Origin of the sequence: Aquisalimonas sp. APHAB1-3 (assembly GCF_048323695.1) — a bacterium.
In the GTDB taxonomy this organism is placed as follows: Bacteria; Pseudomonadota; Gammaproteobacteria; order Nitrococcales; family Aquisalimonadaceae; genus Aquisalimonas.
This window is the reverse complement of the sequence record NZ_JBLWFT010000004.1, coordinates 1-55,383: the sequence shown is the minus strand read 5'-3', so window position 1 is coordinate 55,383 and position 55,383 is coordinate 1. Positions and strand designations below refer to the sequence as shown.

Sequence of the window (55,383 nt, the reverse complement as noted above, 5' to 3'; positions counted from 1 at the left end):
TCCTGCAGCGACAGCGCGCGTTCACGTTCGATGAGTATGCGCACCAACCCGAGACCGGCCCGGCGCAGTGCAAACGGATCCTTGTCGCCGGTGGGCCCCTGGCCGATGGCGAAAATTCCGGTGAGCGTGTCGGCCCGATCCGCGACCGCGAGCACCTGACCAACCGCACCCGCAGGCGTGACATCGCCGGCGAAGCGGGGCTGGTACTGCTCTTCCATGGCCGCGGCGACGGCATCGTCCTCGCCGTCGTGTGCCGCGTAATAGCGCCCCATGGTGCCTTGCAGCTCCGGGAACTCGTCCACCATCTCCGTGACCAGGTCGCACTTGCCGAGCATGGCGGCGCGCTCGGAAAGGTCCGGGTCGGCGCCGAAGGCCGGCGCGATGGTCCGCGCCAGTGCGGCAACCCGGCGCTGCTTGTCATGCAGCGTGCCAAGCTTGTCCTGAAAGACGATGTTGTGCAGGTCGTCCACCCGATCCGCCAGGGAGCGACGACGGTCCTGCTGCCAGAAGAACTCGGCGTCGGCGAGGCGCGGCCGGATCACCCGCTCGTTGCCGCGCACCACCTCCCGGGGATCGCGGCTTTCCAGGTTGGCGACCATCACGAACCGCGGCAACAGCTTGCCGCCACCGTCGAGAATCGGGAAGTACTTCTGATGTCCCTGCATGCTCGAGATCAGGGCCTCGGCGGGAACGTCGAGAAACCGTTCGTCGAAGCCACCGACCATCACCACGGGCCATTCCACCAGCGCGGCGACTTCGTCCAGCAACGCATCGTCGGCAAGAATGTTGCCCCCGAGTTCTTTGGCCGCTGCACGGGCATGCTCCTCGATGCGCGCCCGGCGTTCATCCAGGTCGGCAATGACCCACCCGTCCTGTTCCAGCCGTCGGGCGTACTCGCCGGCGTTCGCCAGTTCGATGGCGTCAGGCGCATGAAAACGGTGACCGCGGGTGTGCCGGCCGGCCCGGGTCTCTAGCAGTGTCATGGGCACCACGTCATCCCCGTACAGCGCGACGCTCCAGTGGACGGGGCGCACGAAGGTGGCCGAACCGGCCCCCCAGCGCATGCGTTTGGGAATCGGCAGCGCATCCAGGGCAGCCTGGATGATGTCCGGGAGCAGCGCGACCGTGGCGGCGCCCTCCCGGGTGCCGCGGTACATCAACCACTCGCCCTTTTTCGTGCTCTCGGTCGCCAGGTCGGCCACCGCAACGCCACAGGATCGTGCAAACCCTTCCGCCGCCTTGGTCGGGTTGCCGTCGGCGTCGAACGCGGCGGTAACGGCCGGCCCCTTGCGTTCCTCCGTCTGGTCCGGTTGCCGATCCACCAGCCCCTCGACAAGAATCGCGAGCCGCCGGGGACTGGCGAACGAACGGGCGCCATCGAAGCCGATACCGGCCTCATCCAGCCCACCGGTAACGCCCCGGGTAAAGGCATCCCGCAGGGACCGCAGCGCCGTCGGCGGCAGTTCTTCCGTACCGATTTCGATCAACAGATCGTTGAACTCAGCCATGGGCCACCTCCTGGCGGTCGGTGCACAGGGGGAAGCCCAGTGACTCCCGGCGCTCGTAGTACAGCTTTGCGACCGCCCGTGCCAGGGTCCGGACACGCAGGATGTAGCGCTGCCGCTCCGTGACCGAGATTGCGTGACGGGCATCCAGGAGGTTGAACGTGTGCGACGCCTTCAGGCACTGCTCGTAGGCCGGTAGCGGCAGGCCCAGCTCCACCAGGCGCATGCTCTCCTTCTCGCACTGCTCGAACCAGGCGAAGTGAGCCTCCACGTCCGCGTGCTCGAAGTTGTACGCCGACTGCTCCACCTCGTTCTGGTGGTAGACGTCGCCGTAGGTCACCGGGCCCTGCGGCCCGTGGGTCCACACCAGGTCGTAGACGCTCTCGCACGCCTGCAGGTACATGGCGATCCGCTCCAGGCCGTAGGTGATCTCGCCCATGATCGGGTGGCAGTCCAGGCCGCCCACCTGCTGGAAGTAGGTGAACTGGCTGATCTCCATACCGTTCAGCCAGACTTCCCAGCCCAGGCCCCAGGCACCCAGCGTCGGCGACTCCCAGTTGTCCTCGACGAAGCGCACATCGTGGACAAGGGGGTCCAGGCCCACGTGGCGGAGCGAGCCCAGATAGAGTTCCTGAAACTCGGCGGGCGAAGGCTTCATGACCACCTGGAACTGGTAGTAGTGCTGCAGGCGGTTGGGGTTTTCACCGTAGCGCCCGTCGGTCGGCCGGCGCGATGGCTGCACGTAGGCCGCATTCCACGGCTCCGGACCGATGGCGCGCAGACAGGTGGCGGGGTGGAAGGTACCGGCGCCCACCTCCATGTCGAGCGGTTGGAGGACGATGCAACCCTGCATCGCCCAGTAATCCTGCAACGCCTGGATCAGGCCCTGGAAAGTGTCCACGGCCCTCGCCGTCGTCTGCCCCTGCTGCGCCACACTGCCCCCTGCGGTCTGCCTGTGGAAAAGTCGGTGCCAGCCAGCGCCGCTGGGACGCCCGGCCGGCTGTGGAGTATACCCTCTCGGTCTTCCAAGGGAGAAGGCGCACGCCGTGTTGCCCATGTTATTCTGAGCGATTTGCAACAGCCTTCGTACGGACGCGCCATGAGCCAACGCCAGCCCCGTGCCGTCGCTCTGATCTCCGGCGGCCTCGATTCCATGCTCGCCGCACGAGCCATCCTCGACCAGGGGGTGCACGTAGAGGGCCTGAACTTCTACACCGGCTTCTGCGTGGAAGGCCACACCCATGCGGTCAGGGACAAGGACCGTGCCCGCCCCAAGCGCAACAACGCCCTCTGGGTCGCCGAACAGCTGGGGATCAAGCTCCACATCATCGACACCGTGGAAGAGTACAAGGACGTGGTCATCAATCCGCGCCACGGCTATGGCCAGTTCATGAATCCATGTCTGGACTGCAAGGGCTTCATGGTGGGGAAGGCCCGGCAGTGGATGGACGCCAACGATTTCGACTTCATCATCACCGGTGAAGTCATCGGCCAGCGCCCGAAATCCCAGCTCAAGCGCACCATGCCGGTGATTGCCCAGGAATCCGGAGCCAATGACCGGCTTCTGCGCCCGCTGTGCGCGCGCCTGCTGGAGCCGACGTTGCCGGAGCGTGAAGGCTGGGTGGATCGCGAGCGGCTGTTCGACTGGAGCGGCCGCTCCCGCAAGCCGCAGATGGAACTGGCGGAGCGGTTCGGCCTCGACGACTATGCACAGCCCGCCGGCGGCTGCTGTTTTCTCACCGATCCGAGCTACTCGCGAAAGCTGCAGGACCTGTGGAAGGCCCGCGGTGAGCGCCGTTATGAACTCGACGACATCATGCTTCTGAAAATGGGGCGGCATCTGCGTCCGCGCCCCCATTTCAAGCTGATCGTCTCGCGGGAAGACGGTGAGAACCGGTTCATGCACGGCTACCGCCGGCAGTTCACGCACCTGGTACCCACCAGTCACGGTGGCCCGCTCGCCCTGCTGGACGGAGACGCCGGCGCCGAGGATCTGGAACTTGCGGCGCGTCTGGTAGCCCGGTTCAGCCAGGGCCGCGATGCCGAGCGCGTGCGTGTCGCTGTCACAGAAAAGGGTGGCGAGCCCCGTGAACTGGATGTGGCGCCCATGGCAGCCGACGACGTGCCGCAGGAGTGGTATGTTGGCTGAGCCCGTGATCGTGGACGCCCGTGGGTTGTTGTGCCCCATGCCGGTGATCCGCGTGCAGGATGCCATCGCCGGGATGTCCCCCGGCGCCGAAGTCCATCTGCTGGCAACGGACCCCGGGGTGCAGGCGGATGTGCCTGCTTGGTGCCGTGTGCACGGTCATCGTGTGGAGGCCGTCCTCGAGGAGGGTGACACGCTCCGGGTCTGTATCCGTGTCCGGGACTGACCCCGTCAAGCAATGCACCTTTTTGGTGCTTGTCGGTTTTATTTTGCACGATCGCGGTGCATATTGGAGCGGTTTCCCGCACCACTGCACCAGAAACGCCCGTAACTTGCTGTCTTGTGGTGCTGGCACGGTCCGTGCTTCCCGAAATGGCGAGTTGAATTCTTTTGCTGAGGCTTACGTCCCATCTGGAGGTTAAGGCATGTCACGCACCGCAGCCGACGTACTCAAACTGATCAAAGACGAAGATGTGAAATTCGTGGACATGCGGTTCACGGATACCAAGGGGAAAGAGCAGCACGTCACCATCCCGGCCGCCACCGTCGAAGAGGACTTCTTCGAGGACGGCAAGATGTTCGACGGCTCCAGCATCGCCGGCTGGAAGGGCATCAACGAGTCCGACATGATTCTCATGCCGGACCCGCAGACCGCCACCATCGACCCGTTCTTCGATGAGCTGACGCTGAACATCACCTGCGACATCATCGAGCCCAACACCATGCAGGGCTACGAGCGCGACCCGCGCTCCGTCGCCAAGCGCGCCGAAGCGTACCTGCAGTCCACCGGCCTGGGCGACACCGCATTCTTCGGCCCGGAGCCGGAATTCTTCATCTTCGACGACGTCCGCTGGGGCGCCGAGATGAGCGGCAGTTTCTACCGCATCGACTCCGAGGAAGCCGGCTGGAACTCCGAGCGCGTCTACTCCGACGGCAACATGGGCCACCGCCCGAAGGTCAAGGGTGGCTACTTCCCCGTCCCGCCGGTGGACAGCCTGCATGACATCCGTACCTCCATGTGCCTGGCCATGGAAGAGCTCGGCCTGAGTGTTGAAGTGCACCACCATGAGGTGGCCACTGCCGGTCAGTGCGAAATCGGTGTCGAGTTCAACACCATGGTCAAGAAGGCCGACGAGGTGCAGAAGCTCAAGTACGCCGTGCACAACGTGGCCGCCGCCTACGGCAAGACCGCCACGTTCATGCCCAAGCCTCTGGTTGGCGACAACGGCAGCGGCATGCACGTGCACATGTCCTTCTCCAAGGACGGCAAGAACCAGTTCCAGGGCGACCAGTATGGTGGCCTGAGCGAGACCGCGCTGTACTACATCGGTGGCATCATCAAGCACGCCAAGGCCATCAACGCCTTCGCCAACGCCTCCACCAACAGCTACAAGCGGCTTGTGCCCGGTTTCGAGGCGCCGGTGCTGCTGGCGTACTCCGCCCGTAACCGCTCCGCTTCCATCCGTGTGCCGTGGATCTCGAACCCGAAGGCGCGCCGCATCGAGGTCCGGTTCCCCGACCCCACCGGCAACCCGTACCTGGCCTTCGCCGCCATGCTGATGGCCGGCCTGGACGGTGTGCAGAACAAGATCCACCCGGGCGATGCCATGGACAAGGATCTCTACGACCTGCCGCCGGAAGAAGAGAAGGAGATCCCCAAGGTCGCCTTCTCGCTGGAAGAGGCCCTGGAAGCCCTGGACAACGACCGCGAGTTCCTGAAGCAGGGTGGCGTGTTCACCGATGACACCATCGACGCCTACCTTGAGCTGAAGGAAGAGGAAGTTCAGCGTCTGCGCATGACCACCCACCCGGTGGAGTTCGACATGTACTTCAGCGTCTGATTCGGCTTCCCGAGCCGATCCGGCACTGGCCCCGGCCCTTGTGGCCGGGGCTTTTTCGTTGGGCTGTCGCCCCCTCCCGGCCCGCTGCCCCGCGTGCTACATTCCGTGGTATGAGAACACGGATCGTGATCGCCCTCATCGGCCTCTTCCTGCCCCTGGTGGCCACTGCGGACATCTACAAGTGGGTGGATGAGGATGGCAATGTCGTTTACTCCGACGAGCCACGCGAAGGCGCGGAACGCCTGGAGCGCACCGCCCCGGATTCGTCCTACCGCTTCGAGACGCCGCGGCGACCCTCCGGCGACCCCTCCGCTTCCGGCGATAACGGCGATAACGGATCCCGCTACGACCATGTGCGCATCGTCCACCCCACGGACGAGGGAACCGTGCGGGACAACCAGGGGCTCGTGGACGTGCAGCTCGAGCTCAGCCCCGCATTGCGGGCGGAGCACCGCGTGCAGTTTCTCTTCAACGGCGAACCGCAGGGAGAGCCGTCCCGATCCCTCGAGGCCCGCCTCACGGAAGTGCATCGGGGTGAGCATCAGGTGGCGGCGCGGGTGCTCAACGAAGCCGGCGCGGTCATCGCCGAAACCGAACCGGTGACCTTCTACATGCACCAGGCGTCACGTCTGCTGCCGGGCCGGCAGGGTCCGGGCCCGAACCCCTGAGCCGTCGCGCCCCTGATTGACCCCGATCGTGGATGCACCATAATGGGGCACGGTGATGGTGCAGACGCGCCGCTACGGCGCGACGCCATTCGCACCAATGCCGAGCCTTGCCCCACAAGGCACTGAACTGGCGGGCTTTTCCCTCTCCCACTCATCGCGTAACGCGGTTCAGGGCCATTGTGGTTTGCTTTTTGCTTTCCTATGGACATGACCATGCCGCCACAGTCCACACCCGCCGAGCGCGCACTGGAGCACATGAGCAATGCCGTGCTCCTCATGGGCGCAGACAATTGCGTGCGTTACATCAACGGTGCCGCGCAGGTGATGTTTGCCGTCAGTGCCCGTCAGGTCACGGGCCAGCGGCTGCCATCGCACACCACCCCCTGCGTGCGTGCGCTCGAATCCGCGGCCCGCAACGCCATCGAAACCGGTGAGCCGTTCACCAACCGGGAGCTATCGCTGGAGGTCTCTCCCGACCGGCGCATGACCGTGGACCTCACCGTTACACCGGTGAGCCACGACGAAGTGTTGCTCGAGGTGAGTGAGCTGGACCGCAGGCTGCGCATTACCCGCGAGCAGAATCTGATCAACCAGAATCACGCCACCCGCCATCTGCTGCGCGGCCTGGCCCACGAGGTGAAGAATCCGCTGGGCGGGCTGCGCGGTGCCGCGCAGCTGCTCCACCGCGAGCTGCAAGCGCCGGAACTGCGGGAGTACACCCAGATCATCATCGAGGAGGCCGATCGGCTGCGTACCCTGGTGAACGGCCTGCTTGGCCCCAGCAAGCATGTGGAGAAGCAGGAGACCAACATCCACGAGGTGCTGGAGCGCGTCCGTGGCCTGGTGGTTGCGGAGGCCCCTGAGGGGGTCACCATCCACCGGGACTACGACCCGAGCATCCCGACCCTCCTGGCTGAGCCCAATCAGCTCATTCAGGCAACGCTGAACATCGCGCGCAACGCCTTGCAGTCGCTGGACGGCACCGGGAGCATCACGCTGCGTACCCGCACGCAGCGGCAGTTCACCATTGCGGATGTCCCCCACCGGCTGGTGGTGCGCGTGGACATCATCGACACCGGGCCCGGCATTCCCAAAGATCTCCAAGACCGCATCTTCTATCCCATGGTCACGGGACGGGCCGAGGGCACAGGGCTTGGCCTCTCCATCGCCCAGACCCTGATCCACCAGCACGGTGGCCTGATCGAGTGCTGGAGCGAGCCCGGACACACGGAATTTACCTTGTGGTTGCCTCTGGAGGCGGACGATGACAACGAAGGATGACGTTTGGCTCGTCGATGACGACCGGTCAATCCGCTGGGTGCTGGACAAGGCCCTGCGCCAGGCTGGCCTGCAGGCGCGCAGCTTCGAGACCGGGGATGCCGCGCTGGGCGCGCTCGCCGAGCAGCGACCCGGAGTCCTGGTCACGGATATCCGCATGCCGGGAATTGATGGTCTCGCCTTGCTGGAGCGCGTCCAACAGCGCTGGCCCGATCTGCCGGTGATCGTCATCACGGCGCACTCCGACCTGGATGCCGCCGTATCCGCCTACAAGGGCGGCGCTTTCGAGTATCTGCCCAAGCCCTTCGACGTGGACGAAGCGGTGGACCTGGTGCGCAAGGCCTTGCAGAGCGCCCACGAGACGGCTGCCGGGGGGTTGCACGCGGGCGAAGAGAACCCGGAGATCATCGGTGAAGCGCCGGCCATGCAGGAGGTCTTCCGTGCCATCGGTCGCTTGTCCTCGTCCAACATCACCGTGCTGATCAACGGCGAGTCGGGTACCGGCAAGGAGCTGGTGGCCCAGGCGCTTCACCGCCACAGCCCCCGCCGCGACAGGCCGTTCGTGGCGCTGAACATGGCTGCCATCCCGCGTGACCTCATGGAATCCGAGCTGTTCGGCCACGAGAAGGGTGCCTTTACCGGTGCGCAGCAGACCCGTCAGGGGCGCTTCGAGCAGGCGGACGGCGGCACGCTGTTCCTCGACGAGATCGGCGATATGCCGGCGGAGCTACAGACCCGTCTGTTGCGAGTGCTGGCTGATGGCGAGTTCTATCGCGTTGGCGGGCACACGCCCCGCACGGTGGATGTGCGCATCATTGCCGCGACACACCAGGATCTCGAGTCGCGTGTCGCCGAGGGCACCTTCCGTGAGGACCTGTTCCACCGGCTCAACGTCATCCGCATCCATCTGCCCGCCCTGCGCGAGCGGCGCGAGGACATCCCCAAGCTGGCGCGCTTCTTCCTCCAGGGGGCGGCCGAGGATCTCAACGTCGAGGCGAAGCAGCTGCGACCCGAGGTGGAGCGGTTCCTCATGGGGCTCACCTGGGCGGGCAACGTGCGCCAACTGGAGAACACCTGCCGCTGGTTGACCGTGATGGCCAACGGCAAGGAGATCCACATGGAGGATCTGCCACCGGAACTGCGCCAGGACAAGATGGTGGAGAGCAGCGCCGACGACTGGGAGGAATCACTGGCCGTCTGGGCCGAGCGGGCGCTGGCGCGGGGCGAGGAGCACATTCTCGATCATGCGACACCGCGATTCGAGCGCATCATGATCGAAGTGGCGATCCGCGCCACCGGCGGTCGACGGCAGGAGGCGGCGCGCCTGCTTGGCTGGGGGCGCAACACCCTGACCCGCAAGATCAAGGAACTGGACATGGGATTCTGAGCGCCGGGGCCGACGGGTTTCCGCCGGCCCCGGATGCGTGGCTTACATGTAGACGCCACCGTTGACGTTGATTTGCTGGCCGGTGATGTAATCACCGTCCGCTGCCAGGAAAACCACGGCACGCGCGATCTCCTGGGGCTGACCGAAACGGCCCATGGGGATCTTGGCGAGAATCTTCTCCTGGATGTTCTCGGGCACCTGGGCCAGCATCTCCGTCAGCGTGAAGCCGGGGGCGATGGCGTTGATGGTGATGTTGTTCTTCGCCACTTCCTGGGCGGCGCTCTTCGTGAAGGCGATGATGCCGCCCTTGCTGGCCGAGTAGTTGCTTTGGCCGAAGTTGCCCGCCTGGCCCACGAACGAACTGATGTTGATGATGCGTCCGTACTGCTGGTCCTGCATTGTGGGCAGCGCCGCGCTGACGGTGTAGTAGACGCTGTTCAGGTTGGTGTTGATGACGTCTTCCCAGTCGTCATCGGTGAGCTTTTTCATGGTTTTGTCTTTGGTGATCCCGGCGTTGTTGACCAGAATGTCCAGACGTCCCCAGTGATCAATCGTCTGGGTGACCAGACCCCGCGCCTGGTCTTTCTTGCTGACATCCGCCTGCAGCACCAGCGCTTCCGTGCCGTGCTCGCGGATCTCCTCGGCGACCTTCTCGGCCTCCTTCTGGCCGCCGCGGTAGTTGATTGCCACTTTCGCTCCCAGGGAGGCCAGCTCCAGCGCGATGGCCCGTCCAATCCCGCGGGACCCGCCGGTGACGATGGCAACCTGATTATCCAGACGTCGCATCATGATCCAACTCCTCTCGGTTTCGGTTTTATCGATTCTATTGAGCAGTAAAGCCTGAGCGCGGCCACGATCCCGGAGCCCATCCGCTGGCCTTTCCGGGTATGCGGCCCCTAGAGGCATGGTCGGGTCTGTAACCCGGTGCTGGCAACCCCTTTAGTTACGGTTGATCTCCACCCCACACCCCGTCCTGTGAGCATAGCCCGGAATCCCGGCATCGTGATATGGACAGCCGCTCCGCCGGGGGCGAGAATCCCGCCATGCTGCACGTGATCCTGCTCTCGCCCGAAATCCCCCCGAACACCGGCAACGCCATACGCCTGTGCGCCAACACCGGTATGGCGCTGCACCTGGTGGAGCCGCTGGGGTTTACCCTGGATGATGCCCGCATGCGGCGCGCGGGACTGGACTACGCCGAATGGTCGCGCATCCACCTGCACCCGGATCTGGATACGTGTCTGGCGGCGGTTGCACCGCCACGGTGCTATGCACTCACCACTCGAGGCACGGGGCGCGTGTTCGACACCGCATTTGCGGCCGGGGATGCGCTGCTGTTCGGACGGGAAACCGCTGGATTGCCGGACGACGTCCTGGCGCGTTTTCCGGAGCGGGACCGGCTGCGCCTGCCGATGCAGCCGGGCAGCCGCAGCATCAACCTCTCCAACGCCGTGGCCGTAACGGTCTTCGAAGCGTGGCGACAGCTGGGGTTTCCGGGCGGGGAGTGAGCGGCGGGGTCAGAACTCCGACTTGCGCGCCCGCGCCATGAGCTGTTCCAGCGCCTCCCGGGCCGGGCGCTGCTCGTTCACTACCGCATGCACCTGCTCGCAGATGGGCATTTCCACGCCCTGCGCCCTGGCCAGGGCATGCACTTCTGCGGCCGTACGCACGCTCTCCACCGTCTGGCCGATCTCCGCGACAGCGTCCGAGACCGATTGCCCTCGACCCAGCGCCAGACCGAGCCGTCGGTTGCGGGACTGATCGTCGGTGGATGTTAGGATCAGGTCGCCCACGCCGGACAGCCCCATGAAGGTGCGGGACTCCGCACCCATGGCCTCGCCAAGCCGTACCACTTCGGCCAGGCCGCGGGTGATCAGACCGGCCCGGGTATTGGCGCCGAGCCCCAGCCCATCGGCGATGCCCGTGGCCACCGCGAGGACGTTCTTGACGGCGCCGCCCAACTCCACACCGATAATGTCGCGGCTCGTGTAGGGACGGAACTGGTCACCATGGAAGGCGGCTGCCAGATCGGCCGCGAAGCCGTCGTCCCGGGAGGCGATGGTTACCGCCGTGGGCAAACCGGCGGCCACTTCTCGGGCGAAGCTGGGACCGGACAGGACCGCCGTTGGCCGGCCCGGCAGCAGGGATTCCACCACCTGGTGCAGCAGCCCCCCGGATTCCGCCTCCAGGCCCTTGGTGGCCCAGGCGATGCGGACGCCTTCACCCAGGGTCGGTGCAAGTGCCTCCACCAGCGACCGGAACCCGTGGCTTGGCACGACGAGTAGCAGATCGCCCGCGCCGTCGATGGCGCCTGTCAGGGAGTCCGTGGGCGTCAGCATCTCCGGGAACGGTGCGTCCGGGAGGTGGCGGGCATTGCAGCGCGCCTTTGCCAGTTCGGCCATGTGCGCCGGGTCGTGACCCCAGAGGCGGACCGGGACACCGTTGTGCGCCAGAACCAGGGCGAGGGCCGTGCCCCACGACCCGGCCCCGAGAACGGCAATTGGCAGCTGCGTCGTCATGGTGTCTCAGTTCCCGGCCTGACCGTCACCGCTCTGACCACTGGCGCCCTGCTGCTGTTCCTGCTGCTTGCGGCGGCGCTGCATATGGAGGGCCTCGAAGTTCACCGGGGCCAGCACCATCTGCGGGAAACCGCCCTTGGTGACCATATCGGATACCGCTTCCCGGGCGTAGGGGAAGAGCTGTGCCGGACAGTAGCTGCCGAGCAGCGCATCCAGGGTCTTCTCGTCGAATCCGGAGAGCACGAAGATGCCGCCCTGCTCCACTTCGCAGAGGTATGCCGTCTTGTCACCCTGTTTCGCGGTGACGGTGACGCGCACCACGGTCTCGTACGTGTTCTCGGCGATCTGCGTATTGCGCGTGTCCAGGTCAACGCTGACCTCGGGCTTCCACTCGCCGCTGAACACCGCCGGGGCGCTGGGCACCTCGAACGACATGTCGCGGACGTAGATCTTGCGGATGCCGAACTGCTGCTTGTTCTCCTGCTGCTGGCCTGCTCCTGCGGCCTGATCTTCTGCCATGGTAACGACTCCCGTAATGCCGACTTCAGGATTTGGTGTGAATGGGCAGGTTGGCGTCCTGCCAGCTCAGGTACCCCCCCCGGAGCTGGTGGACCTGCTCGAACCCGGCCTCCTTGAGCTGCTTGCCCGCCTTGGCCGACTGCATGCCCTGGGCACAATAGACGATGACCGGCTTGCTCTTGTGTTTCTGCAGGCGCTTGTGGCGCTGGTCCACGTTGCCGTTGGGCACGTTGATCGCCCCGGGCAGGTGGCCCTTGGCGAAATCCGCTTCGCTGCGCACATCGACGAACAGCGCGTCCTCGCGATTATAGAGCCGGGTGGCTTCATTTGTATCCAAGGGCTTGACGCCACGCGTCATGCGCGCGACTTCGGTGGAGATGATCCACACCACTACCAGCAGCAGTGCGAGGAAAATCACCCAGTTGTTGACGACGAATTCGAGCAGGCGATCCATACGGTAGTTGTCCTGGTGAGTCTCTGGAGAAAGCGGAGCCGGCCACGGTTCCCGTGACCGTGGACCAGCGCGTCAGGGTAGCGGCTTGGCGCCGGGCTGCCAATCGGCGTCGTCAGTGCGCTGGCCGCCCAACCCGAAAACGCCGTATTATACAGGCGCCTCCGGTTCCGTGAATCGCCCCGTGGCGACCCCGGTTCCCGTGCAGTGTCCGAATGCCCTCGACCAGGTGTGCCCTTGCCCATTCCCAGACTGCAACGGATTGTTCTGCCGGCCCTGCTCGCTGCGATCACCGGTACTGCCTCGGCAGACGATTACCAGCAGCGCGCCGAGGAGCTCGAAGCCCTGCGGGAGCGCATCGCCGCCATTGAATCCGGCCTCGCCGAGCGCCAGGAGCAGCGGGATGCCGTGGTTGCCGACCTGCGCTCGCTGGAACAGGCCATCGGCGCGGCCGTCCGCCGACTGGACGAGCTGGACGACCAGCTCGCCGAGAGGGAGGCGCGTGTGGATGAGCTGCGGGACGCCGTCGAGGCCGAGCGCCAGGCCGTCGCCAGCCACCGCGACGTGCTGCGCGAGGAGATCCGTGATGCCTATGCCAGCGGGCGTCAGGAGTACCTGAAACTCATTCTGAACCAGGAGGATCCGGCGGCCCTGGACCGTCTGCTGATCTATTTCGACTACATCGGTCGTGCGCGCTCGGACCGAATCCGGACGGCCATGGCGGCCATGGAGGACTATCGCGAGATGCGCGCGGAGCTGCAGACCGAGGTCGACCGCCTTGAGGCGGTTCGCCACGAGCAGGAGGTGGAGCGCCGGGAGCTGGCCCAGCAGCGCCAGGACCGTGAGGCGGTGTTGCAACAGGTGGAGGCGGCCATTGGTGATGATCAGGAGCGCCTGGAGCGCCTGGCCGAGGACGAAGAGGAGCTGCAGGCGCTGGTGGATGACCTCCAGGACGCCCTGACCGATATCACGGACGAGGACCTGGACCGCACCCCTTTCCAGGATCAGCACGGTGCGCTGCCCTGGCCTGCCGGCGGCAGCCTCGCGGCCCGCTACGGCGACAGCCGCAACGGCGGCGGCGAATGGCGCGGCCTGCTCGTGCGCGCCGATCGTGGCACGCCGGTGGAGGCGGTGTCTCATGGCCGGATCGTGTTCGCAGACTGGCTGCGCGGTCTCGGGTTACTATTGATCATCGATCACGGCGATGGCTACATGACGCTTTACGGCTACAACGAGAGCCTCTACAAGGACGTGGGCGACTGGGTGGATGCCGGCGACGTTGTCGCCCGGGTCGGTGATACCGGCGGGCGGGATAACGCGGGGCTCTATTTCGAGCTCCGCGTCCAGGGTCAGCCGGAGGATCCCTTGCAGTGGCTCGACGGAAACAGCCCCTAGCGCTGCAGTCGGAACGGGCCGAAGCCAACAGGCGGGAGAACGCCATGCATGTCAGGAAAACGCTGCTCGCGGTGGCCGCGGGGGTCATTCTCGGTGTCACCGGGACACTGGCCACCAGCGTGGTTGCGGATCGCTCCGGTGCGTCCGTCGACCTGCCGTTGGAGCAGCTGCGCACGTTCAGCGAGGTGTTCTCGCGCATCCGCTCGGATTATGTGGACGAGATCTCCGCGGGTGAACTCATCGAGGACGCCATCCGCGGCATGCTGGAGGGGCTCGACCCGCACTCCAGCTACATGAAGCCCGACGAATTCGAGGAGCTGCAGTCCGGTACCCGCGGCGAGTTCGGTGGTCTGGGACTGGAGGTCGGGCGTGAGGATGGCTTCGTCAAGGTCATCGCCCCCATCGATGACACCCCCGCCCAGCGTGCCGGTATGCAGGCAGGCGACATGATCATCCGCATCGACGGCGAGTCCACCAAGGGCATGAGCCTCAACGACGCCGTGCGCCAGATGCGCGGCGAGCCGGGTACGGAGATCGAACTGACCGTGGTTCGCGAGGGCGAGGACGGCCCCGTGACCGTGACCATCGAGCGGGACATCATCCGGGTGACCAGCGTGCGGGCGCGCATGCTCGAGGACGGCTTCGGTTACGTGCGCATCAGCCAGTTCCAGTCGCGCACCGGGCCACAGCTGCTGGAGGCACTGGATGAACTCAACGGGGAAGGGAAGGCGCCGCTGCAGGGTCTGGTCCTGGACCTGCGCAACAACCCGGGTGGCGTTCTTCAGGCGTCCGTGGCCGTGGCCGACGCGTTCCTGCGCGAGGGCCGCATCGTCTACACGGAAGGCCGTCGTGACCGGGCGATGATGGAGTTCGACGCCACCCCCAACGACGTGCTCGGTGGCGCGCCCATCGTCGTGCTGGTGAACAGCGGCTCGGCCTCCGCTTCCGAGATCGTCGCCGGCGCCCTGCAGGACCACCGGCGCGCCGTGCTCATGGGCGCCAACACCTTCGGCAAGGGCTCGGTGCAGAGTGTGCTGCCGCTCGAGGGCGGATCCGCCGTGAAGCTCACCACCGCGCGTTACTATACGCCGTCGGGCCGTTCCATTGAGGAGGACGGCATTACCCCCGATGTCATTGTTGATGACGGACTGCGCGTCGCCCACGACGACGGCGACGAGGCCGATGAGGCGCTGGAGCAGCAACTCGAGGAAGGCGTCGAGCGCGACCCGGATGAAGACGCCCGCGAGCGTCGCCGCGAGATCGCCCGTGACGACTACGCCATCTACGAGGCGCTCAACCTTCTGAAGGGGCTGACCATTCTCCAGGGGCAGGGAGCCGTGGACTAATGCGGAGGTTGTGGGCCCTTGTGGCGGGCGTCTGCCTGGTGGCCCCCGCCCTGCTGCCGGCCGGGGCGGAGCCCCGGCCGGCAGCCACCATCGTCATTGACGACATGGGCGACCGGCCGCTGGAAGGTCAGCGCGTCGCCGACCTGACGGTCCCCGTGGTCTGCGCATTCCTGCCGCACACGCCCCACGCGCCGCGCCAGGCACGGGCGTGCCACCGTGCCGGCAAGGACGTCATGCTGCACCTGCCCATGGAGGCTCTCAACGGCGGCGAACTGGGTCCCGGCGGGGTGACCCTGGACATGACCCCGGAGCGCTTCCGGGACGTGGTTGAGGAGAACCTCGATGCCATTCCGCACGTGGCGGCGGTGAACAACCACATGGGCAGCCTCCTGACGCAGCACCCGGGGCACATGACCTGGCTCATGGAGATTCTCGCGGAGGCGGGCGGGCTGCTGTTTCTCGACAGCCGCACGTCGCCCGATACCGTCGGCAAGCAGATGGCCCGTGAAGCCGATCTTCCCGCCCTGGAGCGGGATGTCTTTCTGGACCACTACCGCGACCCGGAAGCCATCGACCGGCAGCTCCGGCTGTTGTTACGGCAGGCGCGCCGCGACGGCACCGCCGTGGGTATCGGGCATCCCTACCCGGAGACGCTCGATGTGCTCGAAGAGCGGCTGGAGGAACTCGCCGACGCCTACGGCGTCGAGCTGGTCGGACTGGAGGAGCTCTACGGACGGCGCAATGGCCGGTAGCAAAGGAGGGCAGTAATGAACCCGTCAACCCTGATCGGGATGATCTTCGGCATCGGCCTTCTGGCGGCCGTGCTGCTGTTCGCGGCCGAGGATCCGGTGGCCTACATCAACCTGCCCGGCCTCGGGATCGTCATCGGCGGCACCCTGGCGGCCACGTTCATCAGCTACCCCCTGCGCGAAGTGGTACGGGTGTTCGGGCTGTTGGGCATCGTGTTCCGCAACGAGCGCCTCTACACCCGGGACGACATGGACGAGTTGGTGCAGATGGCGCGCCTGTGGTTTCGCAACGACCTGCGCGCCGTGGAACGCGCCCTGGACCGGGTGCGGAACCCGTTCCTGCGCACCGGTGTGCAGCTCGTGATCGACGGTACCCCCGAGGACGACATTCTGGACCTGCTGCGCTGGCGCATCGCCCGTCTGCGCACCCGCGAGCACGCCGAGGCGCAGATGTTCCGGTCCATTGCCACCTTCGCGCCCGCCTTCGGCATGATCGGCACCCTGGTGGGGCTGATCAACATGCTGTTCGTCCTGGAGACCAGCGACATGACGGTGATCGGCCAGCATATGGCCATTGCCCTGCTGACGACCTTCTACGGCATCCTGCTGGCGAATCTCGTATTCAAGCCCGTTGCCGTGAAGCTCGAGCGCCGGACCGAAGAGCGCCTGATCGCCATGAACATGGTGCTGGAAGGGGTGGCGCTCATCTGCCAGAAACGCAATCCGGCCTTTGTGCGCGAGACGCTGAAGTCGTTCATGGCGGAGTATCAGGACGAGATCCGGGAGGCCCCGGGCCGCGATCCCGCAACGCGGGGAGCCGGGCCCAATGGCTAGTGACCTCGCGGGCGCCCGCCGGGGGCGGACGGGGGCTGCCGGACGATTCCGTCCGGACCTGCTGGAACCCACGGCGCGGGACAGCGACGACGAGACCGGGTGGCTGCTGACTTATCTGGACGTCATGACGCTGCTGCTGGTGCTGTTCATCGTCCTGCTCGCGTTTGCGGACCTGGAGCCGGGGACGCCCCACTCGCCACGGGTGCTGCCGGACTCGCTCATGCTGCCCCTGTCCATGGTTCCCGCTGAGCCGGTCCCGTCGCCGCAACCCGAATCGGCTGAGACTGCGGCGACCGGCACCGACATGACCGCCGAAGGCGTGGAGATCATCGAAGAAGCGGATCGCATCAGCCTGCGCATCCAGGACAACCTGCTCTTCCAATCCGGTCAGGCCAGTCTGACCGACGACGGCCTGGCGGTGCTGGACGGGGTGGTCGAGATCCTGCGGGCGCATGACGGCCCCATTTCCGTGGAAGGCCATACCGACAACGTCCCCATCGCCACCGAGTCGTTCCCCTCCAACTGGGAGCTGTCCACGGCCCGCGCCACCCGCGTGCTGCGGTATCTGGAGGGCGCCGGTGTCGAGGCCTCGCGCATGCGTGCGGTGGGGCGGGCCGACACCGACCCGGTGGCTCCCAACACCAACATCCCCGGGCGTGCGGCGAACCGGCGGGTGGACCTGATCATGCACCAGCGCGAGTTGCCGTGACCGCGCTGCGGCGCATGCCGGAAAATGTGACATGCGCCACTATGTTGCACCGCGACGTGTCGTTACAATGCAACCACTCCTTGGTACGGGAACCTAGGCTGATTGCTGCTACCACAGCTGCCGGGCGCGTGCCTCCGCCGGCTGGTGACGATTTAGGTAGACGATGCATCGACAAGGGCTGCAGATCGGGCTGATGATCGCGGTGCTGGGCGCTGGAAGCGCCGGTGCCGGGGGACTCGTGCCCACGCACGCGTACCAGCAGCAGCCCCTGAACCTCGACCTGCGACTGAGTGCGGACGACTGGCTGCTTCAGGGCCAGCCCGGGACAGAACAGCGGGCGGCTGCGGTCTACTACGGGGCATCAGGCAGCACCAACGGCCTGGCGGCCAAATCCAGCCGCGCCGGCAGCGGGTTCCGGGTCGGCCCCATCGTGCCGGCGTTGTGCGAGGATGATCTCCCCGGGACCAGCGCCGTGGTCGATGCCTACAGCCGCGCCATGGAGTGCGACGACGACCAAATCGGCCTGTCGGTGTCCATCCGCAACTACTGAGCCGCGCGCCGTGCCCGCGGACAGGGTGCGTGCCCATGCCATGCCGCGCACCGTACGCCCCCCGAAGTCAGCCCTCGTCGCGATCCAGCGGCCGGATCAGCCCTTCCTGCACCACCGACGCCACTAGCGCGCCATCGCGGTTGAAAATGTGCCCGCGTGTGAAGCCGCGGGCATTGGAGGCGCTGGGGCTGTCCATGTGATACAGCAGCCAGTCGTCCATGCGAAATGGCCGGTGGAACCACATGGCGTGATCCAGGCTGGCCATCTGCGTCTGTTCCTGAAAGATGGTGCGGCCGTGTGGCAGCAGTGCGGTGCCGAGCAGGCGGAAATCCGACGCGTAGGCCAGCAGCGCACGATGGACGGTATCGTCGTCCGGCAGCGCGCCCTGGGCACGAATCCACGAGTTGCGGAACGGCGCCACCGGCTCCGGGTCCATGGGGTCTTCGGGGTCGATGGGGCGGATCTCGATGGGCCGCGCACGGGTGGATGCCTCCCGGAACTTCTCCGGCAGCCGCTCGCGGTTGCGCTCCATGATCTCCAGCTCGGATTCCACGTCGTCCGGTGCGGGAATGTCCTCCGGCATGTCGAGCTGGTGGTCGTAGCCTTCCTCCTGGATCTGGAACGACACCGACATGTTGAAGATGGGGCGCCCATGCTGAATGGCGACGATCCGGCGCGTGTTGAAGCTGCCGCCGTCACGGGCGCGCTCCACGTCGTAGACGATCGGGGCGTTGGCATCCCCGGCGCGCAGGAAGTAGGCGTGCAGTGAATGGGCAAAGCGGTCCGCGTCCACCGTGCGGCCGGCCGCGACCAGCGCCTGCCCGAGCACCTGACCGCCGAACACGCGCGTGCCAACGATGTGCCGGCTCTCGCCGCGGAACAGGTTGGTTTCCAGTTGCTCCAGATCCAGCAGCCCGACCAGTTTGTCTAGTTGTGCGTTCATGCCTGCCCCCACCGTTGAACCCGGGCGGCCCGGGCCGGTCCGTTACGCGTTCGGATGATTGAAAACGGCCAAGAATACCAGAACTGCGGGGTTCTCACCGCCGTAGCCAGCTCACGCCGAGAATGCCGATACCGGTCGCCCCAAGCCCCCAGCTGAGTGCCGGGACGCCTGCCAGCACGGGGCCGGCGGCAAGCCCGGCCATGGGGACGACCACCGCCGCCGCGAACACCAGGCCTGCGGTCAGCGTGCCGTCACGGCGTGCGCCCAGCCGCCCGAGATCGCTGCGCAGCCGCTCCAGCTCCCGACGCTGTTCGTCCATTTGCCGGCGGGTGTCGTGGGCCGCTTCCAGAGCCTCAAGAATGCGCTGCGGCATGCGCGGCAGCTCCTCGCCCCAGTGCGGCAGTTCGCGCTGGATATTGCGCACCACGGCGCCGATGCCGAGCTGGCTGCGCATCCACTGCTCCATGTGGGGCTTGGCGGTGCGCCACAGGTCCAGTTCCGGGTAGAGTTGGCGCCCCAGCCCCTCGATGTTGAGCAGCGTCTTCTGCAGCAGCACCAGCTGGGGCTGGATCTCCATGTCGAAGCGTCGCCCCGTCTGGAACAGGCGCATCAGCAGAGCACCGAACGAGATCTCCCGCAGCGGCCGCTCGAAGATCGGCTCGCACACCGTGCGCATGGCCGCCTCGAATTCCTCCACGCGCGTCTCCGGAGGCACCCAGCCGGACTCCACGTGCAGCTCCGCCACGCGGCGGTAGTCGCGATTGAAAAAGGCGAGGAAATTCTCGGCCAGATAGCGGTGGTCCACCGGCCCCAGACTGCCGACGATGCCGAAGTCCACGGCGATGTAGCGCGGGTCGTCCGGGTTCGTCGGATCCACGAAGATGTTGCCGGGGTGCATGTCGGCGTGGAAGAAGCTGTCGCGGAACACCTGGGTGAAGAAGATCTCCACGCCTTTCTCGGCCAGGCGGCGCATGTTGACGTCGTGCGCGCGCAGGGTCTCGACGTGATTCACCGGAATGCCGGCGATGCGCTCCATCACCATCACTTGGGCGGTGGTGAGGTGGAAGTGAACGCCGGGGACGTAGAGCAGGCTGGAATCCTGGAAATTGCGCCGCAGCTGCGAGGCGTTGGCGGCCTCGCGCATCAGGTCCAGCTCGTCCAGGAGGGTTTTCTCGAACTCCGAGACCACCTCCCGCGGACGCAGACGCCGGCCGTGACTCCAGTAGCGCTGGGTCAGGCCGGCGAAGGTGTACATGAGGTCGAGATCGCGGCGGATCACCGGCTCGATGTCCGGGCGCACCACCTTGACCACCACCTCCTGGCCATCCAGCAGCCGGGCGCCGTGGACCTGGGCGATGGATGCCGATGCGATGGGCGTGTCGTCGAAGCGCGCGAATACCGTGTCGATGGGCGCGCCGTAGGAGCGCTCGATGATGCGGCGGGCGTCGGCGGCGGGGAACGGCGGTACTCGGTCCTGCAGCCGCGCCAGTTCTTCAGCGATGTCCGGAGGCAGCAGGTCCCGTCGGGTGGAGAGGATCTGACCGAACTTAACGAAGATGGGCCCCAGTTCCTCCAGGGCGAGCCGGATGCGCTCGCCGTGACTCCCCCGCGACCGGCGAACCCAGTTCCAGGGCATGATGTAGAGGGTCCATCGCAGCGGCCGCATCACCCGCGTGGCGAGAATCACGTCGTCGAGACCGTGCTTCACCAGCACCCAGTTGATGTGGGCGAGGCGCAGGAGTCGCCGGATCATTCCGCCGGCCTCCGTTGCCGTTCCAGATGCTTGATGCGGGCTTCCAGCCGGTCGGCGTCCGCCCGCAGGCGGTCCACGTCGTCCAGAAAGGCCTCCACTTCCGGGCGAGCGGGAAGCTGGCGCTGTTCCTCGGTCAGGTACTCCGCCACGCCGCTGCCCGCGGCCTCGGCGCCGTGCCGGAACCAGTCGTTCACACCGCGCACGGCGCGGCCGATCTGGTGTGCCGCCACGTCGCCGAGGTGGTCGGCAAGGGCTTCTTCCCAGTCCACGTCCAGCTCACGGAAAAAGCGTCGCGCCTGCTGGGCCACTGCCGGATCACCCTCGAACCGCAGCCGGCCGCCGGCCGCATCCGGGTCGCGCGCCATGGCCAGCAGGTCACCGGCGGTGCCGGTGACGACCACGTCCGCCGCCTCGTCGGCCGCCTCGGCTAGAGTCAGACCCTCGCTGGTGAACGTGACCGTCACGGTCATCTCGGGGGCCGTGAGCTGCAGACGGAGGCGGCGCTCCAGCAGCGGGGTCAGCCGTCCCTGGAGCTCCGGGTCCATGTGCAGAATCCGGTTGACGATGTGGCTGGCGGGGCCCAGCAGCAGACCGAGAGATGCCATGCTCAACCTCCCGCGTGACTCAGTACCGGTAGCCCCGGTGAATGGCAACGATGCCACCGCTGAGATTGGTGTAGTCGCAGTCCTCGAGGCCGGCCTCGAGCATCATGTCCCGCAGGGTCGCCTGATCCGGGTGCATGCGGATGGATTCCGCCAGGTAGCGGTAGCTGTCCGCATCCCCGGCGACGGCCTGTCCCATGCGCGGCAGCACCTGGAACGAGTAGGCGTCGTACAGCGGGCGCAGCGGCTTGATGTAGAGCTGCGAGAACTCGAGGATCAGGGCGAAGCCCCCGGGGCGCAGCACGCGGCGCATCTCCGCGAGCGCGCGGGGCTTGTCGGTGACGTTGCGCAGGCCGAAGGCGATGGTGATGCGGTCGAAGCTCGCTGCCGGGAAGGGCAGCGCTTCCGCGTTCACCAGGGCGTAATCGATGCCGCTGACCAGGCCGGAGTCGATCATCCGGGAGCGCCCTTCGGCGAGCATGGCGTCGTTGATGTCGGTCACCACCACCTGGCCGCCCGGGGCAACCTTCGGCGCCATGAGCCGGGTCAGATCGCCGGTGCCCGCGGCCAGATCCAGGATCTGCTGTCCGGGGCGCAGACGCGCCATGGCGATGGTCTGGCGCTTCCAAAGCCGGTGCAGGCCGGCGGACATGAGGTCGTTCATCATGTCGTAGCGGCTGGCTACGGAGCTGAACACCTCACCCACGCGCCGGGCCTTGTCCCCGCGCGGGACGCGCTGGTAGCCGAAGTCGATGGTGTCGTCATCGCGGGCGTTGCTGGTCACGGGTGGAACCCCTGTGTCATGGCGGCAAATGGTCGGTGCCAACGGTACCACCACCGCGGCCGGCGGAGTACCCTAACCGCGGCGCTTGTAGCCCGCCGCGGCCAGCGCGTCCAGGTACTTTGCCCAGTAGCTCTCCTGGTTGGCGCCCAGTTCGTAGAGATACTCCCAGGTGTACAGACCGGTGTGGTGGCCGTCGTCGAAATAGAGCCGCACGGCGTAATTCCCGGTGGGCTCGATGCGCGTGATGTTGACGTCTTCCTTGTTCACCTGCAGGACTTCCTGGCCCGGCCCGTGCCCCTTCACCTCGGCAGAGGGTGAGTGGACCCGCAGGTACTCGCACGGCAGCTCGAAGCGGCTGCCGTCGTCGAAGGAGACCTCGAGCACTTTCGAGGCCTGGTGCAGTTGCAGTTCGGTCGGGTTTGCCATGACCACCTCGATTCAGAAAACAGGCGCCGACGCCTGCCGGCGAGCGTAGGTGCCCGTGTAGGGTGGACCTTCAGGTCCACCCTACGGTCCCTTACAGGATGTAGCGGCTGAGATCCTCGTCGCGGGCCAGTTCCTGCAGGTGCTCGTCCACGTAGGCCGCATCCACGGTAATGGTCTGGTTGCTGCGATCCGGCGCCTGATACGACACCTCCTCCAGCAGCCGTTCCATGACCGTATGCAGCCGGCGGGCGCCGATGTTCTCGGTACGCTCGTTCACCTCCGAGGCTACCTGCGCGATGCGGTTGATGCCGTCCTCGGTGAACACCAGCTCGCAGTCCTCCGTGCCGATCAGCGCCGTGTACTGTTCGGTGAGCGAGGCGCTGGGTTCGGTGAGGATGCGCACAAAGTCCTCGGCCTGCAGCGCGTCCAGCTCCACGCGAATGGGCAGGCGCCCCTGCAGTTCCGGAATCAGGTCGGACGGCTTCGACAGATGGAACGCGCCGGAGGCGATGAACAGGATGTGGTCCGTGCGCACCATGCCGTGCTTCGTGGACACGGTGCTGCCTTCCACCAGCGGCAGCAGGTCGCGCTGCACGCCTTCGCGGGAGACCTCGCCGCCGTGGCCCCCTTCGTTACCTTTGGCGACCTTGTCCAGCTCGTCCAGGAAAACGATGCCGTTCTGCTCGACCCGGTCCACGGCGGTGAGCTTGATCTCTTCCTCGTTGACCAGCTTGGCGGCTTCCTCTTCCTGGAGCACCTTGCGCGCATCGCGGATCTTCATGGTGCGCTTCTGGGAGCGCTGACCGCCCATGTTCTGGAACATGCTCTGCAGCTGGTTGGTCATCTCTTCCATGCCGGGCGGCGCCATGATCTCCACCCCCGGCGAGTGGGCTGCCACGTCGATCTCCACTTCGCGGTCGTCCAGATCACCGAAGCGCAGCTTGTTGCGGAACTTGGTGCGGGTCGCCTCGCTGTGGTCGTCGGCGTCACTGCTGTGGGTGCTGGCGCGCGGCAGGAGGATGTCCAGCAGCCGCTCCTCGGCGGCCTCCTCGGCCCGGTACTGGACCTTCTCCATCTCCTCTTCGCGGGTCATCTTGATGGCGATATCCACCAGATCACGGACGATGGACTCCACGTCCCGGCCCACGTAGCCCACTTCGGTGAACTTGGTGGCTTCCACCTTGACGAACGGCGCCCGCGCCAGCTTGGCGAGACGGCGGGCGATCTCCGTCTTGCCCACGCCCGTCGGGCCGATCATGAGGATGTTCTTCGGCGTGACCTCGGCGCGCAGGGTCTCGTCGAGCTGCATGCGGCGCCAGCGGTTGCGCAGGGCCACGGCTACGGCGCGCTTGGCATTGGCCTGGCCGATGATGTGGCGGTCCAGTTCCTGGACGATCTCACGGGGTGTCATCTCTGACATGGCTGTTCACGCCTCCACGGTGGGCTTGCTGCCGGGCAGCTCTTCAATGGTCAGATACTGGTTGGTATAGACGCAGATATCCGCGGCGATGTTCAGTGCCTTCTCGGTGATCTCGCGGGCGCTGAGGTCGGTGTTGTCCATGAGCGCCGTGGCTGCCGACTGGGCGTAGGGTCCACCGGAGCCGATGCTGATCAGGTCCCGCTCCGGCTCGATGACATCGCCGTTGCCGGAGATCATCAGGGTGAGCTCCTTGTTGGCAACTACGAGCAGCGCCTCCAGCCGGCGCAGGGCGCGATCCGAGCGCCAGTCCTTGGCCAGCTCTACCGCGGACCGGGCCAGGTTGCCGCGGTGCTTCTCCAGCTGCCCCTCGAAGCGCTCGAACAGGGTGAAGGCGTCGGCAGTGCCGCCGGCGAATCCGGCGATGACTTCGTTGTGGTAGAGCCGCCGCACCTTGCGTGCGTTGCCTTTCATGACGGTATCGCCCAGGGAGACCTGACCGTCCCCGCCCAGGGCGACGCGGCCGTTGCGGCGCACCGCCAGGATGGTTGTACCTCTGAACTGTTCCACGTGACTGCTCCGCTGTTCGTGGATGGAAAGCCTGCCATTGTAGAGCGCAGACGTGTCGTTGGTCACCGTGGACAGGTGATGGGGGGTAGCGCCGCGGTTTTAAAGGGGGTGTCGACGGGGGTCAGCCGCTGGCGTCATCGCTGCGCTTGCGGGCGCGCGGGTGCGCAGCGTCGTAGACCCGGGCCAGGTGCTGGAAATCCAGATGGGTGTAGACCTGCGTCGTGCCGATGCTGGCGTGGCCCAGGAGCTCCTGTACGGCCCGCAGGTCACCGCTGGACTCAAGCAGGTGGCTGGCGAAGGAGTGCCGCAGCATGTGCGGGTGCACCGGCTGGCCGAGTACCCGTGCGGCCAGCTGGGTCAGCCTGTTCTCGATGCTGCGCCGGGACAGCCGTCCGCCCCGCTGGCTGACAAACAGGGCCTGCTCGTCCACGGATGCGAGCTGCCCGCGCACGCCGAGCCACTGCTCGAGACGCGACAGCGCCCGCCGGCCTACCGGCAGGATCCGCGCCCGGGATCCTTTGCCGAGGACCTGCACGGCGCCGTCCTGCAAGTCCACGCCGTCCAGGTCGAGGCCGGCCGCCTCGGCCAGGCGCAGCCCGCTGGAGTACAGCAGCTCGAACAGCGCCAGGTCCCGGAGCAGCAGCGGGTCGTCGCCCGGGGCCAAGCCGTCCAGAAGGCGTGCCACGGCGTCGGCGTCGAGAGTGCGGGGCAGGCGTTTGCCGCTTTTCGGCGCCGGGATGTCCGCCGCCGGATCGTTCTCCATCAGCCCCTCTCGCACCAGAAAGCGGAAGAAGGTCCGCAGCGCGGCGAGCCGCCGCTGCAGGGAGCGCCCGGAGAGTCCGCCGCGATGGCCGTCGGCCACGAACTGGCGGATGTGGCTGGCGTGCAGTTGCTGCCAGTGCTCGATGGCGTGCCGGTCGCACCAGGTCACCAGCGCGTCCAGATCGCGGCGGTAGTGCTGGCGGGTGAGCGCCGCCAGCCGGCGTTCATGGCCCAGGTGGCTGTCGAAGCGGTCCAGACAGGCCTGTGCCGCCGGGGTCATGCCGTGCCGCTGGTGCGATAGGGGCGCAGGGCGCGGCCGGCGAGCTGGCCGAGCTGGCGCAGGAAAACGGTGCCCTGACTGGGATTGAAACGGTCCGGCTCGAAGCTGCCCACGGCAAGAATCCCGGAGACGTGGTGATTGTCGCTGATGGGCACGATGGCAGCGGAGCCCAGCCGGTCGGCGGCGTCGCCGAACAGCAGCGCTGCCTGTGCAGGGTCGAGACGGCCCAGGCGTGGCTTCGCTGCCTTGATGAAATCGCCGAACACGGCCTGATCATCAGGAGAGAGTACGTCCTGGCCACCGGCTTCCCCCTGGGTCGGCAGCAGTGCGATGGCCACGAGGTCGGATTGGAACTGATGCCGGAGTCCGTCCTTGAGGGTCTGCAGCAGGCCGTCTAGGTCCTGGCTGTCCATGAGCTCCAGGGTCAGGCGGTGGAGCTGATCGGCCAGGCGGTCGTTGTCCCGGGCAACTTGCAGCAGGTCATCGAGGCGCCGTTTGAGCTGTTTGTTCTCGTCGCGAAGCCGAGCGACCTGATAGGTGATCAGCGAGGTCGCGTCGCCGCACTCGTGGGGGATCCGCAGGCGCGTGACAAGCGCCGGGTGGCGCGCAAAGAAGTCGGGATTCTCTTCCAGGTACGCGGAGACCGCTTCCTCCGGAAGCGTGTCATCCAGTCCCGCGCTGTTCTGGCTGGTCATCCGCCATCCTCCCGTGAGGTGCCCGGGGCGTGTCCGGGCGAAAAATCAGTGAATACAGGCCAGTTTATCGGACCTGGGCCGGGGCGTCATCGTCGGGGGACAGGGCGATGCGGCCATGGAACACGGTGGTGGCCGGGCCGGTCATCCATACAGGCTCCCCCTCGCCCGCCCACCGGATCGCCAGGCGGCCGCCGGGCAGATCCACGGCGACGGTTTCCCCGAGCAGCCCCTGGAGCCGGCCGGCGACCACCGCCGCGCAGGCGCCGGTGCCGCAGGCGAGGGTCTCCCCGGCGCCGCGCTCGTAGACCCGCAGGCGCACATGGCCCTGATCGACCACCTGCATGAAACCGGCGTTGACGCGGGCCGGAAAGGCGCCGTGGCGTTCGACGGCCGGGCCGACGCGTTCCACCGGGGCGGTATCCACATCCGGGACCACGGCGACCGCATGGGGGTTGCCCATGGAGACCGCACCGATGGTCAGGGTGTCCCCGTTCAAGTCCAGTTCGTAGGTGGTGGCGCGGGGGCTGGCGGTAAACGGAATCGCGGCCGGTTCCAGGCGCGGCGGTCCCATGTTGACGGTCACCTGCCCGTCGGCCTCGATGGTGATCTCCGTCGGCCCGCCCAGGGTCTCGATGGTGAGCCGGTCACGCTGCGTCAGGCCTTCGTCCAGCAGAAAGCGCGCGAGGCAGCGCACGCCGTTACCGCACTGCTCCACTTCGCCGCCATCGGCGTTGAAGATGCGGTAGCGGAAGTCCATGCCCGGTTGTGTTGCCGGGGCCGCCAGCAGCACCTGGTCGCAGCCCACGCCGAAACGGCGGTCCGCGATCCGGCGCATGTCGTCGGCGGACAGTGCCACCTCCTGGCGGATGGCGTCGACGACGACGAAGTCGTTACCCAGGCCGTGCATCTTGGTGAATCGCAGCGTCATGGCAGCAGCCGCTCCGGCGCCAGCTGGTCCTCGACCGTCTCCCGTCGGCGCACCAGGTGCACCGCGTCGCCGTCCACCATCAGCTCCGGCGGGCGGTTGCGGGTGTTGTAGTTGGAGCTCATGACGAAACCGTACGCCCCGGCGGAGTGCACGGCCAGCAGGTCATCCTGCGCCAGGGCCAGCACCCGGTCCTTGCCCAGGAAATCGCCGGTCTCGCAGACCGGGCCGACGATGTCGTAGGCCACGGGCTGGTCGCTGTCCCGGGGCTGTACCGGCACGATTGACTGCCACGCGTCGTAAAGCGCCGGACGCAGCAGGTCATTCATGGCGGCATCGACGATGGCGAAGTTGCGATCCGGTGTCGGCTTGAGGTACTCGACGCGGGTCAGCATTACGCCGGCATTGGCCGCGATGGAGCGCCCCGGTTCCAGGTACACCGCCAGCGCCCGCCCGGCCAGCCGCGTCAGCAGGGCGTCGGCATAGGTGGCCGGATCGGGGGGCGTCTCGTCCCGGTAACACACGCCCAGACCGCCACCGATGTCAATGTGCTCCAGCGTCAGGCCGGCGTCTGCAAGCCGGTCGATCAGTGCCAGCACCCGTTCCAGGGCGTCCTCGAACGGCGCCGTGCGCGTGAGCTGCGAACCGATGTGGAAATCCACACCCACGAACTGCAGGTGCGGGAAGTCGGCGTGGCGGCGGTAGAGCGCCTCCGCGGTGGCGATGGTGATGCCGAACTTGTTCTCCTTCAGCCCGGTGGAGATGTACGGGTGGGTTTCCGCATCCACGTCCGGGTTGACGCGCAGTGAGACCCGCGCGCGTCGATCAAGCCGCCCGGCCACGTGATTGAGCCGTTCCAGTTCCGGTTCCGACTCCACGTTGAAGCAGCCCACCCCGGCGTTCAGGGCCTGAGCCATTTCGTAGCGGCTCTTGCCCACCCCGGAGAACACCACGCGAGCGGGGTCGGCGCCCGCGGCCAGCACCCGGTCCAGCTCGCCACCGGAGACGATGTCGAAGCCCGATCCCAGGCGCGCCAGCACGTCCAGCACGGCCAGGTTGCTGTTCGCCTTGACGGCGTAGCAGACCTGGTGGGGAACGGCGGCGAAGGCGTCGTCGTAGGCATGCCAGGCTGTCTCCAGCGCGGCGCGTGAGTACACGTACGCCGGCGTGCCGTGTTCGGCGGCGATACGGTCAAGGGGCACGTCCTCGGCGTGTAGCGTGCCGTTGCGGTAGGTAAAGGGCGTCATGCGGGCTCCTGGGGGCCGTGCGGGGCGGTCACCGGCGTGGCATCCATGGCGGTGTCGTCATCGTCGTCGGGCAGATGCAGATCACCCTTCTGCCCGCAGGCCGCCAGCAGCATGGCGAGGGCAAGCGCGCCAGTCAGTCGGTACATGGTGTGCCACCTCCGGCAATCAAACCCCACAGTATAAAGGGCACGCACGCCTTCTGCAGTCGCAGCGCCAGTAGCGCCGTTGCAGGTGGTCCGGGTAGCATGCGGCACCATGTGATTCACCACCAAGGAGACAACCATGAGCGACGAGCTGCTGGAGTGCGTCGAGACCGGCGCCCGGGACAACGCGACCGCCAGCGTGATCTGGCTGCACGGCCTGGGAGCCGACGGCCACGATTTTGAACCCATCGTGCCGGAGCTGCGCCTGCCGGCCGGGCTGCCCGTGCGCTTCGTCTTCCCCCACGCGCCGGTGCGGCCCGTCACCCTGAACGGCGGCATGTCCATGCGTGCTTGGTACGACATCATCGCCCTGGGCGGCAACGCGCAGCAGGACGCCGACGGCATCCGCGACTCGGAGCAGAAGGTGCACGCGCTGATCCGCCGCGAGAACGAGCGCGGCATTCCCAGCGAGCGGATCGTCCTGGCCGGTTTCTCCCAGGGCGGCGCCATTGCGCTGCATACCGGTGTGCGCTACCCGGAACGGCTCGCCGGAATCATGGGACTCTCCACCTACCTGCCGCTGTCCGAAACGGTGGAGGCGGAGCGCAGCGACGCCAACGCCGGCACGCCGGTTCTCATGGCCCACGGCACTGAAGACCCGGTGCTGCCGGTGCAGATGGGCGCAAACTCCCGGGCCCAGCTGGATGGCATGGGCTACAGCGTCGAGTGGCACGACTACCCCATGCAGCACCAGGTGTGCCTGGAAGAGATCCAGGCGATCAGTGCCTGGTTGCAGCGGGTGTTGGGGTAGTCGTTCGCGTCGGGTGGATGTCTGCATCCACCTTCTGTGCCGCACATGTGGTGGACCTGAAGGTCCACCCTACGGCTGCCCCGGCGACGCTGCCTGCCGAACCGGCGAAATCCGGCGCAGGGTGGACGTTTACGTCCATCATCAGGCGCCGTCTGGCGGTCACTCGCCCCGGTCGAGCCGCTCCCGCGCCTTGCGGATCTGCGCCCGCACCTGGGCCGGCGCCGTGCCGCCGATGTGGTCCCGGGCGGCCAGCGAGCCCTCCAGGGTGAGGACCTCGTAGACATCCTCGCCGATGGTGTCGGAGAACCCCTGCAGCGTGGCCAGGTCCATGTCGGCCAGGTCGACGCCGTGTTCCACGCCGTGGCGCACGGCGGCACCCACGATGGCGTGGGCGTCGCGGAACGGGACGCCCTTACGCACCAGATAGTCGGCCAGATCCGTGGCGGTGGAGAAGCCCTTCTTGGCCGCGGCGAACATGTTGTCCCGCTTCGGCGCCATGGCCGGCACCATGTCGGCGAAGGCGCGCAGCACGTCCAGCACCGTGTCCACGGTGTCGAACAGCGGTTCCTTGTCTTCCTGGTTGTCCCGGTTGTAGGCCAGCGGTTGGGATTTCATCAGCGTCAGCAGCCCCACCAGGTGGCCGTTCACCCGCGCGGTCTTGCCGCGCACGATCTCGGCCACGTCCGGATTCTTCTTCTGCGGCATGATGCTCGAGCCGGTGCAGAAGCGGTCCGGCAGGTCGACGAAGTCGAACATGGGCGAGGTCCAGAGGATCATCTCCTCGGCCATGCGCGAGGTGTGGGTCAGTAGTATGGCCGCCGCTGCCGTGAACTCCATGGCGAAGTCGCGATCCGACACCGAGTCCAGGGAGTTGTCACTGGGGCGGTCGAAACCCAGCTCGGCGCAGGTCATGGTGCGGTCGATGGGGTAGCTGGTGCCCGCCAGCGCTGCCGAGCCCAGCGGCATGACGTTCAGCCGCCGCTGGCAGTCCTGCATGCGCTCCTGATCCCGCACCAGCATCTCGTACCAGGCCAGCATGTGGTGGCCGAAACTGAGCGGCTGTGCCACCTGCAGGTGGGTGAAGCCGGGGATGATGGTGTCCGCCTCCCGGTCCGCCAGCTCCACCAGCCCCCGCTGGAAACGCAGCAGCTCGGCGGTAATGGCGCCGATGGCCTCGCGCAGGTAGAGCCGCACGTCCGTGGCGATCTGGTCATTGCGCGAGCGCCCCGTATGCAGCTTCTTGCCGGCATCGCCGATGCGATCCGTGAGCCGCTTCTCGATGTTCATGTGCACGTCTTCCAGCGCCGGCGACCACTCGAACGCGCCTGCTTCGATCTCCTGTTCGATTGCGGCAAGCCCCTCCAGGATGCTGTCGCGCTCCGCCTCCGTGAGCACCCCTGCGGCGGCGAGCATGCGCGCATGGGCCATGGAGCCACGGATGTCCTGACGGTACAGTCGACGATCGAAGTGCTCGGAGGCGGTGAACGCCTCGACGAACTGATCGGTTGCCTCCGTGAACCGGCCGGTCCACAGTTGCTGGCTGGTGTCCTTGTCGGTCATGGGGGCCTCTTGCTGGGACGTGTGGCGCGGATTATACCAGTGCCGGCGGCTTGCCGCGCGGGCGCCCCGTCACCAGACTGGAGTGGCACTGATTGCAGGCCATCCGGCGCCGTGGCGCCGGCAAGGGAAGGCTGAATGACCACCAGCACACACATCACCCCGGGATTCCTGCCGGACTTCTGCAACCTGCGCACCGTGCTTGCCGTCGTGGTCATTGCGGAACTGCTGGTATTCGTACTGGTGCTCGCCCAGCCGGCGGGGGTCGATCCCTGGCAGGCGCTGAGCCTGTACTCTCTCTACGTGCAGTGGGTCGCTCTGGGCTGCACGGTGCTGCTGTGCCTGCTGCGTAATGCGCTCAACCGGTTGCCGCCCCTGACCGCGGGGCTGCTGGCCTGGCTGCTGGTGATGGCGGTCACCGCGCTGGTCGCTCATCTTGCCTGGACGCTGGTGCTGGTGGAGAGCGAGGGGACGTGGGCCGGTTTCATGCTGCGCAGTCTCGGACTCGCCGCCGTGGTGGCGGCGGTGGCGCTGCGCTATCTCTACCTGCAGCAGGACTGGCGCTGGCGCGTGGAGGCGGCGTCGGCCGCCCGGGTGCAGGCGCTGCAGGCGCGCATCCGCCCGCATTTCCTGTTCAACAGCCTGAACACCATTGCGGCCATGATCCGCTCCCGGCCCCGGCAGGCGGAGGCCGCCGTGGAGGATCTGGCCGATCTGTTCCGTGCCAGCCTCGAATCCGGTGAGGGGTTATCGACACTGGACGACGAGCTGGCGCTGGCGCAGGGGTATCTCAACATGGAACAGCTCCGCCTCGGCGACCGCCTGCAGATCGCCTGGGAGACCGACAACCTGCCGGGACAGGTACGGATTCCGTCCATGACGCTTCAGCCCCTTCTCGAGAATGCCGTCTATCATGGAATTGAGCCCCGGCGGGATGGTGGCCGGCTGGTGGTGTCCGGTCGGGTCCGGAACGGTGTGCTGCAGGTCTGCGTGCGCAATCCGTTGCCCCCGGACGGGGCGGCCGCGCGCGGGGGGTTCGGGATCGCCCAGGACAATGTCCGTGAGCGGCTGCGGCTTGCCTACGGCGACAAGGGGCACTTGAGCGTGCGGCAGGAGGACGACTGCTACAGCGTGTGCCTGACACTACCTTGCGACCCAAGGGAGGCGCGCGCGGGCCACGCGGAACGGGGGAGGGAGCATGCGCATTCTGATCGTGGATGACGAAGCACCGGCCCGGGAACGGCTGGCCCGCCATGTCGCTGATATCGGCGATCACCAGGTGGTCGGTACGGCGGCGGACGGTGACGAGGCGGTGCGCATGGCGCACAGCGAACAGCCCGATCTGGTGCTCATGGATATCCGCATGCCGGGCACCGATGGGGTGACCGCAGCCCGGGCGCTGGCCGAGATGGACGCGCCGCCAGCGGTGATCTTTGTCACGGCCTACGGCGAGCACGCCCTGGCGGCTTTCGATGCCGAGGCGGTGGATTACCTCGTGAAACCCGTGCGGCGGGAGCGTCTGGCCCAGGCACTGCGGCGAGCCCGCCGGATCACCCGTCCGCAGCTGGAGGCGTTAGCACGTGAAGCGCCGCCAGTTCAGGGGCCCCGTGAGCACATTCTCTGCCGCCGGCGCGGCGCCATGGAGCTGATCCCGGTTGCCGACGTACACTACTTCCAGGCAGATAACAAGTACGTCACGGTCTGCCATACCGGGGGTGAGGATCTCATCGAGGAGTCCCTGCGCCAGCTGGAGCACGAGTTCGGTGAGCGGTTCGTGCGCATTCACCGCAACGCACTGGTTGCCCGCGACCGTCTCGGCCGACTTGAGCGCGGACTCGGGGGGCGTCCCTACCTCGCGCTGCGCGGCACGGACTTTGCGCTGCAGGTGAGCCGGCGGCACGTGAGTCGCATCCGGCAGTTGCTGGAAGCCATGGGGTAGTGCCGGCGTGGCCGGTCGGCAGCGCCGTGGAACCATGGCATCCTATGCGGCCCTGGACATCCTGCTGACAAGAGGCCCTGATGCGCATCGACACCCTTCGAATCGCCACCCGCAAGTCACCGCTCGCCGTCTGGCAGGCCGAACACGTGGCCGGTCGTCTGCGCGCGGCCCACCCAGGCCTGCGGGTGGAGCTGGTGAAAATGAGCACGCGGGGCGACCGCATCCTGGATGCACCGCTGGCGCGCATCGGCGGCAAGGGGCTGTTCCTGAAGGAACTGGAAGAAGGGCTTCTGGACGGCCGCGCGGACATCGCCGTGCACTCCATGAAAGACGTGCCCGCCTTCATGACACAGGACCTGCACCTGCCCGTGATTCCGGAGCGCGGCGACCCCCGGGATGCGTTCCTGTCGGTCCACTACGCCACGCTCGCTGACATCCCCGAGGGCGGCGTGGTCGGCAGCGCGAGCCTGCGGCGGCAGAGCCAGATCCGGGCGGTAAGGCCGGACCTGCACGTGGAAACCCTGCGCGGCAGCGTCAACACCCGGCTTGCCAAGCTCGACGAGGGGCAATTCGACGCCATCGTCCTCGCCACCTCCGGGCTGCAGCGGTTGCAGCTGCAGGCGCGCATCACCCGTACCCTGCCCCCGGAAGAAAGCCTGCCCGCCGTGGGTCAGGGGGCGCTCGGTATTCAGTGCCGGGTGGGTGACACCGACGTCGAAGAGCTCATCCGGCCGCTGGATCACGAGGACAGCCACATCCGCGTTGCGGCCGAGCGCGCCATGAACCGGGAGCTGGAGGGCAGCTGTCAGGTACCCATCGGCGCCTATGCGGAGCTGGATGGCGATCGGCTCCACCTGCGCGGGCTGGTGGGCTCCCCGGACGGCCGCGAGATGATTCGCGGCGAGCTCACCGGTGCGGCTGAAGACGCCGATGACATCGGCTCCAGGCTTGGCCGTGACCTCCTGGGCCGCGGTGCGCGGGAGATCCTCCAGCGTCTGTTTGCCGAAGCCGAGGAACCGCCCCGGTGACCGCCGGTGACCAGCCGCTCGTCGGTGTCGGCGTCCTGGTAACCCGGCCCGCGCACCAGGCAGGGCCGCTTTGCGACGCCCTGGCAGCCCGGGGGGCGGCTGTAACGCGGTTTCCGGTCATTGCCATCGGCGCGGCACCCGATCCCCAGGCTCTGGATCGCGGGCTGGATCGTCTCGACTGTGCCGATCTGGTGATCTTTGTCAGCCCGAATGCGGTGGATGCCCTGTTTCGGCGTCTGGCGGAGCGGGGGCAACCCTGGCCCGCCGGGGTCGCGGTAGCCACCGTAGGCCGGGGCACCGCGCGCGCGCTTGCGGCCCGGGACGTAGCGGCCACGGTGGTTCCGGCTGATGGTTACGACAGTGAGGCGCTGCTCGCGCAGCCCCCGCTCCGACACGTACGCGGCCAGCGCGCTATGCTGGTGCGAGGGGATGGCGGACGTGAACTGCTCCGGGAGACCCTGGAGCAGCGGGGGGCAACGGTGGAGGTGCTGTCCGCCTACCGCCGCGAGTTGCCCGACGTGGACCCGGCAGAGCTGGATCGCGCATGGGCCCGTAGCGCCCTGGACGTGGCGGTGGTCACCAGCGGCAATGCCCTGGAGAATCTGGTCATGCTTGCCGGTGAGCAGCGGCGGTCAAGGCTTCTCGGCACCGGGCTGGTGGTGATCAGTGAGCGGGTTGCGGCCCGGGCCTCGGGCCTCGGGTTCTGCAATGGTATCGTGACTGCAGAAGGCCCGGATACCGATGCCCTCGCGGCGGGGGTTGAGCGCTGGGTGGCAGGCAAGCGGAGACAGGCGAATTCATGAACGACGCGTCGACACATCACGGTAAGCAGGACGAGGCGGTGACGGATTCCAACGATAACACCACGGCGGATGCCGCACCGGAGGAAACCACCCAGCCCCAGGCCGATGCGAACGGTGGCGGCGCCAAGGGCGCGACTGGAACGCCCTCCGGTGGTGGCGGTGATCGTGGCGGTGACCGGCGCGCCGCCGTGCTGGCCGCAGTCGCCCTGCTCATCGCGCTGATCGTCGCCGGCCTTGGTGGCATGGGGGGCTGGTGGGTCTGGGAGCGCTTCCAGGCCCTGGAGCGGGCCAGCGATGATTATGCCGAGCGCATGGAAGTAGCGGAGGTGCGCGAGCGTTTCGACAGCCTCGAAGGCAATCTCACGGGCCGTGTCGACAATCTGGCCCAGGAGCACAGCAGTCACGTACAGAGCCTGGCGCGGGCAGAGGAGACCATGCGCACCGTGCGGGATCAGCACGATGGCGCCCAGGAGCGCATGGATCGCATCGAAGAGCTGGCCGCCGCTCACCGCGACGAGTGGATTCTCTCCGAGGCGGGCTACCTGTACGGCGTTGCCCGTTACCGGGCGCGGTTCCACGGTGATGTGAACGGCGCGCTGCAGGCGCTGCGCGAGGCGGACAGCCTGCTCGAGGAGCTGGGCGGCGCCACTGTCGATCAGCGCCAGGCCGTGGCCGACGCCATCAACGCCCTGCTCGACGTGCGCCTGCCCGACCGCGAGGCCATGGCCGCGGACCTGCGCGCGCTCATCAACGGGGTCGACGAGTGGAGCCTGAAGCGGGTGGAGCGGCGCGTGGAGCCGGCAGAGGCGCCTCGTCAGCGGGATGCCCAGCTGGACAGCCTTGCCGGCTGGCGGGATGCCGGGCTGCGCGCCTGGGAGCAGTTCCGGGATGCCATCGGTTCGCTGGTGGTGGTCCGACGGGATGACGCCCCGCCGCGCCTCATGGCCCCGGAAGAGAGTCACTACCTGCGGGAGAATCTCCGCCTGCAGCTGCTCTCCGCCCGCGCCGCCCTGCTGCAGGGTGACGCCGCTACATACCGGGACAGCCTGGACGACGTGGGTGTATGGCTCGACCGGCACTTCGACGCCGAAGACGAAGCGGTGAGCGACGCGCGCGAGACGGTCAGCCGGTTGCGCGATACGGACGTGGAAGCCGACATGCCGGATCTCGGGGAGAAACTCCCCGAGCGCCGCCTCCCTGGCCGGAACAACATGGAGGACGGTGAATGAAACGCCTTTTCCTGTTCCTGCTGGTGCTGTTCGCCAGCGCCGTTACCGCACTCTGGTTTCACGAGCAGGCCGGCTATGTGCTGATCTCCGTCGGCGACCTGACCATGGAGACCAGCCTGTTCTTCGCCGTGGGTGTGCTGGTCGTGGTGGTGGTCGGTCTGCTGCTGGTGACCGGTATTGTCCGCCGGGTCGGCGCCATGCCCCGCGGTATGCGGCGCTGGCTGGCCGATCGCCGCGCCGGGCGCTCCCGCGACCAGCTCGTCCGCGGACTGGCCCGCCTGGCCGAAGGCGACTATCAGGAAGCCGAACGCCTGCTGATCCGCGCCGTGGACCGCAGCGAGACCTCGGTGCTGCATTACCTCAGTGCCGCCTGGGCCGCACACCGGGCCGGTGCCGATGGCCGCCGTGACAGCTATCTGGCCATGGCCGACAAGGCCGACCCCGATGCACAGCTAGCCATCGGTCTGCTGCAGGCCCAGCTTTACCTCGAAGATGAACAGTGGGAGACGGCGTTCGCGACGCTCAACCTGCTGCAGGAGCGCTATCCGCGCAACCCGCGGGTGCTGGAGATGCTGGCGCGGGCGTGCGAGGTGCTCGGCGAGGCGGACCGGCTGCTGGATCTACTGCCACGGTTGCGTCGGCACGCAGACATGGATTCGGAGCGCCTGCACGGGCTTGGCCTGACGGCCGCAACCGGTGTTCTGGAACAGGCACGCCGGCGCGGTCGCGAGGCGCTGGAGCGCGCCTGGGAGCGGCTGCCGCGGGCGATGCAGGAGGATACGGAGGTGTTGCTTGCCTACGTCGACGGCATGCTGGAGCTCGCTCCGGGCAGTGAGCAGCTCGAGAAACGGCTGCGTCTGGCGCTGCGCAAGGACTGGGATACTCGCATCATCGAGCGTTACGGGCGGCTGCAGCTGGACGACCCCGAGCGCGCCTTCAACGTCGCCGAGGGCTGGCTGCGGGAGCACCCGGAAGATCCCACCCTGTTGCTGGCCGTGGGGCGGCTCGCCATTCGCAGCAGCCTCTGGGGCCGGGCGCGGTCCTACCTGGAGGCATCGGCCTCCCGGCAGCCCAGTGCCGAGGCCTTTTATCTGCTGGCCGATCTGCTGGAGCACCTGGGCGAACGCGATGCCGCCCGGCGAGCGTATCGCCGCGCCGCCGAGCATTCCGGCGGCTTCCGCGCGCTGCCCGAGCTGGATGGCGTGCGGCGGCAGGAGCCGGCCACCGCGGAGTCGTGAGTCCCGGGTGCGGGGGCGCGGGGCCGCCCGCACCCGGCGACCATGATCAGGACAGGGTGAGCACCGTGGAGCCGGTGGTCTGTCTGCCTTCCAGCGCGCGGTGCGCGTCGGCGGCCTGCGCCAGCGGGAAACGATGATTCACCTCGATGGTGACCACACCCTTTTCCACAAGCTCGAACAGTTCCCCCGCCGCCGTCTCCAGGTCCTTGCGCGCCGCCACGTAATGGAACAGCGTCGGGCGGGTGAGGAACAGCGAGCCCTTGGCGGCGAGCTGACCGACGTTGAGCGGCTCCACCGGCCCGGAGGACTGCCCGAAACTCACCAGCAGCCCGCGCGGCGACAGGCAGTCCAGCGACGGCAGAAAGGTGGACTGCCCCACCGAGTCGTAGACCACCGGCACGCCCTTGCCGCCGGTCAGCTCCCGGACGCGCTCGACGAAATCCTCGGTGTTGTAGTTGATCGGGTGGTCGCAGCCGTGGGCGTGCGCGAGCTCCGCCTTCTCCGGGCTGCCGACGGTACCGATCACGGTGGCGCCGAGGTGCTTCGCCCACTGGCATGCGATCAGCCCCACGCCGCCCGCCGCCGCGTGCACGAGAATGGTGTCGCCGGCTTTCACCGGGTAGGTGCGCCGCAGCAGGTACCACGCCGTCATGCCCTTAAGCATCATGGCGGCGGCGGTCTCGTCACTGATGCCGTCCGGCACCTTTACCAGGCGGTCGGCCGCCATCACCCGCTGCTCGGTATAGGCGCCGGGCGGGCCGGCGGCGTAGGCGACGCGGTCCCCGGGCGCGATGTGGTCGACGCCCTCGCCCACGGCTTCCACCACGCCGGCCGCCTCCATGCCGGGGGTGAAGGGGAGCTGCGGTGGCGGGTACAGCCCGGTGCGGAAGTACACGTCGATGAAGTTCAGGCCCACAACCGTGTGGCGCACCAGTGCCTCGCCGGCACCGGGGGTGCCGACCTCCACCGCTTCCCACCGCATCTGTTCCGGGCCGCCCGTTTCATGGACTACGATCGCCTGGGTCATGGGGTTCACCTCGCTCTGTGTTGGAGCCGCACGCAAGTGCCGGCTGCCGTCTCAGTCTGGGGACGCCTCGCCAGCGTTCTCTTCCGGCGTCGGATTCATCATCGCCGCCTCCACCGCCGCCAGCGCGGTCATGTTGATGATGCCGCGCACGGTCACCGACGGCGTGAGAATGTGCGCCGGTTTGTCCGAGCCCAGCAGGATCGGCCCCACGGAGACGCCGTCGCTGGTGGCCTTGAGCAGGTTGAAGGCGATGTTCGACGCGTCCAGGGTCGGCAGGATCAGCAGGTTTGCTGTGCCCTGCAGGCGCGCATTGGGGAAGATGCGCCGGCGGATCTCCTCGGAGATGGCGGCGTCTCCATGCATCTCCCCTTCCACCTCCAGGTTCGGGTCCCGCGCCTCGATGAGTTCCAGGGCGTCGCGCATCTTCTGCGCCGACGCGGCGCTGGACGAGCCGAAACTGGAATGAGACAGCAGGGCGACTTTCGGCATCATGCCGAAGCGGCGCACCTCGTCCGCGGCGAGAATGGTCATCTCGGCGAGCTGCGCCGGTGTGGGATCCTGATTGACATAGGTGTCGCACAGGAAGAACGTGCCCTTGGGCAGAATCAGTGCGCTCATGGCGGCGAGATTGCGCACGCCCTGGCGCCGGCCGAGCACGGACTCGATGTGCGCCAGCTGCCTGTGATAGCGGCCGTCGATGCCGCAGATCATGGCGTCCGCCTCCTCCCGGCGCACCATCAGCGCGGCAATCACTGTATTGCGGGTGCGCACCACGTTCCGCGCCTGGTCGGGGGTGACGCCCTTGCGCTCCATGATGGAGTGATAGAGCGTCCAGTACTCACGGTAGCGCGGGTCGTCCTCGGGATCGGCGAGCTCGAAGTCCTCGTCGATTTTCAGGCGCAGGCCGAGGCGCTCGATGCGCATCTCCACGACCTTGCGACGGCCGATGAGAATGGGCCTGGCCAGGCCGTCATCCACCACCACCTGCACGGCCCGCAGCACGCGCTCCTGTTCGCCTTCGGCATACACCACGCGGCGGGGATGCTGGCGGGCCCGCTCGAACAGCGGCTTCATCACCAGCCCGGACTGGAACACGAACTGGTTGAGGCGCAGCTTGTAGGCGGCCATGTCCTCGATGGGTCGGGCGGCCACGCCGGATTCCATGGCGGCCTTCGCCACAGCCGGCGCCACCCGGGAGATCAGTCGCGGGTCGAACGGTTTCGGGATCAGATAGTCGCGCCCGAACTGCAGCGGCTTGCCGCCGTAGGCCGCCACCACCACGTCCGACGACTCCTCGGTGGCGAGGTTGGCAATGGCCTCGACGCAGGCCAGTTTCATTTCGTCGTTGATGGTGGTGGCGCCCACGTCCAGCGCACCGCGGAAGATGAACGGAAAACACAGGACGTTGTTGACCTGGTTCGGGTAGTCGGAGCGACCCGTGGCGATGATGCAGTCGGGGCGCTCCTCCTGGGCCTCTTCCGGAATAATCTCCGGTGTGGGGTTGGCCATGGCGAACACCAGCGGGTCGCGCGCCATCTTTGCCACCATGCCGCGGGTGAGCACGCCGGGCCCGGAGAGCCCGATGAAGATGTCGGCGCCGTCCATGGCGTCGTCCAGGGTGCGGGCGTCGGTGTCGCGGGCGAAACTGGCCTTGCGCGCATCCAGGTTGTCGCGCCCGGTGTGGATGACCCCGCGGGAGTCGAGCATGGTGATGTGCTCGCGCTTCATGCCCAGCCCCACCAGCAGCTCCAGGCAGGCCATGGCGGCGGCGCCGGCGCCGGAGCAGACCACGGTGACATCGGCGATGGCCTTGTCCACGACGCGCAGGCCGTTGCGCACCGCGGCGGCGGTGATGATGGCGGTACCGTGCTGGTCGTCGTGGAACACCGGGATGTTCATGCGCTCCTTGAGCTTCTCTTCGATCTCGAAGCATTCGGGCGCCTTGATGTCTTCCAGATTGATGCCGCCGAAGGTGGGCTCCAGGCTGGCGACGATGTCCACGAACCGGTCGGGGTCGTTCTCCTGCACTTCCACGTCGAAGACGTCGATGCCAGAGAACTTCTTGAACAGCACCCCCTTGCCTTCCATGACCGGCTTGGAGGCGAGCGGACCGATATTGCCCAGGCCCAGCACGGCCGTGCCGTTGGTGACCACGCCCACCAGGTTGCCCCGGGCCGTGACGCTGGCCGCTTCCTTCTCGTCCTCGACGATCAGTTCGCAGGCGGCGGCGACGCCGGGGGAGTAGGCCAGCGCCAGGTCGCGCTGGTTGGCGAGGGGTTTGGTCGGGACGACCTGCAGCTTCCCGGGGGTGGGCTGGCGATGGTATTCGAGTGCATTCTCACGCAGGTCGTCTGACATTCCTCTCTCCGCAGCATCTGGTTGGCGTTCCGGCGTCGGTGGCCGGATCGGCATGAAAGCGTTCTATCATAACGCCCGCGTCCACGGCGCTTCCACCTGACGCCGGCGTCAGTCTCCGGTTGTGGGTGGCGTCACGCCGCGGTCCGCCCCTCCTCCAGAAAGCGTCGGGTCCGCTCCAGGAACGCCCGGGGCTGTTCTGCGTGCAGCCAGTGGCCGGCATCCGGCAGCGACTCGATGCCGGCGGCGGGAAACAGGGCGTGGATGGCGGCGTGGGCGGACTCCGGCACGTAATCGGAGTTGGCGCCGTGCAGGAACAGTGTCGGCCCGTCGTAGTGGCCGTCCATGGCCGGGAAATCGGCGATCACCGGGAGGTTTGCCTCCAGCGCCTGCAGCGGAATCCGCCAGGCGAAGGCGCCGTCCCGCGATTCCAGGTTGGTGAGCAGGAACTGCCGTAGCCCCGCCTCGGGGATGTCGTCGGCCAGCGCTTCGCTGGCTGCGGCCCGGGAGCCCAGGCGCTGCGGGTCCATGCGCTGCAGCGCGCGCAGCAGCCGCCCGTGGCCGTGATCGCCGTAGCGGATGGGGGCGATGTCCGCCACCAGCAGGCGCCGGACGTACTCGGGGTGGGTCAGCGCCAGCGCCATGGCCACCTTGCCGCCCATGCTGTGGCCGATGACGGTACCCGGCGGGATGCCGTAGTGATCCAGCGTGTCCGCCACGGCGGCCGCCATGTCCGGGTAGGCCATGGTGTCCACATGGGGTGACTGGCCGTGGTTGTGGAGGTCCATGACCACCACCTGATGGTCAGTGGCCAGGTCCCGTGCGATGCGGTTCCAGTTGGTCCCGGAGCCGAACAGGCCGTGCAGGACGACCACGGGCTCGCCCTCACCCTGGATCCGGGTATGCAGCAGCGTTTCACTCATGCGGTTTCGTTGTCCTGGTATTGTCCCTGCCGCCGTGTCGACAGCACGGCGACGTTCTTGAGGTCCTGGACGGCGACGGTGAGCATGGACAGATCCGGCTGACCGAGGGTGCCGATGTCATCCAGGGTTTGCGCCAGGCGTCCGGTCGGCCCGGCCATGGCGGTCTGCCACTCCTGCACCTGTTCTTCGGGGGTGCGGGCGGCATCGTCGCCCTGCAACACGCTGGTGGCGAGCAGCCGCAGGTAGAGCGCGAAGTCGTCCTCCAGGCCGAGCCGGCAACGCTCTTCCCACTGGGTTGTGGTGGTCAGCCCCCGCACGGCGTTATCCAGCCAGCGCAGGCCCAGGCTGTGACCCAGCTGGTAGTAGACGGCGGCGGCGCGGCCGGGTGTGCAGCCCGTGTCCTCGGCAATCAGGGAGATGTCCATGGCCGCGCCGAGGGGGGCGAGCTGGGCGATGTCCCGGGCCAGTGCCTCGGGCACGCCCCCGGCGACCAGCTCCGCCGCGTGCTCGGCCTGGGCGTCCTGGTCCGGCGCCGGCAGCAGCGCGTCCAGTTCGCCGGCGAGACCGGCGACAACGCCGGCAAGATGGTCGCTGGTGCGGGCGTCGGAGAGGCTGCCGGGCAGGTGGCGCAGCAGCCAGAGCGCCGTGCGTTCGGCCAGGATCAGGATGTCCAGGCGCAGCTGCTGCTGGAGGTCGGCGGAGATGCGGTTGTCCTGGGTGTCCAGCGCATCCCAGAGCTGCTCCAGGCCGAAGATCCGGCGTGCGGCGAAGTACGCCCGTGCCACGTCGCCCGCGGGTACACCGGTCTTGTCGGCCATGCGGAAGAGGAATCCGGCGCCCATGCGGTTGAGCATGTCGTTGGTGATCTGGGTGGCGATGATCTCCCGGCGCAGGCGGTGGTCCGGCATATGATTGCGGTGCTTGTCCTGCAAGGGGGAGGGAAAGTACCGCACCAGCACGTCCTGCAGGCTGGCGTCGTCCACCAGATCGGTGTCCACTAGGGCGCGGAAGCCGGCCAGCTTGGCGTGGGCGAGCAGCACCGCAAGCTCCGGACGCATCAGGCCGGAGCCCGCCTGCGCCCGCTCCTCGATGGCCATGTCGTCGGGCAGGCTTTCCAACTGGCGGTCCAGCTCGCCCGCCTGCTCCAGGGCCCGGATCTGGCGCGCATGTTCGCCGAGCAGCTCCGGCGCCCGGTACTCCATGGTGCTCAGAGCCTCGGTCTGGCGGTAGTTGTCCTCCAGCACCAGCCGCGCCACTTCGTCGGACATGTCCGCCAGCAGGCGCTTGCGCTGTTTCTCGGTGAGGTCGCCACGCTCCATCTCCTCGTTGAGCAGAATCTTGATGTTGACCTCGTGGTCCGAGCAGCTGACGCCGCCGGCGTTGTCGATGGCGTCGGTATTGATGCGGCCGCCGTTGCGGGCGAACTCGATGCGGCCCAGCTGCGTGACGCCGAGGTTGCCGCCTTCGCCGACCACCTTGCAGCGGAGCTGCGCCGCGTCCACCCGCACGGGATCGTTGGCGCGGTCGCCCACGTCCAGGTGGGTCTCCTCCACCGACTTGATGTAGGTGCCGATGCCGCCGTTCCAGAAGAGGTCCACGGGCGCCTTGAGGATGGCCTGCATGAGCTGGTTGGGCGCCATCTGCTGCTCGTCGATGCCCAGTGCGTCGCGGGCCTCGGGACTCAGCTCGATGGACTTGGCGCTGCGCGGATAGACGCCGCCACCGCGGGAGAGGAGCTTGCGGTTGTAGTCGTCCCAGCTCGACCGGGCCTTGTCGAACAGGCGTTTTCGCTCGGCGTAGCCGGTGGCCGGATCCGGTTCCGGGTCGATGAAGATATGGCGGTGGTCAAAGGCGGCCACCAGGCGGATCTGCTCGGACAGCAGCATGCCGTTGCCGAAGACGTCACCGGACATGTCCCCCACGCCGGCCACGGTGAACGGCTGACGCTGGGTGTCTTGCCCCAGCTCACGGAAATGCCGCATGACCGCCACCCAGGCGCCGCGGGCCGTGATCCCCATCTTCTTGTGGTCGTAGCCGTTGGAGCCACCCGATGCAAAGGCGTCGCGGAGCCAGAAACCGTACTCCTCCGCCAGGCCGTTGGCGATATCGGAGAACGTGGCCGTGCCCTTGTCGGCGGCGACCACCAGGTAAGGGTCGTCCTCGTCGTGGCGCACGACCCGCGGTGGTGGCTCCACGGCATCGCCCACGTAGTTGTCGGTGACGTCCAGCAGGCCGCGGATGAACAGGCGATAACAGGCCTGCACCTCTGCCGGCTGGGCGTCGCGCTCCTCCGGCAGCTGCTTGGCCACGAACCCGCCCTTGGCGCCCACGGGCACGATGACGGCGTTCTTCACCATCTGCGCCTTCATCAGCCCCAGTACTTCGGTGCGGTAGTCTTCCTTGCGCTCCGACCAGCGCAGCCCGCCCCGGGCCACCTTGCCGCCGCGCAGGTGTACGCCCTCGGTACGTGGCGAGTAGACGTAGATCTCGAAGGCGGGCCACGGTTTGGGCATCTCCGGAATGCGTTCCGGGATCAGCTTGAGGCTGAGGTACGCGTGGCGCCGGCCGTCGCGGTCGCGTTGGTAGGCGTTGGTGCGGACGGTGGCCTGAATCGCGGCGAGCAGCCGGCGCAGCATGCGGTCCTCGTCCAGGCTGGGGACGTCGTGCAGCGCGCGCTCAATCTGCTCGGCCATGCGCCCGGCGCGCTTGGCGTCCACCCGGTCCGGATCGAAGCGGTTGTGGAACAGGCGGATCAACAGCCGCGTGATGCGCGGGTTGTTGGCGAGTGTTTCCTCCATGTACGCCTGGCTGTAGGCGGTGCCAGCCTGGCGCAGGTAGCGGCTGTAGGCGCGCAGCACCACGATTTCGTCCCAGGCCAGCCGGGCGGCGAGGACCAGATGGTTGAAGCCGTCGTCATCCGCCTGTCGCCGCCACACGGCGCCGAAAGCCTGCTCGAAGTATTCCCGCACCTGCTCCACGTCCAGGTCGCCGCCGGGGTAGCGGAGGCCGAAATCGTGGATCCATGCGGGCTGGTCATTGCCCGTGGCATGGACCACGTAGGGGCGCTCGTCGAGCACCTGCACGCCCATGTTCTCGAGAATGGGCATGGCGTCGGAGAGGGTGACGCTGTCGCCGCGGTGGTAGAGCCGCAGCCGCAGGCGGTCTTCGGGTGCCTCGAGCGGGCGGTAGAGCACGATGTTCAGGTTGGCGTCGGTGTCCAGCTGTTCCAGCCGCTCGATGTCGTGGGCGGCGGCCCGGGCCGACGTGTCCTCGCGATACGCCGCGCCGAAGCCCTGACCGTAACGCTCGTAAAGGCTGTTGCCGCGCGCCTCGCCGTAGTACTCGCGCAGCGCTTCGTGCAGATCGTCGGTCCATGCGCGCACGGTGGCTGCCAGGCGGCGCTCCAGCTCCTGGTGATCCTGTTCCAGATCGGCGCCGGGGCTCACGTGCAGGATGAAGTGAATGCGCGCCAGCACGGATTCCGACAGGTTGACCGTGAACTCCGAGTGCTCGGACTGGAACGCCGATTCCAGCAGGCTCTGCATGCGCTGGCGCACATCCGTGTTGTAACGGTCCCGGGGCGCGAACACCAGGCAGGAGACGAACCGGCGGTAGGTGTCGTGGCGGACGAACAACCGCACCTGCTGGCGGTCCTGCAGCTGCAGGATGCCCATGGCGATGTCGTGCAGGGTGTCCGGATGAATCTGGAACAGTTCGTCGCGCGGATAGGTCTCCAGGATGTTGATCAGCGCCTTGCTCGCGTGACCGGGATAGGGCAGGTCGGCGCGCTCCATGACCGTCTGGATCTTGCGCCGCAGCAACGGAATCTCGCGTGGATTGCGGTTGTAGGCCGCCGAGGTGTACAGCCCCAGGAAGCGGTGTTCGCCGATGACCTTGCCGTCGGCGTCCAGCCGTTTCACGCCCACGTAGTCCATGTAGCCGGGCCGGTGCACCGTGGCCCGGTGGTTGGACTTGGTCAGGATCAGGGTCTCCGGGTCGCGCGCCAGGGCCTTTACCGCCGCCGGCAGTGCGTTGAAGCTCTCCGACGACCCCTTGCCGGACAGCCGTCGCAGGATGCCGAGCCCCGAGCCCTTGACCGGTGTCAGGGCGTCCTTGCGGCCCTGGCGCTCCAGGTCGTAGCAGCGGTAGCCCAGAAAGGTGAAATGGTCCTCTGCCAGCCAGTCGAGGAAGGCCAGGCTTTCGTCCCGATCCGGCCCGGCGGGTGCGGTCCCGGCAAGCTGGGACCGCGCCTCTGCGATGCGCTCGCGCATGCCCTTCCAGTCCGCCACCACCTGTTCCACGTCGTCCAGGACGTGCTGGACGTCGTCGTGGACGGCGTCCATGGTCTCGCGGCTGCTCTGGCGGTCCACCTCGAAATGCATCCACGCCTCCCGAACGCCCGCCTTCTCCTCGGCGGCGTCCGGGTTGACCTGTTCGATCTCCCCCTGGGCGTTACGCCGGGCCACGATGATGGGATGGATGATCAGGTGCACGGTGAGGTTGTGCCGGTTGAGGGCCATGGCGACCGAGTCCACCAGAAAGGGCTGGTCGTCGCAGATGATCTGCACGATCGTGTGGCTCGATTCCCAGCCGTGTTGCTCCGTCTCCGGGTTGTAGACGTGGATCCGGGCCTGTCCCGGGCGCCGCCGCCGGGCGAGATGCCAGTGGGAGAGCACCGCGCCGTAGAGGTCGGCCGGGTCCCGCTGCACCATGTCTTCCGCCGCGACGCGCAGGTAGTACCCGCGGACCAGTCCCTTGATCGTTTCACACGCCTCCCTGGGCCAGCGCTCGTCGATCCGTTGCTCCACTGCGTCCAGCAGTTCCCGCTTGCGCCCTTCCGGTCCGGTTCGCATGGGTTGCGGCCCCTTCTTGTTGGTGTCCGGCTTCTCCCAGCATACGAGTTGCGCTGCCGGAGTGCACCCTGACAGCGGCATGCCGTATGCCCTGCAGCGGCGGTATCCGTTAGACTGCCTGCGGGGCGTCAGCCACAGGGCAAGGGGAGTAATCGATGAGTCCGTCCTTCGAGGAACAGCAGCGCCGGGTCAAGCGCCACTTCCGCAACGGTACGCCGGATGCCGACGACCAGACACGCATCGCGCTGTATCTGCAGGCGGTCAAGGGGATCAACGTCGCCGTGCTCGCCAAGCTCGAATGGCAGCCGGTGGACTGGCTGCCGTACCGGTTTCTCCACGGCCAGTACTACCGCGAGCTTGAACTCACCACCCTGCTGGGCCGGGCCACCCAGTGGTCGTCCCAGTCGTTGATCTACATGGAGGCGGCGACCCTGAGCATGGACCTGTGGTCCCGCACCGAGGCGGCCCGTTACCTGCCGGGGTTTTTCGAAGTAGACGAACGCTTCTACAGCTACCTCGCGCTCAGCCACGCGTTCATGTCGGTGCTGCGTTTCATGCCGCTGGTGCCGCCCGCCGTGGATGTGGAGGCCGATCCGTTCCTGAGCGCGCTCAAGGCCATCGAGGACGAGAACGGGCGCCAGATCCAGACGCAGATCCGCATGCTCAAGGACCTGGATGCCGGCCTGTCACGGCAGGAGCGCGAGCGGCTGGTGGAGACCCAGCGCGAGCGCGTCGAGGCCTGTTTCGCCCAGCTCCTGGCGACCCTCGGGCAACCGCCCGGCAAGGGTCTGGAAGAGGAGAGCGACTGAATGCCGAGCTTCGAGCACGAGGGCAAGTCCCTGTACTACGAGCTGCACGGGCGCGAGGGTGACCCGGTGGTGACCATCGTCAACGGGCTCTCCATGCGCACCAACCACTGGGCACCCTATTTCGAGCTGCTGCCCGCCCGCGGCTGCCGCGTGCTCACCTACGACATGGTGGGCCAGGGGGCGTCGTCCAAGCCGGTGCTCGGGGCCGACTTCGACGACCACGCCACCATGCTGGCGGCGCTGCATGCCCACCTGGGCATTGAGCGACCCTACGTGTTCGGCATCTCCTTTGGTGGTGTGGTGGCCCTGAAGTACGCCATCCGCTACCCGCAGCGCATTGGCGGGCTGCTGCCCGTGAGCACCTTCTCGGAGCTGGACCCGCAGCTGGAAGGCCACGCGGTCAACCTCTATCAGGGGCTCGCGCGGGTGGGGTTCGAGTTCTACCTGGACCTGCTGATGCCGCTGAATTTCAGCAACCAGTACATCGCCGCCAACCGCGATCTGGTGCACCTGATCAAGCGCGTGGGGGCATCCACCAACGAGCTCTACGGCATCCAGAATCTCATGGAGTCGCTGTCGGATTTCCGCTCGCTGACGCCGGAGCTCGCCTCCATCGACTGCCCGACGCTGATCATGAACGGCGAGTTCGACTACCTCACGCCGCGCCATCTGCACGACATCATGCGCCGCCATATCCGTTCGTCACGGCTGATTCTCGTGCCGCGGGTGTGTCATGCCTTCACCCTGGAGATCCCGGAGCTGACCAGTCGACTGATCGGCGATTTCGTCAAGTCGGTGGAAGCGGGCGAATGGGTGGGTGATCAGAGTGTCTGGATCGCCGACGAGCACCCCGATGCCAAGGTGGCGTTGACCCGCTGCGAACAGGACCATCTGCGCGCCATCCCGGTGCCGGAGCCGGACAGGCCGGCGCGCGCACCGCGGCGCGAGAATGGCCCGGGCAGCAAGACGAAGTCGGCGGCGGGCAAGGGGCAGGCCCGCACCAAGGCGGCGTCGGGCGGGACGAAAGCATCGACCAGCGGCAAGAAAGCAACGGCCCGCAAGAAGGCGCCCAGCGGCCAGCGGTAGCCGGCGGCGCGACCGTATCACCGAGCGCCGGACGCCCCCTGCACGCCCAGCACCCGCGCCTGGGCTCGCCGGCGCAGGAGCATGTCCCAGCCGACGCCCACGGCCAGGGCGAGGAAGCCTGCCAGTTCCACGGCCATGGTGTAGTGCACGAACAGGGCATAGCACACCACCAGCGCGCCCGCCGTAGCCACGACCACGGGCGCGGCATTGCGGTGATAGCGGATGCCCGGGGCGATGGCCGCGACGGTCAGTGCGGTGAACAGGGCGATCAGGGCGGCCCACAGCCCTTCGTTGACGCCGACGCCGGCCCCCATGGCCGCCAGCATGCCCAGTGCCGCCAGGGTGCCGTAGCAGGTGAGCAGTGCCAGGCCGAGACTGGCGACGCCGACGACACCACGGCGCCAGAGGGATTTCACGCCGCGCACCGGGTTCAGGCGGCGCGCCCAGTGCCAGAGGGCGCCCGGTGGCCGTTCCCCCCGCTGCATGGCCAGTTCCACGGCGTGCGCACCGAAGCTTGCGGCGATCTCGCGGGTCTGGGCGCTGGGGCTGTGGGCGAAATAGTCCAGCGAGCGGACAATGTGAATGTCCTCGAAACCGGCGTCACGGAACAGGGCCAGCAGGTCCTCGTCCACCGTGGCGCCCACCACGCACTCCACCCAAAGGCGCGGGTCGTCGCTGCAGTCCACGGTCACCGGGCGACGGATGACCACGTCCGCGATTTGCAGGCGACCGCCCGGCCGCAGCACCCGGAACATCTCGGCCACCGCGCGGCGCTTGTCCGGGACCAGGTTCAGGGCGCCGTTGCTGGTGATGCTGTCGACAGTCTCATCGGCCAGCGGCAGGCGCTCCGCCGAGGCTTCCATGACGCTCACGTTGGCCACGCCGGCTTCGCGGACTGCGGCGTGAATGCGCCGGGTCATGCCGCGGGTGAGGTCAAGGGCGATCACGTGGCCGGCATCGCCCGTGAGCTGTGCGGCGATCAGGGCGTCGTTGCCAGCGCCGGCGCCGATGTCCAGGGTGGTGTCCCCGGGCCGGATCGCGCCGCCGGAGAACGGGTAGCCGACGCCGGCGAAGGCGTTTGCGGCGGTGGCGGGGAGACGGTCGAGCTGCTCGGATGGGTAGCCGATGGCGCTTGCGGCCGATCGGCCCACGGGGAAATGGAAATGGTCATCCGGCGACGCGGCCACCGCGGTGTACATCTCGCGGACGGCCGCGAAGATCTGCCGGCGCGAATACCCCAGTATCGCCACCATGGCGCTACCCTCCGCTTCAGGAGCACAGGGTCAGTAGCGATCGAGCACCTTCTTCAGCCGTTGCCGCAACCGCTCGGGTGCCGGCGCCGTGCCCGTGCGATGAACCCGTGCCCGCAGACGCTTCTCGAACTCCGCCCGTGTAAAGCAGTCGCGACACCGCCCCAGGTGCCGGTCGATGGCGGCCAGGTGCGCGTCGTCCAGCTCTTCGTCCAGGTAGGCGAAAAGCTGCTCCAGGACCTCCTCGCAGGTCAGGTCATCCTGGCTCATTGTGGCTCCTCGCCGGTTCCCGGGCGGGTCGGGTGTGGCGGCTCACCGTGCTCCGCCTGCCGACCATAGTCCCATAAGGCCTTCTGCAGCAGCCCGCGTCCGCGACTCAGTCGGGAGCGTACCGTCCCTACGGGCACTGCAAGCAGCGCCGCCGCCTCCTCGTAGGTATACCCCTGCAGTTCCACCAGCACAACCACCACGCGGTAGGTGTCCGGAAGGGCGTCCACGGCGCGGGCCAGGTCGGCGTGATCCAGCCCCTCCACGAACTGCTCCTCCGGCGTTCCCCACCACAGGAGAAACGGCTGATGGAGCTTGCGGAACAGGGAAAAGGAGGCGGCGTCCTCGGCATCCGCCGGAAGCGCGTCCCATGGCGTCTCGCGATCCTGCCGGCACCGCCGTCGCCGCCAGAGACTCACGAAGGTGTTGTTGAGAATACGGAACAGCCAACCCTCGAAACGTGCCCAGTCCCTCAGCTCGGGGAGCTTCTCCCAGGCCCGTGCCACCGCCTCGGCGACCACGTCTTCGGCGTCATCGGGATCACGGGTCAGGCGCAGCGCGGTGCCGTAGAGCCTGTCCAGCAGGCCCTCCAGTTCCTCCTCGAAGCGCCGCCGCAACGCCTCGCGCTGCCGGCGCTGGTTGTTCTCCCCGGCTGTCATTGCTTCCCCCGCGTGGAGGACGTCGGCGCGACCCTCCCGTCACCACCAAGTCTAGTCGCTCGCCACGACGGCCCGGGGTTGGGAACTATTTGGCCCCCGCGGTGCGTCCTTGCGATTACCCCGGGGCGTGCCCCGGGCAACCACAACAGAGAAACCGAGGAGACACGGCAATGACCACGGCAACAGTAATCCGCGAATCAGGCCTGGTGAATCAGGACGCCCTGCGCCGGAAGGTTCAGGACATGTACCGCCGGGTGGCGAAGGAGCCGGAGGGGGACTTCCACTTCGCCATGGGACGGCCTCTGGCCGAAGAACTCGGTTACCCGCCGGCCGACCTGGACCGGATTCCCCGGCAGGCCCTGGAGTCCTTCGCCGGAGTGGGACACTTTCTGCCCCTGGCCGCCATCCGCGACGGCGAAACGGTGGTGGACCTGGGCAGCGGCTCCGGTACCGACGCCTTCCTCGCCGCCCTCTACACCGGACCCACCGGCCGGGTGATGGGGCTCGACATGACCGCCGAGCAGCGCGAGAAGGCCGAACGCCTCGCCCGGGAAACCGGGTTCACCAACATCACCTTCCACGCCGGCTACATCGAGGAAACGCCTTTCGACAGCGGCTCGGTGGACGTGGTGATCAGCAACGGCGTCATCAACCTCTCCGCCGAGAAGGACCGCGTGTTCGCCGAAATCGCCCGCATTCTGCGCCCCGGCGGACGGCTGGCGCTGTCCGACATCGTCACCGAGCGGCAGCTGCCGGAAAAGGTGAAGTGCGACGCCACCCTGTGGGCGGCCTGCATCGGCGGCGCCATGCAGCAGGACGACTACAGCGGCGGCATCACTGCCGCGGGGCTTGAGGTGGTCGCGGTGCAGGACAACCCCCAGTACCGCTTCCTCACCGACGCCGCCCAGGGGGCCAGCCGTGCCTATGGGGTGAAGAGCGTCAACCTGCTGGCCACCAAGCCGGAGTAGTGCAACAGCAATCACCGAAAAGGAGAACCGTCATGAAACAGTCCATCCTGATCACCGCCGTCTCGGCCCTCACCCTGGGGCTGTCCACCGCCATGGCCGCTGACGGCCACGATAACGCCGAAAGCGGCGGACATGTGTTCGTCAAGGCCGACGAGCTGGAATGGGGGCCGGTGGGATCCATGGGCGATGGCGCGGAGATCGCCGTCATCGAGGGCGACCTTGCCGAGGAGGAGCCGTTCACGTTCCGCCTGCGCCTGGAGGACGGCTACCGCATCAAGCCGCACATCCACCCGGCCTACGAACGCGGCACCATTCTGCAAGGGACGTTGCACTTTGCCCATGGTGAGGCCTTCGACGCCGACAACACCACGGCTCTGCCGGAGGGGAGTACCTTCATCATGCCGCCGGGGGCCCCGATGTACGGGTACGCCGAAGGCGAGGTGATCTTCCAGCTGCACGGTACCGGGCCGTGGGGCATCGAGTACCTGGACCCGGAGCACGACCCGCGGCAATAGCCGCAATGCGCGCCGCCACGGCAGCCCCGTGGCGGCGCAACCACCCGCGAGGACCGTGAGGGAGGTGGACTGCCATGGGCCGGAACCCGGTCATCCACCGCATGGGCGCATGCCTGGCCCACTGCTGGCTCCGGCGTGCCCAACCGGTGCCTGTACTGAAACCGGTGCTGATGCTGGCGGCCGTGCTGCTGGTGCTGGTGAAGGTTGGCGCCGAGCCGCCCCAGTGGCTGCTTCAGGGCACCGACAGCGTGGCCGTGCTGGTGGCGGCCTGCGTGGTCTACGCCCTGCTTCTGGCGATCCCGTTCGTGCCCTCGGTGGAGATCGGCCTGCTGATCATGGTGCTGTTCGGCGTCCCCGGCGCGCTGGGGGCGTATCTGGCCACCTGTACCGGCCTTATGATGGCCTACGCCATCGGCGGCAGGCTCGGTTCGGGCACGCGCCGCCTGCAGCAATTCCACCGGGCCGGAAGTCGTCTGCACCGCCTGAGCGCACACCTGCCCGCAGGCGCCCTTCCGGTGCTGTCACTGGTGATGCTGCTGAACATGCCGGGGAATACGGCGGTCGGGGGTGGTGGCGGTATCGCCATGGCCTACGGCGCCGGTCGCCTGCTCACCTGGCGCGTGTATCTCGCCACCGTGGGCGTGGGCACGGGTCTGCTGCCATTGGCCTTCGTAACCGGCCTGGTGGGTATCGAACAGTTCGCCGGCTGGACCGGTCGCGGCTGAAGCCGCTCCCACTGGAGCGACTGCACGGTCGGCCCGGGAGCCACGCGATGCAGTCGCGGCGGTTGTCAGTAACCGCCGCGACTGTGCCGGCCATTACATGCGGAACGCCACGGCGGCCTGGTTGTAGCCCACGCCGGAACCGATCATGACCACCAGATCGCCGCTCTTGATGCGCCCCTCATCCACGCTCTTGGAGAGCGCCATGGGGATGCAGGCGGAGCCGGTGTAACCCCACTTCTGCATGATCATGGGGGCCTTCTCCAGCGGCAGGCCGATGTTCTGCGCGGCCAGCTCCACGGTGTGGCGGTTCACCTGGGTGAAGATGACCTGGTCCACGTCGTCGACGGTGAAGCCGTTCTGCTCCGAGAGGCGCTTGAACAGCAGCGGCCAGCCCTCGTCGTTGATCTCCGGCGGGTAGCGCTTGACCATGCGCACGTTGGTGCGGCCGGCCTGCACCGATTCCACCGAGGCCGGCTCGGCGGTGCCGCCGGAGTAGATGCCCCAGCAGTCGGAGTAATCGCCGTCGGCCAGGAACGAGCTACCGATGAAGCCCGGCTCGTCAGAAGGCTCCACCACCGCGGCGCCGGCGCCGTCACCGTAGAAGAACACCGTGGGGTCTTCCGGGTCGGCCAGCTTGCGCATCATGTAGACCCCCACCACGAGAATGGTGCGGAAATGCTTGTTGGTGGCCAGCAGCCCGGCGGCGTTCGCCAGCGCGGTCGGGAACGAGGCGCAGGCGCAGGCGACATCGAAGGTGCCGGCCTGTTTCGCACCCAGCTTCTGCTGCAGCACCACGGAGGTGGATGGCGTGATGTAGTCGGGGGAGTCGGTGCCCAGGATGATGAGGTCCACATCCTCCGGCTTCCGTCCCGCCTTCTCCAGCGCCTGCTTCGCCGCCGGCAGCGCCAGGTCGGAGGAGGCCCAGTCGTCCGGCGCGTACCAGCGCTGCTCGATGCCGGTGCCGGCGGCCAGTTTGCCCACGACTTCGGGCTTGTCCAGTGCGGTGAAGCGCTCGTTCAGCTGTTCGTTGGTGATGCAGCGCTCGGGCAGATAGTGTGCCGTGGAAACGATCTTGGCGTGGCGATTCATGGGTTACGGACCTCTGCTACAGAAACCTGACTCGGCTGTCATGCGAAGGGCCAGAGTACCCCAAACACCCCGACAAGAAAATGGCCTTGTGCGGTGCAATGCGGGCGGGAGTCAGCGGATGTGAAGCAGTTCCGTCAGCAGCCGGGTATCCAGGTGCGAGCCCACCAGGTCGCCGAGCCGATCCAGCTCCTGCTCCCGGTGCGCCTGGTAATCCACGCCCTCGCCGGTTGCCAGCCCGGCGCGCGCCAGCAGCGCGTTGGCGGCGGTCGGCGCGTCGAACAGGCCGTGGACGTAACACCCCGCCACCTGACCGTCCGCGCTCACCGCGCCATCCGCACGATCCCCGAGCCGGATCAGCGGCCGCGCCAGATCGGCGCCGGTGGTGATGCCGTTGTGTATCTCGTAGCCCCGCAGCGGCGCGTCCTCGGGGATCAGGGTGCCGGTGACGTCGCGAAGCTGTTTGCCGGCGATCAGGCGCGTGTGCAGATCCAGCAGACCGAGCCCGGCGCTGGTGCCGGCATCGCCTTCCAGGCCGTCCGGGTCCGCGACACTGTGCCCGAGCATTTGGTAACCGCCGCAGATGCCGAGCACGTGCCCGCCGTAGCGGAGGTGGCGCAGCAGGACCTCGTCCCATCCCTGTTCCCGCAGCCAGGCCAGGTCCGCGCGGGTGCTCTTGCTGCCGGGGAGAATAATCAGATCGCCCGGCGGCGGCGTCTGCCCGGGGCCGATGAAGTGCAGGGCCACCTGCGGGTGCAGCCGCAGGGGGTCGAAGTCGTTGTGATTGCTCATGCGCGGCAGCGCGGGCACCACCACCTGCAGAGCGTCGGCGCCGGGAGCCGTGCCCGTGCGGCCGATGCTGTCCTCGGCGTCCAGCACCAGCCCCTGGACGAAGGGCAGAACGCCCGCCACGGGGGTGCCCGTGTGCCGGTGCAGCCAGTCCAGGCCACTGTCCAGCAGTGCCGGGTCGCCGCGGAAGCGGTTGATCACGAAAGCGCGGATGCGATCGCGCTCCGGTGCCGACACCAGCTCCAGCGTGCCGACAAGCTGCGCAAAGACGCCGCCCCGGTCGATGTCGCCCACCAGCAGCACCGGGCAGTCCGCCGCCTCGGCAAAGCCCATGTTGGCGATGTCGTTGGCGCGCAGATTGATCTCCGCCGGGCTGCCGGCCCCTTCGGCGATGATGACGTCGTAACGGGCCGACAGGCTCTCCCATGCGGCCATGACGGCCTCCCGGGCGCTGGCCTTGAAGCCGTGGTAGTCCACCGCGTCCATGTTGCCGTAGACCTGCCCGCGCAGGATGACCTGGGCGCCCCGGTCGCTCTGGGGTTTCAGCAGCACCGGGTTCATGTCGCTGTGCGGCTCGACGCCGCAGGCCAGCGCCTGCAGCGCCGTGGAGCGGCCGATCTCGCCGCCGTCACTGGTGACGGCGCTGTTCAGGGCCATGTTCTGGGGCTTGAAGGGCGCCACTGACACGCCCTGGTTGCGCAGCCACCGGCACAGGGCGGCCACCACCGTGCTCTTGCCGGCGTCGGAGGTGGTGCCCTGGATCATGAGTGTCGGCATGGTGATGTCTCGTTGTTACCCGCAGCAAACCGCATGATCGTAGGGTGGACCTTCAGGTCCACCGTGGAGCGTCGACAACCTGTTCCGGTCCGTCGATTGCAGGATGGTGGGCCTGAAGGTCCACCCTTGTATCTTATCGGTTGTGTGGAAGAGGACGACCACACAAGGGCCGGGTGAGCTCGAGTCCACCCGAAGAGCGTTGACTCTGTGACGTAGATTCAGCCCCCGGCCCTCTCTTTGACCTG

At 67.4% G+C, this 55,383-nt stretch carries 53 protein-coding genes (1 of these 53 only partly in view); 25 read left to right on the top strand and 28 right to left on the bottom strand.

Annotated elements, in window-relative coordinates; translation table 11 throughout:
• Window positions 1-1,508, bottom strand: partial view of a glycine--tRNA ligase subunit beta gene (gene glyS / locus ACNSTU_RS08490; RefSeq protein ID WP_418212260.1) — the 5' portion only. Its footprint begins 571 nt before the window's first position; the window shows 1,508 of its 2,079 coding nt (coding positions 1-1,508); it begins with the start codon at window positions 1,506-1,508; its stop codon lies beyond the left edge, outside the window.
• Window positions 1,501-2,406, bottom strand: a complete 906-nt coding sequence (gene glyQ / locus ACNSTU_RS08485) for a glycine--tRNA ligase subunit alpha (protein WP_290635540.1) — start codon at window positions 2,404-2,406, stop codon at window positions 1,501-1,503. The genes glyS and glyQ overlap by 8 nt, the downstream gene beginning before the upstream one ends.
• 198 nt (window positions 2,407-2,604) lie before the next feature.
• Between glyQ and ACNSTU_RS08480 the strand changes: the two genes are divergently transcribed.
• The 6 genes from ACNSTU_RS08480 (at window position 2,605) to glnG (ending at window position 8,825) form a co-directional block, all read left to right on the top strand.
• Window positions 2,605-3,654: a tRNA (5-methylaminomethyl-2-thiouridylate)-methyltransferase gene (locus ACNSTU_RS08480; RefSeq protein ID WP_290635542.1), complete on the top strand. Its 1,050-nt coding sequence runs from the start codon at window positions 2,605-2,607 to the stop codon at window positions 3,652-3,654.
• Entirely contained in the window at window positions 3,644-3,877 is a 234-nt protein-coding gene (locus ACNSTU_RS08475) for a sulfurtransferase TusA family protein (RefSeq protein WP_290635544.1), read from the top strand. Before ACNSTU_RS08480 ends, ACNSTU_RS08475 begins: the two co-directional genes overlap by 11 nt.
• 199 nt (window positions 3,878-4,076) lie before the next feature.
• Window positions 4,077-5,492 carry a glutamate--ammonia ligase gene (gene glnA / locus ACNSTU_RS08470; RefSeq protein ID WP_418212259.1) on the top strand — a complete coding sequence of 472 codons (1,416 nt, stop codon included), beginning with the start codon at window positions 4,077-4,079 and terminating at the stop codon, window positions 5,490-5,492.
• 125 nt (window positions 5,493-5,617) lie between these two features.
• Complete coding sequence (locus ACNSTU_RS08465) at window positions 5,618-6,160, top strand: DUF4124 domain-containing protein (RefSeq protein ID WP_290632615.1); 543 nt, start codon at window positions 5,618-5,620, stop codon at window positions 6,158-6,160.
• Window positions 6,161-6,373: 213 nt separating this feature from the next.
• Window positions 6,374-7,441: a nitrogen regulation protein NR(II) gene (gene glnL / locus ACNSTU_RS08460; protein WP_290632613.1), complete on the top strand. Its 1,068-nt coding sequence runs from the start codon at window positions 6,374-6,376 to the stop codon at window positions 7,439-7,441.
• Complete coding sequence (gene glnG, locus ACNSTU_RS08455; protein WP_418212258.1) at window positions 7,425-8,825, top strand: nitrogen regulation protein NR(I); 1,401 nt, start codon at window positions 7,425-7,427, stop codon at window positions 8,823-8,825. The genes glnL and glnG overlap by 17 nt, the downstream gene beginning before the upstream one ends.
• Window positions 8,826-8,867: 42 nt before the next feature.
• Here the strand turns inward: glnG and fabG are convergent, their stop codons facing one another.
• Window positions 8,868-9,614 carry a 3-oxoacyl-[acyl-carrier-protein] reductase gene (fabG, locus tag ACNSTU_RS08450; RefSeq protein WP_290632609.1) on the bottom strand — a complete coding sequence of 249 codons (747 nt, stop codon included), beginning with the start codon at window positions 9,612-9,614 and terminating at the stop codon, window positions 8,868-8,870.
• 254 nt (window positions 9,615-9,868) lie between these two features.
• On the opposite strand from fabG, the gene ACNSTU_RS08445 reads away from it, so the two are divergent.
• Window positions 9,869-10,333, top strand: a complete 465-nt coding sequence (locus ACNSTU_RS08445) for a tRNA (cytidine(34)-2'-O)-methyltransferase (protein WP_290632619.1) — start codon at window positions 9,869-9,871, stop codon at window positions 10,331-10,333.
• A 9-nt stretch (window positions 10,334-10,342) separates the two neighbouring features.
• Here the strand turns inward: ACNSTU_RS08445 and ACNSTU_RS08440 are convergent, their stop codons facing one another.
• The 3 genes from ACNSTU_RS08440 to ACNSTU_RS08430 are packed head-to-tail and all read right to left on the bottom strand — an operon-like array spanning window position 10,343 to window position 12,317.
• Window positions 10,343-11,344 carry an NAD(P)H-dependent glycerol-3-phosphate dehydrogenase gene (locus ACNSTU_RS08440; RefSeq protein ID WP_290632606.1) on the bottom strand — a complete coding sequence of 334 codons (1,002 nt, stop codon included), beginning with the start codon at window positions 11,342-11,344 and terminating at the stop codon, window positions 10,343-10,345.
• 6 nt (window positions 11,345-11,350) lie between these two features.
• Window positions 11,351-11,863, bottom strand: coding sequence for a protein-export chaperone SecB (secB, locus tag ACNSTU_RS08435; protein ID WP_418212257.1), 513 nt, complete (start codon window positions 11,861-11,863; stop codon window positions 11,351-11,353).
• A gap of 25 nt (window positions 11,864-11,888) precedes the next feature.
• Window positions 11,889-12,317 (bottom strand): rhodanese-like domain-containing protein, encoded by a 429-nt coding sequence (locus tag ACNSTU_RS08430; protein ID WP_290632602.1) that lies wholly within the window; start codon window positions 12,315-12,317, stop codon window positions 11,889-11,891.
• 234 nt (window positions 12,318-12,551) lie between these two features.
• Here ACNSTU_RS08430 and ACNSTU_RS08425 point away from each other — a divergent pair, with 234 nt between their 5' ends.
• The 6 genes from ACNSTU_RS08425 (at window position 12,552) to ACNSTU_RS08400 (ending at window position 17,897) form a co-directional block, all read left to right on the top strand.
• A complete protein-coding gene (locus ACNSTU_RS08425) occupies window positions 12,552-13,709 on the top strand; it encodes a murein hydrolase activator EnvC family protein (RefSeq protein ID WP_290637148.1) in 1,158 nt (385 codons plus the stop codon).
• Window positions 13,710-13,753: 44 nt separating this feature from the next.
• Window positions 13,754-15,055: a S41 family peptidase gene (locus ACNSTU_RS08420; protein ID WP_290632598.1), complete on the top strand. Its 1,302-nt coding sequence runs from the start codon at window positions 13,754-13,756 to the stop codon at window positions 15,053-15,055.
• Window positions 15,055-15,807 carry a divergent polysaccharide deacetylase family protein gene (locus ACNSTU_RS08415; protein WP_418212256.1) on the top strand — a complete coding sequence of 251 codons (753 nt, stop codon included), beginning with the start codon at window positions 15,055-15,057 and terminating at the stop codon, window positions 15,805-15,807. Before ACNSTU_RS08420 ends, ACNSTU_RS08415 begins: the two co-directional genes overlap by 1 nt.
• A gap of 15 nt (window positions 15,808-15,822) precedes the next feature.
• Window positions 15,823-16,638, top strand: coding sequence for a motility protein A (locus ACNSTU_RS08410; protein WP_290633665.1), 816 nt, complete (start codon window positions 15,823-15,825; stop codon window positions 16,636-16,638).
• Entirely contained in the window at window positions 16,631-17,347 is a 717-nt protein-coding gene (locus ACNSTU_RS08405; RefSeq protein WP_290633664.1) for an OmpA/MotB family protein, read from the top strand. Before ACNSTU_RS08410 ends, ACNSTU_RS08405 begins: the two co-directional genes overlap by 8 nt.
• Window positions 17,348-17,510: 163 nt before the next feature.
• Window positions 17,511-17,897, top strand: a complete 387-nt coding sequence (locus ACNSTU_RS08400; protein WP_290633663.1) for a hypothetical protein — start codon at window positions 17,511-17,513, stop codon at window positions 17,895-17,897.
• 67 nt (window positions 17,898-17,964) lie between these two features.
• Here ACNSTU_RS08400 and tesB read toward each other — a convergent pair whose 3' ends face one another.
• The 12 genes from tesB to lptM all read right to left on the bottom strand — a co-directional run bounded on the left by tesB (window position 17,965) and on the right by lptM (window position 28,447).
• Window positions 17,965-18,840, bottom strand: a complete 876-nt coding sequence (gene tesB / locus ACNSTU_RS08395; RefSeq protein ID WP_290633662.1) for an acyl-CoA thioesterase II — start codon at window positions 18,838-18,840, stop codon at window positions 17,965-17,967.
• A 94-nt stretch (window positions 18,841-18,934) separates the two neighbouring features.
• Window positions 18,935-20,593 (bottom strand): ubiquinone biosynthesis regulatory protein kinase UbiB, encoded by a 1,659-nt coding sequence (gene ubiB / locus ACNSTU_RS08390; protein WP_290633661.1) that lies wholly within the window; start codon window positions 20,591-20,593, stop codon window positions 18,935-18,937.
• A complete protein-coding gene (locus tag ACNSTU_RS08385) occupies window positions 20,590-21,198 on the bottom strand; it encodes a ubiquinone biosynthesis accessory factor UbiJ (protein WP_290633660.1) in 609 nt (202 codons plus the stop codon). The genes ubiB and ACNSTU_RS08385 overlap by 4 nt, the downstream gene beginning before the upstream one ends.
• A 19-nt stretch (window positions 21,199-21,217) precedes the next feature.
• Window positions 21,218-21,979 (bottom strand): class I SAM-dependent methyltransferase, encoded by a 762-nt coding sequence (locus tag ACNSTU_RS08380; RefSeq protein ID WP_290637374.1) that lies wholly within the window; start codon window positions 21,977-21,979, stop codon window positions 21,218-21,220.
• 72 nt (window positions 21,980-22,051) lie between these two features.
• A complete protein-coding gene (locus ACNSTU_RS08375; protein WP_290633658.1) occupies window positions 22,052-22,405 on the bottom strand; it encodes a DUF971 domain-containing protein in 354 nt (117 codons plus the stop codon).
• Between the two features lie 91 nt (window positions 22,406-22,496).
• Window positions 22,497-23,825: an ATP-dependent protease ATPase subunit HslU gene (hslU, locus tag ACNSTU_RS08370; RefSeq protein WP_290633657.1), complete on the bottom strand. Its 1,329-nt coding sequence runs from the start codon at window positions 23,823-23,825 to the stop codon at window positions 22,497-22,499.
• Between the two features lie 6 nt (window positions 23,826-23,831).
• Window positions 23,832-24,392 (bottom strand): ATP-dependent protease subunit HslV, encoded by a 561-nt coding sequence (gene hslV / locus ACNSTU_RS08365; protein ID WP_290633656.1) that lies wholly within the window; start codon window positions 24,390-24,392, stop codon window positions 23,832-23,834.
• 121 nt (window positions 24,393-24,513) lie between these two features.
• On the bottom strand, window positions 24,514-25,434 hold the full coding sequence (xerC, locus tag ACNSTU_RS08360; protein ID WP_290633655.1) for a tyrosine recombinase XerC: 921 nt from the start codon (window positions 25,432-25,434) through the stop codon (window positions 24,514-24,516).
• The gene (locus ACNSTU_RS08355) at window positions 25,431-26,129 is read right to left on the bottom strand and encodes a DUF484 family protein (protein WP_290633653.1); all 699 of its coding nucleotides are present in this window, start codon (window positions 26,127-26,129) and stop codon (window positions 25,431-25,433) included. The genes xerC and ACNSTU_RS08355 overlap by 4 nt, the downstream gene beginning before the upstream one ends.
• A 64-nt stretch (window positions 26,130-26,193) precedes the next feature.
• Window positions 26,194-27,057: a diaminopimelate epimerase gene (gene dapF, locus ACNSTU_RS08350; RefSeq protein ID WP_290633651.1), complete on the bottom strand. Its 864-nt coding sequence runs from the start codon at window positions 27,055-27,057 to the stop codon at window positions 26,194-26,196.
• Window positions 27,054-28,301, bottom strand: a complete 1,248-nt coding sequence (gene lysA, locus ACNSTU_RS08345) for a diaminopimelate decarboxylase (protein ID WP_290633649.1) — start codon at window positions 28,299-28,301, stop codon at window positions 27,054-27,056. Before lysA ends, dapF begins: the two co-directional genes overlap by 4 nt.
• Window positions 28,298-28,447: an LPS translocon maturation chaperone LptM gene (gene lptM, locus ACNSTU_RS08340; protein WP_290633647.1), complete on the bottom strand. Its 150-nt coding sequence runs from the start codon at window positions 28,445-28,447 to the stop codon at window positions 28,298-28,300. The genes lysA and lptM overlap by 4 nt, the downstream gene beginning before the upstream one ends.
• Before the next feature lie 136 nt (window positions 28,448-28,583).
• Here lptM and ACNSTU_RS08335 point away from each other — a divergent pair, with 136 nt between their 5' ends.
• Entirely contained in the window at window positions 28,584-29,255 is a 672-nt protein-coding gene (locus ACNSTU_RS08335) for an alpha/beta hydrolase (protein WP_290633645.1), read from the top strand.
• A gap of 159 nt (window positions 29,256-29,414) precedes the next feature.
• On the opposite strand, the gene argH is transcribed toward ACNSTU_RS08335, so the two are convergent.
• A complete protein-coding gene (gene argH / locus ACNSTU_RS08330; protein WP_290633643.1) occupies window positions 29,415-30,815 on the bottom strand; it encodes an argininosuccinate lyase in 1,401 nt (466 codons plus the stop codon).
• Window positions 30,816-30,950: 135 nt separating this feature from the next.
• Between argH and ACNSTU_RS08325 the strand changes: the two genes are divergently transcribed.
• From ACNSTU_RS08325 to ACNSTU_RS08300, 6 genes are all read left to right on the top strand, one after another.
• Complete coding sequence (locus ACNSTU_RS08325; RefSeq protein WP_290633641.1) at window positions 30,951-32,033, top strand: sensor histidine kinase; 1,083 nt, start codon at window positions 30,951-30,953, stop codon at window positions 32,031-32,033.
• Window positions 32,011-32,751 (top strand): LytR/AlgR family response regulator transcription factor, encoded by a 741-nt coding sequence (locus ACNSTU_RS08320; RefSeq protein WP_290633639.1) that lies wholly within the window; start codon window positions 32,011-32,013, stop codon window positions 32,749-32,751. Before ACNSTU_RS08325 ends, ACNSTU_RS08320 begins: the two co-directional genes overlap by 23 nt.
• 80 nt (window positions 32,752-32,831) lie before the next feature.
• Window positions 32,832-33,779: a hydroxymethylbilane synthase gene (gene hemC, locus ACNSTU_RS08315; RefSeq protein WP_290633637.1), complete on the top strand. Its 948-nt coding sequence runs from the start codon at window positions 32,832-32,834 to the stop codon at window positions 33,777-33,779.
• Entirely contained in the window at window positions 33,776-34,582 is an 807-nt protein-coding gene (locus ACNSTU_RS08310; protein ID WP_290633635.1) for a uroporphyrinogen-III synthase, read from the top strand. Before hemC ends, ACNSTU_RS08310 begins: the two co-directional genes overlap by 4 nt.
• Window positions 34,579-35,811 carry a uroporphyrinogen-III C-methyltransferase gene (locus tag ACNSTU_RS08305; RefSeq protein ID WP_290633633.1) on the top strand — a complete coding sequence of 411 codons (1,233 nt, stop codon included), beginning with the start codon at window positions 34,579-34,581 and terminating at the stop codon, window positions 35,809-35,811. Before ACNSTU_RS08310 ends, ACNSTU_RS08305 begins: the two co-directional genes overlap by 4 nt.
• A complete protein-coding gene (locus ACNSTU_RS08300; protein WP_290633632.1) occupies window positions 35,808-37,049 on the top strand; it encodes a heme biosynthesis HemY N-terminal domain-containing protein in 1,242 nt (413 codons plus the stop codon). The genes ACNSTU_RS08305 and ACNSTU_RS08300 overlap by 4 nt, the downstream gene beginning before the upstream one ends.
• A 46-nt stretch (window positions 37,050-37,095) precedes the next feature.
• Here the strand turns inward: ACNSTU_RS08300 and ACNSTU_RS08295 are convergent, their stop codons facing one another.
• From ACNSTU_RS08295 to ACNSTU_RS08280, 4 genes are all read right to left on the bottom strand, one after another.
• Window positions 37,096-38,076 (bottom strand): quinone oxidoreductase family protein, encoded by a 981-nt coding sequence (locus ACNSTU_RS08295; protein ID WP_290633630.1) that lies wholly within the window; start codon window positions 38,074-38,076, stop codon window positions 37,096-37,098.
• Window positions 38,077-38,127: 51 nt separating this feature from the next.
• The gene (locus tag ACNSTU_RS08290; RefSeq protein WP_290637371.1) at window positions 38,128-40,434 is read right to left on the bottom strand and encodes an NADP-dependent malic enzyme; all 2,307 of its coding nucleotides are present in this window, start codon (window positions 40,432-40,434) and stop codon (window positions 38,128-38,130) included.
• Between the two features lie 131 nt (window positions 40,435-40,565).
• Complete coding sequence (locus tag ACNSTU_RS08285) at window positions 40,566-41,354, bottom strand: alpha/beta fold hydrolase (protein ID WP_290637369.1); 789 nt, start codon at window positions 41,352-41,354, stop codon at window positions 40,566-40,568.
• On the bottom strand, window positions 41,351-46,207 hold the full coding sequence (locus ACNSTU_RS08280) for an NAD-glutamate dehydrogenase (protein ID WP_418212255.1): 4,857 nt from the start codon (window positions 46,205-46,207) through the stop codon (window positions 41,351-41,353). Before ACNSTU_RS08280 ends, ACNSTU_RS08285 begins: the two co-directional genes overlap by 4 nt.
• Window positions 46,208-46,362: 155 nt before the next feature.
• Here ACNSTU_RS08280 and ACNSTU_RS08275 point away from each other — a divergent pair, with 155 nt between their 5' ends.
• Together ACNSTU_RS08275 and ACNSTU_RS08270 are read left to right on the top strand one after the other, a co-directional pair.
• Window positions 46,363-47,016, top strand: coding sequence for a hypothetical protein (locus tag ACNSTU_RS08275; protein ID WP_418212254.1), 654 nt, complete (start codon window positions 46,363-46,365; stop codon window positions 47,014-47,016).
• Window positions 47,017-48,102, top strand: coding sequence for an alpha/beta fold hydrolase (locus tag ACNSTU_RS08270; RefSeq protein WP_418212253.1), 1,086 nt, complete (start codon window positions 47,017-47,019; stop codon window positions 48,100-48,102).
• 17 nt (window positions 48,103-48,119) lie between these two features.
• Here ACNSTU_RS08270 and ACNSTU_RS08265 read toward each other — a convergent pair whose 3' ends face one another.
• Genes ACNSTU_RS08265 through ACNSTU_RS08255 form a run of 3 tightly spaced genes read right to left on the bottom strand, consistent with a single transcriptional unit; the run spans window position 48,120 to window position 50,278 of the window.
• Window positions 48,120-49,355: a MerC family mercury resistance protein gene (locus tag ACNSTU_RS08265; RefSeq protein WP_418212252.1), complete on the bottom strand. Its 1,236-nt coding sequence runs from the start codon at window positions 49,353-49,355 to the stop codon at window positions 48,120-48,122.
• 30 nt (window positions 49,356-49,385) lie between these two features.
• Window positions 49,386-49,622, bottom strand: a complete 237-nt coding sequence (locus ACNSTU_RS08260) for an anti-sigma factor family protein (protein WP_418212251.1) — start codon at window positions 49,620-49,622, stop codon at window positions 49,386-49,388.
• Window positions 49,619-50,278: an RNA polymerase sigma factor gene (locus ACNSTU_RS08255; protein WP_418212250.1), complete on the bottom strand. Its 660-nt coding sequence runs from the start codon at window positions 50,276-50,278 to the stop codon at window positions 49,619-49,621. The genes ACNSTU_RS08260 and ACNSTU_RS08255 overlap by 4 nt, the downstream gene beginning before the upstream one ends.
• 170 nt (window positions 50,279-50,448) lie before the next feature.
• Between ACNSTU_RS08255 and ACNSTU_RS08250 the strand changes: the two genes are divergently transcribed.
• The 3 genes from ACNSTU_RS08250 (at window position 50,449) to ACNSTU_RS08240 (ending at window position 52,486) form a co-directional block, all read left to right on the top strand.
• Entirely contained in the window at window positions 50,449-51,246 is a 798-nt protein-coding gene (locus tag ACNSTU_RS08250; RefSeq protein WP_418212249.1) for a methyltransferase domain-containing protein, read from the top strand.
• A 32-nt stretch (window positions 51,247-51,278) separates the two neighbouring features.
• Window positions 51,279-51,761: a cupin domain-containing protein gene (locus ACNSTU_RS08245; protein WP_418212248.1), complete on the top strand. Its 483-nt coding sequence runs from the start codon at window positions 51,279-51,281 to the stop codon at window positions 51,759-51,761.
• Window positions 51,762-51,835: 74 nt separating this feature from the next.
• A complete protein-coding gene (locus tag ACNSTU_RS08240) occupies window positions 51,836-52,486 on the top strand; it encodes a hypothetical protein (protein WP_418212247.1) in 651 nt (216 codons plus the stop codon).
• A gap of 93 nt (window positions 52,487-52,579) precedes the next feature.
• Here ACNSTU_RS08240 and ACNSTU_RS08235 read toward each other — a convergent pair whose 3' ends face one another.
• Both ACNSTU_RS08235 and ACNSTU_RS08230 read right to left on the bottom strand, forming a co-directional pair.
• A complete protein-coding gene (locus ACNSTU_RS08235; protein ID WP_418212246.1) occupies window positions 52,580-53,575 on the bottom strand; it encodes a 3-oxoacyl-ACP synthase III family protein in 996 nt (331 codons plus the stop codon).
• Window positions 53,576-53,686: 111 nt separating this feature from the next.
• A complete protein-coding gene (locus ACNSTU_RS08230) occupies window positions 53,687-55,138 on the bottom strand; it encodes a cobyric acid synthase (RefSeq protein ID WP_418212245.1) in 1,452 nt (483 codons plus the stop codon).
• Window positions 55,139-55,383: the final 245 nt, after the last annotated feature.

Coding starts and splice junctions, on each gene's coding strand:
- ACNSTU_RS08480 (WP_290635542.1), top strand. CDS start 2,605: ATGAGCCAACGCCAGCCCCGTGCCGTCGCTCTGATCTCCGGCGGCCTC.
- ACNSTU_RS08475 (WP_290635544.1), top strand. CDS start 3,644: ATGTTGGCTGAGCCCGTGATCGTGGACGCCCGTGGGTTGTTGTGCCCC.
- glnA (WP_418212259.1), top strand. CDS start 4,077: ATGTCACGCACCGCAGCCGACGTACTCAAACTGATCAAAGACGAAGAT.
- glnL (WP_290632613.1), top strand. CDS start 6,374: ATGCCGCCACAGTCCACACCCGCCGAGCGCGCACTGGAGCACATGAGC.
- glnG (WP_418212258.1), top strand. CDS start 7,425: ATGACAACGAAGGATGACGTTTGGCTCGTCGATGACGACCGGTCAATC.
- fabG (WP_290632609.1), bottom strand. CDS start 9,614: ATGATGCGACGTCTGGATAATCAGGTTGCCATCGTCACCGGCGGGTCC.
- ACNSTU_RS08445 (WP_290632619.1), top strand. CDS start 9,869: ATGCTGCACGTGATCCTGCTCTCGCCCGAAATCCCCCCGAACACCGGC.
- ACNSTU_RS08440 (WP_290632606.1), bottom strand. CDS start 11,344: ATGACGACGCAGCTGCCAATTGCCGTTCTCGGGGCCGGGTCGTGGGGC.
- secB (WP_418212257.1), bottom strand. CDS start 11,863: ATGGCAGAAGATCAGGCCGCAGGAGCAGGCCAGCAGCAGGAGAACAAG.
- ACNSTU_RS08430 (WP_290632602.1), bottom strand. CDS start 12,317: ATGGATCGCCTGCTCGAATTCGTCGTCAACAACTGGGTGATTTTCCTC.
- ACNSTU_RS08420 (WP_290632598.1), top strand. CDS start 13,754: ATGCATGTCAGGAAAACGCTGCTCGCGGTGGCCGCGGGGGTCATTCTC.
- ACNSTU_RS08415 (WP_418212256.1), top strand. CDS start 15,055: ATGCGGAGGTTGTGGGCCCTTGTGGCGGGCGTCTGCCTGGTGGCCCCC.
- ACNSTU_RS08410 (WP_290633665.1), top strand. CDS start 15,823: ATGAACCCGTCAACCCTGATCGGGATGATCTTCGGCATCGGCCTTCTG.
- ACNSTU_RS08405 (WP_290633664.1), top strand. CDS start 16,631: ATGGCTAGTGACCTCGCGGGCGCCCGCCGGGGGCGGACGGGGGCTGCC.
- ACNSTU_RS08400 (WP_290633663.1), top strand. CDS start 17,511: ATGCATCGACAAGGGCTGCAGATCGGGCTGATGATCGCGGTGCTGGGC.
- tesB (WP_290633662.1), bottom strand. CDS start 18,840: ATGAACGCACAACTAGACAAACTGGTCGGGCTGCTGGATCTGGAGCAA.
- ubiB (WP_290633661.1), bottom strand. CDS start 20,593: ATGATCCGGCGACTCCTGCGCCTCGCCCACATCAACTGGGTGCTGGTG.
- ACNSTU_RS08385 (WP_290633660.1), bottom strand. CDS start 21,198: ATGGCATCTCTCGGTCTGCTGCTGGGCCCCGCCAGCCACATCGTCAAC.
- ACNSTU_RS08375 (WP_290633658.1), bottom strand. CDS start 22,405: ATGGCAAACCCGACCGAACTGCAACTGCACCAGGCCTCGAAAGTGCTC.
- hslU (WP_290633657.1), bottom strand. CDS start 23,825: ATGTCAGAGATGACACCCCGTGAGATCGTCCAGGAACTGGACCGCCAC.
- xerC (WP_290633655.1), bottom strand. CDS start 25,434: ATGACCCCGGCGGCACAGGCCTGTCTGGACCGCTTCGACAGCCACCTG.
- ACNSTU_RS08355 (WP_290633653.1), bottom strand. CDS start 26,129: ATGACCAGCCAGAACAGCGCGGGACTGGATGACACGCTTCCGGAGGAA.
- dapF (WP_290633651.1), bottom strand. CDS start 27,057: ATGACGCTGCGATTCACCAAGATGCACGGCCTGGGTAACGACTTCGTC.
- lysA (WP_290633649.1), bottom strand. CDS start 28,301: ATGACGCCCTTTACCTACCGCAACGGCACGCTACACGCCGAGGACGTG.
- lptM (WP_290633647.1), bottom strand. CDS start 28,447: ATGTACCGACTGACTGGCGCGCTTGCCCTCGCCATGCTGCTGGCGGCC.
- ACNSTU_RS08335 (WP_290633645.1), top strand. CDS start 28,584: ATGAGCGACGAGCTGCTGGAGTGCGTCGAGACCGGCGCCCGGGACAAC.
- argH (WP_290633643.1), bottom strand. CDS start 30,815: ATGACCGACAAGGACACCAGCCAGCAACTGTGGACCGGCCGGTTCACG.
- ACNSTU_RS08325 (WP_290633641.1), top strand. CDS start 30,951: ATGACCACCAGCACACACATCACCCCGGGATTCCTGCCGGACTTCTGC.
- ACNSTU_RS08320 (WP_290633639.1), top strand. CDS start 32,011: ATGCGCATTCTGATCGTGGATGACGAAGCACCGGCCCGGGAACGGCTG.
- hemC (WP_290633637.1), top strand. CDS start 32,832: ATGCGCATCGACACCCTTCGAATCGCCACCCGCAAGTCACCGCTCGCC.
- ACNSTU_RS08305 (WP_290633633.1), top strand. CDS start 34,579: ATGAACGACGCGTCGACACATCACGGTAAGCAGGACGAGGCGGTGACG.
- ACNSTU_RS08300 (WP_290633632.1), top strand. CDS start 35,808: ATGAAACGCCTTTTCCTGTTCCTGCTGGTGCTGTTCGCCAGCGCCGTT.
- ACNSTU_RS08295 (WP_290633630.1), bottom strand. CDS start 38,076: ATGACCCAGGCGATCGTAGTCCATGAAACGGGCGGCCCGGAACAGATG.
- ACNSTU_RS08290 (WP_290637371.1), bottom strand. CDS start 40,434: ATGTCAGACGACCTGCGTGAGAATGCACTCGAATACCATCGCCAGCCC.
- ACNSTU_RS08285 (WP_290637369.1), bottom strand. CDS start 41,354: ATGAGTGAAACGCTGCTGCATACCCGGATCCAGGGTGAGGGCGAGCCC.
- ACNSTU_RS08280 (WP_418212255.1), bottom strand. CDS start 46,207: ATGCGAACCGGACCGGAAGGGCGCAAGCGGGAACTGCTGGACGCAGTG.
- ACNSTU_RS08275 (WP_418212254.1), top strand. CDS start 46,363: ATGAGTCCGTCCTTCGAGGAACAGCAGCGCCGGGTCAAGCGCCACTTC.
- ACNSTU_RS08270 (WP_418212253.1), top strand. CDS start 47,017: ATGCCGAGCTTCGAGCACGAGGGCAAGTCCCTGTACTACGAGCTGCAC.
- ACNSTU_RS08265 (WP_418212252.1), bottom strand. CDS start 49,355: ATGGTGGCGATACTGGGGTATTCGCGCCGGCAGATCTTCGCGGCCGTC.
- ACNSTU_RS08260 (WP_418212251.1), bottom strand. CDS start 49,622: ATGAGCCAGGATGACCTGACCTGCGAGGAGGTCCTGGAGCAGCTTTTC.
- ACNSTU_RS08255 (WP_418212250.1), bottom strand. CDS start 50,278: ATGACAGCCGGGGAGAACAACCAGCGCCGGCAGCGCGAGGCGTTGCGG.
- ACNSTU_RS08250 (WP_418212249.1), top strand. CDS start 50,449: ATGACCACGGCAACAGTAATCCGCGAATCAGGCCTGGTGAATCAGGAC.
- ACNSTU_RS08245 (WP_418212248.1), top strand. CDS start 51,279: ATGAAACAGTCCATCCTGATCACCGCCGTCTCGGCCCTCACCCTGGGG.
- ACNSTU_RS08240 (WP_418212247.1), top strand. CDS start 51,836: ATGGGCCGGAACCCGGTCATCCACCGCATGGGCGCATGCCTGGCCCAC.
- ACNSTU_RS08235 (WP_418212246.1), bottom strand. CDS start 53,575: ATGAATCGCCACGCCAAGATCGTTTCCACGGCACACTATCTGCCCGAG.
- ACNSTU_RS08230 (WP_418212245.1), bottom strand. CDS start 55,138: ATGCCGACACTCATGATCCAGGGCACCACCTCCGACGCCGGCAAGAGC.